The organism is Trujillonella humicola (assembly GCF_046233715.1).
GTDB classification, from domain to species: Bacteria; Actinomycetota; Actinomycetes; order Mycobacteriales; family Geodermatophilaceae; genus Trujillonella; species Trujillonella humicola.
This window is the reverse complement of the sequence record NZ_JBJNRJ010000014.1, coordinates 16,713-59,683: the sequence shown is the minus strand read 5'-3', so window position 1 is coordinate 59,683 and position 42,971 is coordinate 16,713. Positions and strand designations below refer to the sequence as shown.

40 protein-coding genes are annotated in these 42,971 nt (G+C 75.1%); 15 read left to right on the top strand and 25 right to left on the bottom strand.

All coding sequences use genetic code 11. The features are described 5' to 3' along the window. Positions 1-118: 118 nt before the first annotated feature. Both ACK586_RS09980 and ACK586_RS09975 read right to left on the bottom strand, forming a co-directional pair. Entirely contained in the window at positions 119-319 is a 201-nt protein-coding gene (locus ACK586_RS09980) for a hypothetical protein (RefSeq protein WP_409330324.1), read from the bottom strand. 92 nt (positions 320-411) lie between these two features. Continuing rightward, positions 412-606, bottom strand: a complete 195-nt coding sequence (locus ACK586_RS09975; protein ID WP_409330323.1) for a hypothetical protein — start codon at positions 604-606, stop codon at positions 412-414. 159 nt (positions 607-765) lie between these two features. On the opposite strand from ACK586_RS09975, the gene ACK586_RS09970 reads away from it, so the two are divergent. Genes ACK586_RS09970 through ACK586_RS09960 form a run of 3 tightly spaced genes read left to right on the top strand, consistent with a single transcriptional unit; the run spans position 766 to position 2,671 of the window. Then, positions 766-1,932, top strand: a complete 1,167-nt coding sequence (locus tag ACK586_RS09970) for a fibronectin type III domain-containing protein (protein ID WP_409330322.1) — start codon at positions 766-768, stop codon at positions 1,930-1,932. 44 nt (positions 1,933-1,976) lie between these two features. After that, the gene (locus ACK586_RS09965; RefSeq protein ID WP_409330321.1) at positions 1,977-2,300 is read left to right on the top strand and encodes an ArsR/SmtB family transcription factor; all 324 of its coding nucleotides are present in this window, start codon (positions 1,977-1,979) and stop codon (positions 2,298-2,300) included. Then, a complete protein-coding gene (locus ACK586_RS09960; protein ID WP_409330320.1) occupies positions 2,285-2,671 on the top strand; it encodes a VOC family protein in 387 nt (128 codons plus the stop codon). Before ACK586_RS09965 ends, ACK586_RS09960 begins: the two co-directional genes overlap by 16 nt. Positions 2,672-2,678: 7 nt before the next feature. Here ACK586_RS09960 and ACK586_RS09955 read toward each other — a convergent pair whose 3' ends face one another. Further along, a complete protein-coding gene (locus ACK586_RS09955; protein WP_409330319.1) occupies positions 2,679-4,289 on the bottom strand; it encodes an LCP family protein in 1,611 nt (536 codons plus the stop codon). Positions 4,290-4,414: 125 nt separating this feature from the next. Between ACK586_RS09955 and ACK586_RS09950 the strand changes: the two genes are divergently transcribed. The 4 genes from ACK586_RS09950 (at position 4,415) to ACK586_RS09935 (ending at position 9,951) form a co-directional block, all read left to right on the top strand. Then, positions 4,415-5,215, top strand: a complete 801-nt coding sequence (locus ACK586_RS09950) for an exodeoxyribonuclease III (RefSeq protein ID WP_409330318.1) — start codon at positions 4,415-4,417, stop codon at positions 5,213-5,215. A gap of 42 nt (positions 5,216-5,257) precedes the next feature. Next, the gene (locus ACK586_RS09945) at positions 5,258-6,349 is read left to right on the top strand and encodes an SPL family radical SAM protein (protein ID WP_409330317.1); all 1,092 of its coding nucleotides are present in this window, start codon (positions 5,258-5,260) and stop codon (positions 6,347-6,349) included. An 86-nt stretch (positions 6,350-6,435) separates the two neighbouring features. Continuing rightward, positions 6,436-7,203 (top strand): peroxide stress protein YaaA, encoded by a 768-nt coding sequence (gene yaaA / locus ACK586_RS09940; RefSeq protein WP_409330316.1) that lies wholly within the window; start codon positions 6,436-6,438, stop codon positions 7,201-7,203. 153 nt (positions 7,204-7,356) lie between these two features. Then, a complete protein-coding gene (locus ACK586_RS09935; protein ID WP_409330315.1) occupies positions 7,357-9,951 on the top strand; it encodes a SpoIIE family protein phosphatase in 2,595 nt (864 codons plus the stop codon). A gap of 7 nt (positions 9,952-9,958) precedes the next feature. Here the strand turns inward: ACK586_RS09935 and ACK586_RS09930 are convergent, their stop codons facing one another. Continuing rightward, positions 9,959-10,615 carry an FMN-dependent NADH-azoreductase gene (locus ACK586_RS09930; protein WP_409330314.1) on the bottom strand — a complete coding sequence of 219 codons (657 nt, stop codon included), beginning with the start codon at positions 10,613-10,615 and terminating at the stop codon, positions 9,959-9,961. A gap of 109 nt (positions 10,616-10,724) precedes the next feature. Here ACK586_RS09930 and ACK586_RS09925 point away from each other — a divergent pair, with 109 nt between their 5' ends. Both ACK586_RS09925 and ACK586_RS09920 read left to right on the top strand, forming a co-directional pair. Then, entirely contained in the window at positions 10,725-11,087 is a 363-nt protein-coding gene (locus tag ACK586_RS09925) for a winged helix-turn-helix transcriptional regulator (RefSeq protein ID WP_409330313.1), read from the top strand. Positions 11,088-11,109: 22 nt separating this feature from the next. Continuing rightward, the gene (locus ACK586_RS09920) at positions 11,110-12,528 is read left to right on the top strand and encodes an amidase (RefSeq protein ID WP_409330312.1); all 1,419 of its coding nucleotides are present in this window, start codon (positions 11,110-11,112) and stop codon (positions 12,526-12,528) included. A 130-nt stretch (positions 12,529-12,658) separates the two neighbouring features. Here ACK586_RS09920 and ACK586_RS09915 read toward each other — a convergent pair whose 3' ends face one another. Beyond that, positions 12,659-14,122, bottom strand: coding sequence for a PucR family transcriptional regulator (locus ACK586_RS09915; protein ID WP_409330311.1), 1,464 nt, complete (start codon positions 14,120-14,122; stop codon positions 12,659-12,661). Between the two features lie 32 nt (positions 14,123-14,154). Here ACK586_RS09915 and ACK586_RS09910 point away from each other — a divergent pair, with 32 nt between their 5' ends. Further along, a complete protein-coding gene (locus ACK586_RS09910) occupies positions 14,155-15,144 on the top strand; it encodes an isopenicillin N synthase family dioxygenase (protein ID WP_409330310.1) in 990 nt (329 codons plus the stop codon). Between the two features lie 49 nt (positions 15,145-15,193). Here ACK586_RS09910 and ACK586_RS09905 read toward each other — a convergent pair whose 3' ends face one another. The 9 genes from ACK586_RS09905 to ACK586_RS09865 all read right to left on the bottom strand — a co-directional run bounded on the left by ACK586_RS09905 (position 15,194) and on the right by ACK586_RS09865 (position 27,137). Further along, positions 15,194-15,595: a VOC family protein gene (locus ACK586_RS09905; protein ID WP_409330309.1), complete on the bottom strand. Its 402-nt coding sequence runs from the start codon at positions 15,593-15,595 to the stop codon at positions 15,194-15,196. Beyond that, the gene (locus ACK586_RS09900) at positions 15,595-16,647 is read right to left on the bottom strand and encodes a sugar ABC transporter substrate-binding protein (protein WP_409330308.1); all 1,053 of its coding nucleotides are present in this window, start codon (positions 16,645-16,647) and stop codon (positions 15,595-15,597) included. The genes ACK586_RS09905 and ACK586_RS09900 overlap by 1 nt, the downstream gene beginning before the upstream one ends. A gap of 88 nt (positions 16,648-16,735) precedes the next feature. Then, positions 16,736-17,848 (bottom strand): ABC transporter permease, encoded by a 1,113-nt coding sequence (locus ACK586_RS09895; RefSeq protein ID WP_409330307.1) that lies wholly within the window; start codon positions 17,846-17,848, stop codon positions 16,736-16,738. Beyond that, positions 17,845-19,407 carry a sugar ABC transporter ATP-binding protein gene (locus ACK586_RS09890; protein ID WP_409330306.1) on the bottom strand — a complete coding sequence of 521 codons (1,563 nt, stop codon included), beginning with the start codon at positions 19,405-19,407 and terminating at the stop codon, positions 17,845-17,847. The genes ACK586_RS09895 and ACK586_RS09890 overlap by 4 nt, the downstream gene beginning before the upstream one ends. A 47-nt stretch (positions 19,408-19,454) precedes the next feature. Beyond that, a complete protein-coding gene (locus tag ACK586_RS09885; RefSeq protein ID WP_409330305.1) occupies positions 19,455-19,769 on the bottom strand; it encodes a 2Fe-2S iron-sulfur cluster-binding protein in 315 nt (104 codons plus the stop codon). 5 nt (positions 19,770-19,774) lie between these two features. Continuing rightward, positions 19,775-20,767 (bottom strand): isopenicillin N synthase family dioxygenase, encoded by a 993-nt coding sequence (locus ACK586_RS09880; protein WP_409330304.1) that lies wholly within the window; start codon positions 20,765-20,767, stop codon positions 19,775-19,777. A gap of 141 nt (positions 20,768-20,908) precedes the next feature. Next, a complete protein-coding gene (locus ACK586_RS09875; RefSeq protein ID WP_409330303.1) occupies positions 20,909-21,679 on the bottom strand; it encodes a YqjF family protein in 771 nt (256 codons plus the stop codon). Between the two features lie 82 nt (positions 21,680-21,761). After that, the gene (locus ACK586_RS09870) at positions 21,762-26,693 is read right to left on the bottom strand and encodes an NAD-glutamate dehydrogenase (RefSeq protein WP_409330302.1); all 4,932 of its coding nucleotides are present in this window, start codon (positions 26,691-26,693) and stop codon (positions 21,762-21,764) included. A 75-nt stretch (positions 26,694-26,768) separates the two neighbouring features. Then, positions 26,769-27,137: a phage holin family protein gene (locus tag ACK586_RS09865; RefSeq protein WP_409330301.1), complete on the bottom strand. Its 369-nt coding sequence runs from the start codon at positions 27,135-27,137 to the stop codon at positions 26,769-26,771. A 189-nt stretch (positions 27,138-27,326) separates the two neighbouring features. Here ACK586_RS09865 and ACK586_RS09860 point away from each other — a divergent pair, with 189 nt between their 5' ends. Further along, positions 27,327-28,514: an ATP-binding protein gene (locus tag ACK586_RS09860; RefSeq protein ID WP_409330300.1), complete on the top strand. Its 1,188-nt coding sequence runs from the start codon at positions 27,327-27,329 to the stop codon at positions 28,512-28,514. 37 nt (positions 28,515-28,551) lie between these two features. Continuing rightward, entirely contained in the window at positions 28,552-29,304 is a 753-nt protein-coding gene (locus tag ACK586_RS09855; RefSeq protein ID WP_409330299.1) for a ZIP family metal transporter, read from the top strand. Positions 29,305-29,360: 56 nt separating this feature from the next. Here the strand turns inward: ACK586_RS09855 and ACK586_RS09850 are convergent, their stop codons facing one another. After that, positions 29,361-31,085: a SpoIIE family protein phosphatase gene (locus ACK586_RS09850; RefSeq protein ID WP_409330298.1), complete on the bottom strand. Its 1,725-nt coding sequence runs from the start codon at positions 31,083-31,085 to the stop codon at positions 29,361-29,363. A gap of 141 nt (positions 31,086-31,226) precedes the next feature. Here ACK586_RS09850 and ACK586_RS09845 point away from each other — a divergent pair, with 141 nt between their 5' ends. Next, positions 31,227-31,685, top strand: a complete 459-nt coding sequence (locus ACK586_RS09845) for an ATP-binding protein (RefSeq protein ID WP_409330297.1) — start codon at positions 31,227-31,229, stop codon at positions 31,683-31,685. A gap of 311 nt (positions 31,686-31,996) precedes the next feature. Here ACK586_RS09845 and ACK586_RS09840 read toward each other — a convergent pair whose 3' ends face one another. From ACK586_RS09840 to ACK586_RS09795, 10 genes are all read right to left on the bottom strand, one after another. Continuing rightward, on the bottom strand, positions 31,997-32,500 hold the full coding sequence (locus ACK586_RS09840; RefSeq protein WP_409330296.1) for a hypothetical protein: 504 nt from the start codon (positions 32,498-32,500) through the stop codon (positions 31,997-31,999). Further along, a complete protein-coding gene (locus ACK586_RS09835) occupies positions 32,497-32,859 on the bottom strand; it encodes a response regulator (protein WP_409330295.1) in 363 nt (120 codons plus the stop codon). Before ACK586_RS09835 ends, ACK586_RS09840 begins: the two co-directional genes overlap by 4 nt. Before the next feature lie 27 nt (positions 32,860-32,886). After that, positions 32,887-33,363: a chemotaxis protein CheX gene (locus ACK586_RS09830; RefSeq protein ID WP_409330294.1), complete on the bottom strand. Its 477-nt coding sequence runs from the start codon at positions 33,361-33,363 to the stop codon at positions 32,887-32,889. Beyond that, a complete protein-coding gene (locus ACK586_RS09825) occupies positions 33,360-33,731 on the bottom strand; it encodes a response regulator (RefSeq protein WP_409330293.1) in 372 nt (123 codons plus the stop codon). The genes ACK586_RS09830 and ACK586_RS09825 overlap by 4 nt, the downstream gene beginning before the upstream one ends. A gap of 14 nt (positions 33,732-33,745) precedes the next feature. Beyond that, positions 33,746-34,570, bottom strand: a complete 825-nt coding sequence (locus tag ACK586_RS09820; RefSeq protein WP_409330292.1) for a CheR family methyltransferase — start codon at positions 34,568-34,570, stop codon at positions 33,746-33,748. Then, entirely contained in the window at positions 34,567-35,691 is a 1,125-nt protein-coding gene (locus ACK586_RS09815; RefSeq protein WP_409330291.1) for a protein-glutamate methylesterase/protein-glutamine glutaminase, read from the bottom strand. The genes ACK586_RS09820 and ACK586_RS09815 overlap by 4 nt, the downstream gene beginning before the upstream one ends. A 489-nt stretch (positions 35,692-36,180) precedes the next feature. Further along, positions 36,181-37,065: a hypothetical protein gene (locus ACK586_RS09810; protein WP_409330290.1), complete on the bottom strand. Its 885-nt coding sequence runs from the start codon at positions 37,063-37,065 to the stop codon at positions 36,181-36,183. A gap of 219 nt (positions 37,066-37,284) precedes the next feature. Then, the gene (locus ACK586_RS09805) at positions 37,285-37,752 is read right to left on the bottom strand and encodes a chemotaxis protein CheW (RefSeq protein WP_409330289.1); all 468 of its coding nucleotides are present in this window, start codon (positions 37,750-37,752) and stop codon (positions 37,285-37,287) included. A 1-nt stretch (position 37,753) separates the two neighbouring features. Beyond that, complete coding sequence (locus ACK586_RS09800) at positions 37,754-40,180, bottom strand: chemotaxis protein CheW (protein WP_409330288.1); 2,427 nt, start codon at positions 40,178-40,180, stop codon at positions 37,754-37,756. A gap of 482 nt (positions 40,181-40,662) precedes the next feature. Continuing rightward, positions 40,663-41,235, bottom strand: a complete 573-nt coding sequence (locus ACK586_RS09795; RefSeq protein ID WP_409330287.1) for a 1,2-dihydroxy-3-keto-5-methylthiopentene dioxygenase — start codon at positions 41,233-41,235, stop codon at positions 40,663-40,665. Between the two features lie 309 nt (positions 41,236-41,544). Between ACK586_RS09795 and ACK586_RS09790 the strand changes: the two genes are divergently transcribed. Then, positions 41,545-42,648, top strand: coding sequence for a substrate-binding domain-containing protein (locus tag ACK586_RS09790; protein WP_409330286.1), 1,104 nt, complete (start codon positions 41,545-41,547; stop codon positions 42,646-42,648). Between the two features lie 17 nt (positions 42,649-42,665). Further along, on the top strand, positions 42,666-42,971 hold a 306-nt coding region (locus ACK586_RS09785; RefSeq protein WP_409330285.1), incomplete at its 3' end, for an ATP-binding cassette domain-containing protein.

Genomic DNA, 42,971 nt, shown 5'->3' with positions numbered 1-42,971 from the left:
CACTCACGCATTAAACCCCCCCGCCCACCCCCCCCACCCCCCCCCCCCCCCCCCCCCCCCCCCCCCCCCCCCCCCCCCCCCCCCCCCCCCCCCCCCCCCCCCCCCCCCCCGCCGCACGTCACGGGCTGAGCGTCGACCCGAAGGACCCGCCGGCCAGCTTCGCCATCAGCTGCGTGCGGTCCAGCCCGACCGACTCGAGGGCGGCCGCGTCGGCGTCCGTGTCGATCTCGTCGGGCAGCTGCGCCGCCACCTTGTCGGCGGTCTCGTTGTCACCCTCCGTGCGCAGCGTCTCGAGCAGGTCCTGCTTCTTCAGCTTCACGCCGTCCTCCGTCTCGCCGGGTGCTCCCTCGCCGGAGTGTGGTCCCGGTCACGGCCGGCCGCCACTCCGGTCAGGGCCGGCCGCCACTCCGGTCAGGGCCGCCCCGAGCGGCGGAGGAACAGGCCGCCGAGCGCTCCGCCCAGGGCGGCGACGACGAGCTGGGCGACGCCGACCACGGGCTGTCCGCTGGCGAACCAGGTGACCGAGGTGAGCAGCAGCACGGCGGCGATGCCGAGCAGCAGGAGGCCGACCAGCCGCTGCCGGCGGGGGTCCGCGTCCAGGGCCACGTGCCCCTCCCTCCCCCGGCCGCCCGTCGCGGCCCGGAGGAGCAGCGTCTCAGACCGGTAACGGCGGGAACCGGGCGGGCTCCCCTGCCGCTCCCGGTGACGTAGCGTGACCGGACCTGGCCGCGATGCGCCGCGCGGCCGACCGCACGAGGGGGCCCGATGAGCGATCCGTACGGTCAGCCCGGCTGGGGCCAGCAGCCCGGGTGGGGCCCTCAGCAGCCGCAGCAGGCCTCGTGGGGCGCCCAGCAGCCGGTGCCCCCGCCGTCCTGGGCCCCGCAGCAGCCCGCCTGGGGTCCTCCCGCCGGCGGGCCGCCGCCGCGCCGGTCCCGGAAGGGCCTGTGGTGGGCGCTGGGCGCCGCCCTCGTGGCCGTGCTGGTCGCGGCCGGCGTCACGGTGTTCCTGCTGACCCGCCCGGTCGACCCGCCGACCGGCGTGGTGGCCGCCAACGCCGAGGAGGGCGTCACCGTCAGCTGGCGGGGCGTCGACGGTGCAGCCGAGTACGAGGTGCACCGCGGCGACGAGCGGCTCGGCACCACCCGGGAGACCACGTACGTCGACGCCGAGGCACCCGGCGGCACCGAGCACCGGTACGCCGTCACCGCCCTGGACGACGACGGCGACCGCTCCGAGCGCGTCGCGGCCGACCCCGTCGTCACCCCCCTGGACCCGCTCACCGAGTTCGGCGCGAGCAGCGACGGCGCCGACGTCTACCTCGACTGGGAGCCGGTCACCGGCGCGGACCGCTACGAGATCACCCGCGACGGCACCCTGCTGGACGACGCCGTGACCGAGAGCCCGTACCTCGACGCGGACGTCCCGCTCGGCGAGCACACCTACGAGCTCACCGCCGTCGACGAGGACGGCGAGGGCAGCACGAGCTCCATCGACCTCGACTTCTTCACCCGGGGCCCGTGGCAGGAGGCCTACCAGATCGCGCAGACCTTCCCCGACCTCGTCGCCGCCGAGCCCGGGGGCACCGGGTGGCAGGACTCGACCTGCGACCGGGCCACGCAGGACGGCCCGCAGGCGGTCGTCACCTGCGCCTACCCCAACGGGATCCAGCTGCGCGTCCTCCAGTTCGCCGACGCCGGAGCCCGCGACGCCGAGGTGGCTGCCGCGCGCGGCTTCGGCGGGCCGCTGACCACCTGGTCCTACGGCGACGGCGCCGCGGAGGGCGACCTGGTGCTGAGCCCGCCGGGCCCGGCCACCTGGCGCTACATCACCTTCTACGACCCCGAGCTGGAGCTCTTCGTCCTGCGGGTGGACTGGGACGGGCACAGCCAGGAGGAGCTCGACGAGGTCTGGTTCGCCGACGCGCCGTTCTGACCGGGGCCTTGTCAGGCAAGTAGCTGCTTGCGTATCGTCTCGTCGTGGGCGACGTGCACGACGTGTACCGGGCCCTCGCGGACCCCACCCGGCGCGCGATCCTCGACGAACTGCAGGAGCGGAGCGGCCAGACGCTGTTCGAGCTGTGCACCCGGCTGCTGACCCGGCACGGGGTGGGCTCGTCGCGGCAGGCCGTGTCGCAGCACCTGGAGGTCCTCGAGGCCGCAGGCCTGGTGCACAGCCGCCGCGAGGGCCGGTACCGGTTCCACGACCTCGACACGACGCCGCTGCGCACCATCGTCGAGCGCTGGCCCCTCCCCCCGGCCGGCCCGGACTCCTCGGAGGAACCCCCGTGCGGATCGGCCTGACCAGCATCTTCGTCGACGACCAGGAGAAGGCACTGCGCTTCTACACCGACGTGCTCGGCTTCCGGAAGAAGAACGACGTCCCGATGGGCGAGCACCGCTGGCTCACGGTCGTCTCCCCGGAGCAGCCCGACGGCGTGGAGATCGTCCTCGAGCCCGACGCCCACCCCGCCGTCCGTCCCTTCACCGAGGCCCTGGTGGCCGACGGCATCCCGTTCAACGCGTTCTCGGTGGACGACGTGCACGCCGAGACCGCGCGGCTCAAGGAGCTCGGCGTCGTCTTCACCCAGGAGCCCCTCAGCACGGGGCCGGTCACCACCGCCGTCCTCGACGACACCTGCGGCAACCTCATCCAGATCATGCAGGTCGGCTGAGGGCCGGTCAGCCGGCCTTGCTCGGGGGTTCCCCGGCGGCCACCGCTGCGGCGGCCTGCTCCGGGTCGTAGGCGCAGGCGTTCCCGATCTCGGCGATCGGCTCGGCCGCCGGCTGCTCACCGGCGGCCGGCGGCGTGCCCGCGGGGGTGGACGGCGTCGACGGCGTGGACGGTGCGGACGAACCCGGGGACGCGGCCGGCGGCGACACCGCGGCGAGCACGATCAGCCGCATCGCGTCGTAGTCGGGGTAGGCGGGGTCGATGACGGTGTTGTCGAAGACGACGCTGGTCACCTCGCCGTCCTTGACCCGGTCGCCCAGCTCGACGAAGTCCTGCAGGGCGGAGCGCGGGATGTCGGTGCTCACGATGTCGCGGGTCGCCGAGGCCAGCTCCTGGTAGTCCTGCAGCAGGGTCAGCGGGTCGGCCTCGTCGATGATGGCGTCGATCGTGCAGCGCTGCCGGTCCATCCGGTCGTAGTCGGTCAGCCCGAACCGTCCGCGGGCGAAGTCCAGGGCGCGCCGGCCGTCCATGTGCTGGTCGGGTCCGGGCGCGATGTAGTCGTCGGGCAGCTCTCCGGTGCCCGGGTCGCCGTTGATCGGCACGTAGTAGTTGACGTTGACGGTGATGCCGCCGAGCGCGTCGACCAGCCGGGCGAACCCGTCCAGGTTGACCAGCACGTAGTAGTCGATGTCCAGGCCCAGGGCCTCGCCGACGCCGAGCTTGAGGAAGTCCGCCCCCGGGTCGTCGGTCGGCCCGAGGATGTCGGGGTAGGCGGCCGGGCCGTTGCGGTAGACCGCGTTGAGCAGGCTCTCGCTCTCCGAGCCGGCGTCGAAGCCGTCGGGGTAGACGTCGTGCAACGGGCTGTCCTCGGGGAAGGGCAGGTCCTCGAGGTTGCGGGGCAGGCTGAACAGCACCGTGTCCCCGGTGTCGGTGTCGATGCTGGCCACGATGACGGTGTCGGTCCGCACGCCGTCGCGGCCCTCGCCGCCGTCCCCGCCGAGGAGGAGGACGTTGACCCGCTCCTGGTCCCCGAACGGGTCGGGCTCGTCGACGACGGTCGCCGACTGCCGGTCCTCGGCGAACACCGCGTCGATCAGCCCCGTCTGCGCGACGGCGAACTGGCCGACCAGGTAGGCCGGGTAGCCCACCGCGGCGACGAGCGCGGCGACCAGCAGTGCTCCGACGGCGTGCCGGCCGCGCGAGGCCGGGCGGGGCATCAGCGTGCGGTAGCCGAACACCACCACGGCCACCCACAGCACCGCCACGACGACGACGCCGGCGAGCAGCCAGCGCAGCTGGACGGTGTCCACGGCGATCCGCAGCGCCGTGCGCTGCCCCCGCGTCGCCAGCCAGGCAGCGGCGCCCACGAGCAGCAGGAAGACGGCGAGCACCGCGGCACCCAGGCGCCGCCGCCCGGCAGCCAGGAAGGCGGTGCCGGGGACGACGGTGTTGGCGACCGTCCAGGCCAGGACGGCGGCGAAGGGCCGGGGGCGCCGCGACCCCGCGCCGGTCGCGGACGTCGAGCCCCGGCGGCCCGTCGACCGGGGAGCGCCGGGAACGGGCGGCAGCCCGGCTCGCGGGGACCCGATCGGTCGGGTCGCGTCGTCGGCGTCGGTCACCCACGCGCTCCCACGGGCCAGTCGCTCATCCCGCCATGGTCCCATCCGTCGAGGTCACCGGGGTCCTGCCGACGTCCGGCCCGGTGTGGTTACCCCCACCGTCGGCTTCCGTAAGCTCGGCAGTCGTGCGGCTGGCCACCTGGAACGTCAACTCGATCCGCTCCCGCGTCGACCGGGTGGTCGCCTGGCTGCAGCGCTCGGACGTCGACGTCCTGGCCCTCCAGGAGACGAAGTGCCGCGACGACCAGTTCCCCGAGGAGCGCTTCCGCGAGCTCGGCTACGAGACCGCCCACGTGGGGCACTCGCAGTGGAACGGCGTCGCCGTCCTGTCCCGGGTGGGCCTGACCGACGTGCAGGTCGGCTTCCCCGGAATGCCGTCGTGGGCGGCCAAGGAGGGGGTCGACCCCGCGCCCGAGGCGCGGGCCCTGGGCGCCACCTGCGGCGGGGTGCGCGTCTGGAGCCTGTACGTGCCCAACGGCCGCCAGCTGGGCGACCCGCACCTGGACTACAAGCTGGCCTGGCTGGAGGCGCTGCGCGTCTCGGCCGGTGGCTGGCTGGGCGACGACGCCGACGCGCAGATCGCCCTGGTCGGGGACTGGAACATCGCCCCGCAGGACGACGACGTGTGGGACATGTCGGTCTTCAGCTCCTCCACCCACGTCTCACCGCCCGAGCGGGAGGCGTTCCGGGCCGTGGTCGAGGCCGGCTACGCCGACGTCGTCCGGCCGTACACCCCGGGTCCCGGCGTCTACACGTACTGGGACTACACCCAGCTGCGCTTCCCCCGCCGCGAGGGCATGCGGATCGACTTCGTGCTCGGCTCCCCCGCGCTGGCCCGGCGGGTGTCGGGCGCGCGCATCGACCGCGAGGAGCGCAAGGGCAAGGGCGCCAGCGACCACGCGCCGGTGGTGGTCGAGCTCACCTGAGCCGCGGGCCGGCCCGGGCCCCGCGCGGTGTTGTACCGGTCGATGACCGCGCCGGTGCTCGCCCCCGCCCCCTCCCGACTCTGGACCCCCAGGCGGGTCCTCGTCACCCGCTCGGCCGCCGAGCGGCCGCACGGGCAGCGCGTCCTCGCGCGGCTCGAGGCGGCCGGCATCGACGCGATCGAGCTGCTGCGCGGGGACCGGCTGCCGAACCTGCGCGGGGACGACGACCGCGCCGCGTTCATGGCCGCGAAGGACACGCTGGCCCTCGTCGTGCCCCCGCCGTCCAAGCGCCAGCTGCAGCCCATCCCGCCGTCGGCGGACTTCCGGCTCGACCTGGCCGAGGGCTGCCCGGCGCACTGCCAGTACTGCTACCTGGCCGGCTCCCTGTCCGGTCCCCCGATCACCCGGGTGTGGGCCGACCTCGACGAGGTCCTGGAGGGGCTCGACGAGTACGTCGGGCGCGGCGCCGTCACCTCCGGCACCGCCGGCCGCGGCGCCGAGGGGACGACGTTCGAGGCCTCCTGCTACACCGACCCCCTCGCGATCGAGCACCTGACCGGCGGCCTGGCGCGGATGGTCGAGCACGTCGGCACCCACCGGTGGCCCGGCCCCGTACAGCTGCGCGCCACCACCAAGTTCGACGACGTGGCCGGCCTGCTCGGCCTGCCCCACGGCGGCCGCACCCGGCTGCGCTTCTCGGTCAACGCGGCCACGGTCGACCGCCGCTTCGAGGGCGCGACGGCGAAGGTGCCCGCCCGGCTGCACGCCCTGTCGGCGGTGGCCGCGGCCGGGTTCCCGGTCGGGCTCACCATCGCGCCGATCATGCCGGTGGAGGGCTGGCGCGAGGAGTACGGCGCCCTGCTCGACGCGGTGGCGGAGGTCCTGCCGGCCGGCGCCGACCTCACCGTCGAGTGCATCACCCACCGATTCACGCCCGGCTCGAAGGCGACGCTGCTCGACTGGTACCCCCGGACCCGGCTGGAGATGGACGAGCAGCGGCGCAGCACCAAGCGGGGGAAGTACGGCTCGGTCAAGCACGTGTACCCGAAGGACACGATGGCCGAGCTGCGCACCTGGTTCGAGCGCGCACTGCCCGCCCGGCTGCCCGGCGCCCGCCTCCTCTACTGGACCTGACCACCGGAGTGGCCACGTCGGTGGTCACGTAGCGTGAGAGGCCGCGTCCAGGGGTCCGCCCTGAGCTTGCGAAGGATGGGGAGGACGTGGTCCTCGTACTGCTGCCGCCGTCGGAGACCAAGCACCCCGGCGGGGACGGCGCCCCGCTCGACCTGGCCGCGCTGGCGGCGCCCGAGCTGACGCCGGTGCGCGAGCGGCTGGTCGACGCGCTGGTCGACCTGGCCGCCGACCCGGTGCTGGCCCGCGAGGTGCTCGGGCTGTCGGAGCGGCAGGCAGCGGAGGCGGCCCGCAACGGCGCCCTGCGGACGGCGCCCACGCTGCCCGCGCTCGAGCGCTACACCGGCGTCCTCTACGACGCGCTCGACGTCCGGTCGCTGACCCGTGCCCAGCGGGCCCGCGCCGACCGCCGGCTCGCGGTCGGTTCCGCGCTGTTCGGGCTGGTCCGCGGCACCGACGCCATTCCCGCCTACCGGCTCTCGGCCGGCACGGTGCTGCCCGGGCTGCCGACCCTGCGCACGCTGTGGAAGCCGGTCCTCGGCCCGGTGCTGGCCGCGTCCGGCGAGCTCATCGTCGACCTGCGCAGCGGGTCCTACCAGGCGCTGGCGCCGGTACCGGGCGCGGTCACCGTCGACGTCCTCAGCGAGCGTCCCGACGGGTCCCGCTCGGTGGTCAGCCACTTCAACAAGGCGCACAAGGGCCGGGTGGCGCGGTTGCTGTCCACCACCTCGGCCGAGCCGGCCGACGTGGTCCGGTTGCGGGCACTGCTGCGGCGGGCCGGGCTGCACGTGGAGCACGACGGCGGGACGGCCCTCACGCTGGTCGTGCCGGCCGACGAGGTCGCCCGCCGCAGCTGATCGGACCGCCGGGTCGTCACCTTGCGTGTTCTCCTGTGACCTTTCTGTCAGGATCGTTGCCCACCGCGGAGGCCTCGTGCCATAACGTGGACACCGGGGGTTGAGCAGACGTCCGCCGGCGCCGACACGTGCCCGCGAGGGCAGAGGAGCACCGTGCACGACGCAGCGCGGCTCGGCGCAGGAGACGAGGGACCGGCGACCTCCCGGGCGGCGGACGCGCTCCGGTCCGACCCGTCGCGCGTCCGGGCCGCCTCGCGGCTGCGTCCCGCCGAGCCCGGCGCTCCCGCGCTCGACCGGATCTCCGAGCTCGCCGCCCGCCTGCTGGGTACCCGCTCGGCGCAGGTCTCGCTGATCGACGACGTGCTCGTCGTCGCCGGCGGCGCCGGGGACGCGGCCGTGGGCAGCGAGGTGCCGGTCGAGGAGTCGTTCTGCGGCCTCGCCGTGGCCGACGGCGTTCCGCTCGCCGTGCCGGACGCCGCGGCCGACGACCGGGTGCGCGCCCTGCACCGGGCCACGGGCATCGGCGCCTACCTCGGGGCGCCGATCACCGGGGCCGACGGCTCCCCGGTCGGCACGCTGTGCGTCTTCGACCCCGCCCCCCGGGAGTGGACCGATGCCGACACCGGGCTCCTCGTGCAGCTGGCCGCCTCGGCCGCCACGGAGCTGGAGCTCGCCGCGCTGGTCCGCGAGTACGAGCGGGTCCGGGTCAGCTGGCGGCTGGCCGTCGACGCCGGCGGCGTCGGCGCCTTCGACTGGGACCTGCGCACGGGTGAGCTGGTCTGGGACGAGCGGCTCCTGGCCATGTTCGGCTACCGGCCCGAGGAGTTCGACGCCACCATCGACGCGTTCAACGCCCGGGTCCACCCCGCCGACCTCCCCCGGGTGTCGGAGTCGCTGCAGGCCGCGATCGAGACCTGCGGCGAGTTCGAGTCGGAGTACCGGGTGGTGCTGCCCGGGGACGAGACCCGCTGGGTGCAGGCACGCGGCCGCGCGGTCGCCGACGCCGACGGCACGCCCGTCCGCTTCCTCGGCGCCGCGTACGACACGACCGACCTGCGCGCCCAGGACGTGCGGGTCAGCCGGGTCCTGGAGGCCATGCCCGCCGGCTTCTACTCGCTGGACCGCGACTGGCGCTTCACCCACGTCAACACCGAGGCCGAGCGGCTGCTCGGGCACTCCCGGGACGAGCTGCTCGGCGAGCTGCTGTGGGACGCCTTCCCGGGCGCGGTCAACAGCGTCTTCGAGGAGCAGTACCGCGCCGCCGTCCGCACCGGGCGCCCGGCGGCCTTCGACGCCCACTACCCCCCGCCGCTGGACGGCTGGTACGAGGTGCGCGCCTGGCCGAGCCCGGAGGGGTTGTCGGTGTACTTCGTCGAGGTGACCGAGCGCCGGCGGGTGCAGGACCGGGCCGAACGCGCGGCGCAGCGGCTGGCGCTGCTCGCCCAGGTCGGCGCCGAGCTCGCGGGCACGCTCGACGCCCAGGCCGCCACCGCGCGCCTGCCCCGGCTCGTCGTCCCGGCGCTGGCCGACTGGTGCATCGTCTCGCTGGTGGACGACGACGGCCGCGCCCGGGACGTCGGCCACTGGCACACCGACCCGGCCCAGCGACCGCTGGTCGCCCGGTACGCCGCGGCGCGGCTGGACGCCATGCCGGCGACCGGGCCGGTGGGCCGCGCGCTGCTCTCCGGGGACCCCGTGCACGCGAGCTGCCGCGAGGTGCTGGCGCTGCTCCCGCCCGGCGAGGCGCACGACACCCTGGACCTGCTCGGCCCCGAGGGCGGCGTGGCGCTCCCGCTGCGCGCCCGCGGCCGGACGCTCGGCGTCCTCACCCTGTTCTACCGCCGGGGCTGGACGCCGCGGCAGGAGGACCTGTCCACCGCGCAGGACGTCGCCGACCGCGCCGGGCTCGCCCTGGACAACGCCCGCCTCTACCGCCAGCAGCAGCAGCTCGCCGAGGGGCTGCAGCGCAGCCTGCTCACCGAGCCGCCCGAGCCCGACCACGCCGAGGTCGCCGTCCGGTACCTGCCGGCCGCGGAGGCCGCCCGGGTCGGCGGGGACTGGTACGACGCGTTCCTGCAGCCGTGCGGGGCGACGATGCTCGTGATCGGCGACGTGGTCGGGCACGACACCGAGGCGGCGGCCGCCATGGGTCACCTGCGCGGGCTGCTGCGCGGGATCGCCACCTACAGCGACGCGGCCCCCGCCGAGGTGCTGCGCGGGCTCGACGCGTCGATGGCGGTGCTCGGCACCGAGGTGCTCGCGACCGCCGCCGTCGCCCGGCTGGAGCAGAGCGACGACGAGCGCGCCCGGGGCCTGACCCGGTTGCGCTGGGCCAACGCCGGGCACCTGCCGCCGCTGGTCGTGCAGCCCGACGGCAGCGTCGCGGACCTCGCCTCCTGGCACGGCGACCTCATGCTCGGCGTCGACCCCGGGACGGTGCGCCAGGAGTCGGTGGTCACGCTCGACCGCGGCGCGACCGTGCTGCTGTTCACCGACGGGCTGGTCGAGCGGCGCGACGCCGACCTCGACGCCGGTGTCCTGCGGCTGCGGGAGACGCTCGCCGAGCTGGCGGCCCTGCCGCTCGAGCAGCTGCTGGACGAGGTGGTCGAGCGGCTGGTCGACGGCCGACCCGAGGACGACGTCGCGATCGTCGCCGTCCGGCTGCACCCGCAGGGCCGGCCCCGCCCACCCGAGGCCGGCCCCAACCGCGTGCCCGACGCCGTCCCGGACGACCCGGCGACGCCGTGACCGGGGATCAGGCGGCGGCCGGCCGGGCCACCCGCAGGTGCGGGCCGTGCGCGGTGGCCTCGCGCTCGGCGGCCTCCTTCAGCTCCGCGGCGAGGTCGGTGAAGGCGTCGAGGGCCGGGTTGACGCCGACGAGGGTGAACTCCCGCTCGACCACGCGCAGGTCCAGCTGCCAGACGTCGCCGAGGATCCGGCGCATCCACCCGGTGGCGTGGTCCCAGCCCTCGCGCGGCGTCCCCGCGGAGTAGCTGCCCCCGCGAACGGTGACGAGGACGGCCGGCCGGCCGGCCAGCGGCGACTCCCCGCCCGGTGCCATCCGCGGGTCGGTCAGCACCAGGTCCACCCAGGTCTTGAGGTGCTGGGAGACGCCGAAGTTGTACAGCGGGACGGCGAACAGCAGCGCCTCGGCGTCGAGCAGCTCGTCGGTGAGCGTGGCGGCGAGGGCCAGGGCCTCGGCCTGCTCCGGATCGCGGTCGGCGGGGAGGAGCCCGGAGCCGGCGACGGCCGCTCCCCAGGCGCCGGCCGGGAGGGGCTCGGTGCCGAGGTGGCGGCGGACCACGGGAGCCGACGGGTCCCCCGCCCGCCAGCCGGCCTCGACGATGTCCGCGATCTCGCGGCTGGCCGACCCCTCGACCCGGATGCTGGCATCCAGACGGAACAGCGACACGTTGACTCCTCAGGACGAAGCTACTAGCTCCCTGCTAGCGCTTCGGGAAAGCTAGCACTTCGGAAACCGAAGTGCACCGCGGCCGCGCCGACCCGCCTACGATGACCGCGTGCCCGAGGAGGTCCTGCACACGCCGCAGGCGTGCGACGACGCCCTCAGCCGGGCGTTCGGCTTCCTCGGCAAGCGCTGGAACGGGCTCATCATCGGCGTGCTCACCACCGGCCCGGCGTCGTTCAGCGGACTGCGCCGCGCCGTCGGTGGGATCAGCGACTCCGTGCTGTCCGACCGGCTCACCGAGCTGACCGCCGCCGGTCTCGTCCACCGGGACGTCGACCCCGGCCCCCCGGTCGCGGTGACGTACGCACTGACCGGTGCCGGAGCCGCGCTGATGCCCGTGCTGGACCAGCTGACCGCGTGGGCCCGGGCCCACCTGCCCGCCGGCGGGTGCACCGAGGAGCAGCGGGCCGGCTGACCGGCTGTGGCAACCTCGTCCGGTGACCTCTGCCGACGAGACGCTCTGCCTGCGACCCGCGACCGAGCTGGCCGCGCTGCTGCGGTCCCGCGAGGTCTCCGCCCGGGAGCTGCTGGAGGCCCACCTCGCGCGGATCGAGCGGGTCGATCCGCGGGTCAACGCCCTCGTCACGCTGGACGCCGAGGGGGCGCGCGCCGCCGCGGAGGTCGCCGACGCCGAGCTGGCCGCCGGCGACCCGGTCGGCCCGCTGCACGGCCTGCCCGTGGCGCACAAGGACACCCACGCCACCGGTGGCATGCGCACCACGTGGGGGTCACCCCTGCACCGCGACCACGTGCCCGCCGCCGACGAGCTCGTGGTCGAGCGGTTGCGCCGGGCGGGCGCGATCCGGGTGGGCAAGACCAACACCCCCGAGTTCGCCGCCGGGTCGCACACCTTCAACACCCTCTTCGGCGCGACGCACAACCCCTACCGGCACGGCCTGTCGGCCGGCGGCTCCAGCGGCGGTGCAGCGGCGGCGCTGGCCGCGGGGCTCGTACCGGTCGCCGAGGGCAGCGACATGGGCGGTTCGCTGCGCAACCCGGCCGGGTTCTGCGGCGTCGTCGGGCTGCGCCCCACGCCCGGCCGGGTGCCCACGTGGCCCGCGCCGATGGCGTGGTCGCAGCTGTCGGTGCAGGGGCCGATGGGCCGGACCGTGGGCGACGTGGCGCTCACCCTCTCGGCGATCGCCGGTCCCGATCCGCGGGTGCCCATCGCCCTGGACGACGCGGGCTCCGGCTTCGCCGCCGCCCTGCCCGAGGAGCTCGCCGGCCTGCGGGTGGCCTGGGCCCCCGACCTGGGCGGCCGGATCGCCGTCGATCCGGCCGTGCGGTCCGCACTGGAGCCGGTGACCCGGGTGTTCGAGGGGCTCGGCGCCACCGTCGAGGAGGCCTGCCCGGACCTCGGCGGTGCCGACGACGTCTTCGGCACGCTGCGCGCCTGGCTGTTCGAGGCCTCCTACGGGGAGCTGGGCCGCCGCTCGCCGGAGCTGGTCAAGGAGGCGATCCGGTGGAACGCCGAGCAGGGGGCAGGGCTGACCGGCGCCGACCTCGCCCGCGCCGAGCAGAAGCACACCCGGCTGTACGAGCGGGTCGTCGGGTTCTTCGAGCGCTACGACGTCCTCCTGGCGCCCACCACCCAGGTGCTGCCCTTCCCCGTCGAGCAGGAGTACCCGACCGAGATCGACGGGATCGAGTTGACGAACTACCTCGAGTGGATGCGCTCCTGCACGCTGATCACGCCGACCGGGTGCCCGGCGCTGTCGGTGCCCGCCGGCCTGACGCCCGACGGTCTCCCGGTCGGGCTCCAGGTGATCGCGCCGCCGCGGGCCGACCGGCGGGTGCTGGAGGTCGGGCACGCCTTCGAGACGGCTCGCGGTCCCCTGCCCCCGCCCGCCCTCTGACCTGGTCTACCCGTCTCTATGACCACCACTAGATAACCCCAGACGCCGCCATCGACGAGATCTGCACAGTCGTCACCATCGGCCGCTGATGCCGACGACTGTGCAGATCTCGCGGACGGCTGACCGCCGCTCAGCGCTCCCGGTCCGCGTCGAGCCGGTGCAGGTCGAGGGCGACGAAGACGGCCAGCCGCCGGTCGGGGTCCCCGACGAAGTCACCCACCTGCTGCTGGAGCTTCACCAGGCGCTGGCGGAACGTGTTGTGGTGCAGGAACAGCAGTCGCGCCGCCTCGGTGACGTTGCCGTTGGTCGAGCGGAACGCGCGGAGCACCCGGCGGGCCTCCAGGGCCGTGGCCTCGGGCCCGGCCGCACCGCCCAGGACCTCGCGCACGAACGCGCGCCGCTCGTGCTCCGGCAGCTGGTAGAGCAGCCGGGTCACGCCCAGGTCGTCGAAGCGGGTGACCCGGTTGGCCGCGCCGAGCGCCCGCCCGATCGCCGCCGCCCGCTGGGCCTGCCGGTGGGCTCCCGGAAAGCTGCGGACGTCGTCGACCGGCCGCCCGGCGCCGACCGACAGCGGCACCGTCGTCCGCCGGTACATCGCCCGCACCAACCGGTCGAGGTCCAGGTCCGCGTCGGCCAGCACCACCACGGAGCCCTCGTGCACCAGCACGGTGGCCCGGTCGTCGGCGGCGCGCACGGCCGGCTCGACGGCGCGGGCGAGGCGCGCCAGCCCGACGCTGGAGACGTCGGCTCCGAAGGGGACCAGCACGAGGAACAGGGCCGAGCGGGCCGGGAAGGCGGCCAGCCGGCGGCTGCGTCGCATCGCGCTCTCCCGAGCCGCCAGGTCCTCGCCCAGGACGGCGGTCAGCAGGGCCTGCACGGGCGCCGCCGCCCGCTCCTCGGTCGTGTGCACCCGCAGCGCGAGCGTCATCAGCGGCGTGACGAGCTCGACCAGGGAGAGCTCCGCCTGCGTGAGCGGGGTGGCCCGGAGCACCCGCCAGGAGCCCAGCTGCCGCCCGGCGTGGACGAGGGGCAGGGCGGGGCCCTCGGCGTCGGCGGGCGCCTGGGCCGGTCCACGCAGATCGACCAGATCGCGACCGGCGGCGTCGGTCACCCGGACCGCGGCCCCGAGCAGTCCGGCCACCCGCTCGGCCACGGCGGTCAGCCCGAGGTCGCCCTCCAGCACCCGGACCAGCCCGGGCGGCGGTCCGCCCTGCTCCTCCGGTGCCGCGTCCACCAGCCGCCGCAGGTGCTGCACCGACAGCGGCTGCGCGTCCGGCCAGAGCAGCGCGACCCCGGACTCCCGGGCGCGCTCGACCACCTCCGCCGGTGGACGCACGAACCGGCCCAGCGGCACCACCAGCACCGCCGCGGGCCGGGACGCCAGCACCGGGGCCAGCAGCGGGACCAGGGGCGGCAGCGGGGAACCGCGCCGCGACGCCGCCCAGCTGATGACGGCGAGCACCCCGGGCCCGAGGGTCTCCGGCAGCACGCCCTCCAGGACACGGACGCTGTCGACCCGTCGGTGCAGGCCCTCGCCCGGCGTGACGACCTCCAGGTCCGCTGCCGCGGCCAGCTCGGCGACGGTCGGCCTCACCGGGGACGCCCCGGTGGGGCAGACTGCCCCGGATGCGGACGGTGCCGGTGATCGACCTGCGGCCGCTGGACGGCGGCGAGGCCGGCCGGGCCGCGGTCGCCGCGCTGGTCGGCCAGGCGTGCGCCGAGGTGGGGTTCTTCCAGGTCACGGGGCACGGGGTGCCGGCCGGCCTGCTGACCGATCTGTTCGCCGTCACCCGCCGGTTCTTCGCCCTGCCGCCGGACCGCAAGGCGCGAGTGGCCCAGCCGGCCCCCGACCAGGTGCGGGGCTGGTCCGGCGTCGGCAGCGAGGGGATCGCCTACTCGCTCGACGAGGAGTCGCCGGCCGACCTCAAGGAGAAGTTCGACATCGGTCCGGTCGACGTCGACCGGACCGACCCGGCCACGTCCCCGGAGCGGTCCGGGCCGCACTTCGCGCCCAACCTGTGGCCGGCCGAGCTGCCGGAGATGCGCGCGCCCTGGGAGGCGGCGTACCGGGAGCTCGCGCGGGTGTCCGACGTGCTGATGAGCTGTTGCGCGCGGGCGCTGGACCTGCCGCCGGACTTCTTCGGTCCCCGGATCGACCGGTCGGTGAGCATGCTGCGCGCCCTGTACTACCCCGACCAGCCCGAGCCGCCGCTGCCCGGCCAGATGCGCGCCGGCGTCCACTCGGACTACGGCACGCTGACCCTGGTGACCGCCGAGCCGCGCCCGGGCGGGCTGCAGGTGCTCGACCGCGGCGGCGAGTGGGTCGACGTCCCGGTGATCCCCGGGGCGCTCATGGTCATGATCGGTGACCTGCTCACGGAGTGGACCGGTGACCGGTGGCCGGCCACCCTGCACCGGGTCGTCAACCCCCGCCGGGAACAGGCGATGGACTCCGACCGGCTGGCCTTCGCGTTCTACTCCCACCCCAACCACGACACCCTCGTGGACGTGCTGCCGGGACTCCCCGGCGGCGGCGCCCCACCACGGGGGACGCCCACCGCCGGGGAGCACCTGCGCGAGAAGTACCTGCGCCAGACCACCTTCGGCGCCCCCTGAGCGGGGGAGGGCGGACGCAGGGGGCCCGGCCTCCCCCGCCACGGGGACCTCAGCTCGCCAGCGGCAGGTAGTTGATCCGGAACGCGTGCCCGTCGGGATCGCGGACCACCGACTGCCAGGCGCCGTAGTAGGTGTCGTACGGCTCCTTGACGATCGCACCTCCGAGCTCCGCGGCCCGGGCGGTGAGTGCCGTGACGCCCTCGCGGTCCTCGGCCTCGAAGGTGAGGAAGGTGTCGACGCCGTCCCCCTCCGCGGAGGGAGACGGCAGCTCCAGCAGCTCGTAGGCCTTCGGGCCGCTGAACCCCAGGACCGTGGGGCCGATCCGCAGCCCGCGGAAGTACGGGCTGGCCAGCTCCTCGACCTCGGGCAGGCCGAACAGCTCCTGGTAGAAGGCGACCGACCGGTCCGGGTCGTGGACCATCAGGCTCGCGAACGAGAGCGAGACGGCCATCAGATGGTCGCCGCCTGATCGGAGAACTCCTCGTACCGGTAGGGGTGGTCGGCCAGGATCTGGTCCCGGTTCTCAGCGGTGATCATGTCCTGGAAGATCTCGTTCTCGAACGTCACGTCGTCGCCGGCCAACTGGGCGAGCACCGACTTGGTGACGACGAACCCGGTCTCCCCCGCCGAGTAGTAGCGCGAGGCGGCGAGGTAGGGCGTGCCCAGCCACTCGAACATCTCGTCGTCGGCGTCGCTGGAGACGTGGGTGATGTTCGTGATGCCCTGCGCCTGGAGGTAGGAGGAGATCCCGTTGGACATCGACGCCGCGTAGGCGACGATCGCCGTCACCCCGGGGTTGGCCTGCAGGCCGGACTCGACGATGTCGGTGGCCGTGTCGCGGTCGAAGAAGCCCTGCTCGCGGATGACGATCTCGAAACCGCTGCCCTCCAGCGCCTCGTCCAGACCCTCGTCGATGCGCTCGGAGAAGCCCTGGCCGACGATGCCCTGCACGACGATGACCGGGCCCGGCGTGGCGTTCTCCTTGAGCCACTCGCCGATCAGCCGGCCGCCCTCGACCGAGTCCAGCGCGGCGACACCGGCGAAGAACTGGTCGGCGTCGCTCTCCCCCGGCCACAGGGCGTTCCCGACCGGGATGTCCTGCTGCTGGGCGATCTCCGCGGCACGGGCCAGCGTGGCCGCGTCGGCGGGGAGCACGACCAGGCCGGCGATCCCCTGGTTGATCAGGTTCTCGATGTTGCCCAGCTCCTGCGAGCTGTCGAAGTTGTTCTGGACGCCGGTGAAGTCGTAGTCCGTGCCGTCGAGCGCCGCGATGACGCCCTCGGCGACGTAGCTGGAGTAGGCGTTGTTGCCGTTCAGCGAGATGCCGATCGTGCCGCCGCCACCGCCGCCACCCCCGCCGCCGCCGCCACCGCCGGAGCCGCCAGAGTCGTCACCGCAGGCGGCCAGCAGCAGACCGCCGCCCACGAGACCGGAGACGCGGAAGAAGCCGCGGCGGTCCATCGGCAGGACCGGGAGACGGGGGGACGTGGGACGGGGGGTCATGGCTGCTCCGTGGGCTGAGGCGCCGGTCGGCGCGGGGTCGGGGGTGGAACAGCCGTCGGCACAGCGCTGTCCGACGGGGGTCTGGGGGTCAGGCGCCCTCCGCCGGTGGGGCGGTGCGCCGGGAGGGGCGGGTCAGGGGCCCGAGGAGTCCGCGCCAGGCGGCGCTCCCCCGCACCCCGGTGGCGCGTGCGGCGCGCAGGTCGGCCGCGGCGGTGACCACGACGGCGACGATGAGGATGCCGCCGGAGACCAGGCTCTGGTAGGCGCCCGGCACCTTGAGGAAGGTCAGCGAGGAGCTGATCGTGCCGAAGACCAGCACGCCGACGGCGGTGCCGATCATCGTGCCGCGGCCCCCGGCCAGCGCCGCCCCGCCCAGGACGGTCACCGCGATGACCGACAGCTCCAGGCCCTGCCCCGACCGCGGGTCACCGGCGGCGAGGCGGGCCATCATGACCAGGCCGGCGAACGCGGCCAGCGTGCTGTTGCCGACGAAGAGCAGCACCAGGTGACGCTTCACGGGGACGCCGGCGAGGAACGCCGTCGGCCGGGAGGACCCGAGCGCGTACGTGGTGCGGCCGAACCGGGTGAAGTGCAGCAGCAGGCCGGCCAGCACCAGGACGACGATGAGCATCACGGCCGGGGCCCGCAGGCCGAACCACTGCCCGAAGCCCCAGCTGTTGAGGCCGTCCTGGACCCGGATCGGCACGTTGTTGCTGGCGACCAGGGCCAGCGATCCCAGGACCGACAGGCCGCCGAGGGTCAGGATGAACGGGGGGACGTCGAGGTAGGCGACCACGAGCCCCCACACGAGCCCGACCAGCGCCCCCAGGGCCAGCGCGAAGATCACCACCGCCGGCGTGCTCCAGCCGGCGTCGAACTGCTTGGCGGCCAGCACCGCCACGAGGCTCACGAGGCTGCCGACCGACAGGTCCATCTGGCCGCCGATGAGCAGGAAGGTCTGCCCGGCCGCCAGGATCCCGAGCACCGCGACCTGGACGAGGATGTTCTCGATGTTGCCCGAGCGGATGAACGCCGGGTTCTGGCTGTCGGTGTAGAGCGCCAGCGCCACGAGCAGCACCACGAGCGGCAGGACGGTCCGCAGGGCCTGCGTGGTCGTGTGCTGCAACCGGGGCCCGCGATCCGGCGCCCGGCCGGCCGCCGACGGTACGGCGTTCGGCGACTGCTGCAGGGTCGAGCTCATCGGTCCTCCTCCGGGGGCAGCACGACGGCTTCCCCCACCTCGTGCGCGCCCTCTGTCTCGAGCTCGTAGAGCTTCTCGGGGGTGATCGCGTCCCCGTCCAGCGAGGCGGTGGCGACGCCACCGACCATGATCAGCGCGCGGTCGGCGAGGGCCGAGATCTCCTCGTAGTCGCTGGAGACCACCACCACCGCGACGCCGTCGGCGGTGAGGTCCAGCAACTGGGCGTAGATGTCGAACTTCGCCGCGACGTCGACACCGGCCGTCGGCTGGTCCAGCACCAGCACCCGGCAGCCCGCCGACAGCCACCGCGCGAAGACCACCCGCTGCTGGTTCCCGCCCGAGAGCACGCGCACCGGCGTCCCCGGGGAGGCCGCCCGCACGCGTCCGCGCTGCAGCGCTCGGGCCGCGTCGCGCAGCGCCCTCCGCGGGCGGTAGAGCACGGACGTCGCAGCTGCGCCCAGCTGCAGGTTCTCCACGATGGCGCGCTCGAGCAGGAGCGCCTGCCGTTTGCGGTCGGCCGGGACGAAGCCGATGCCGGCGGACGCCGCCGCCGACCGGCTGCGCAGCCGCCCCGTCCCGGCCAGCTCGACCGTCCCCTCTCCCGGCTGGGACACCCCGGCCAGCAGCTCGGCGAGCAGCGAGGTACCCGAACCCGCGGGGCCGGAGAGGGCGAGGACCTCGCCCGGGCGGACCGCGACGTCGAGGGGGGCCAGCCGGCCGGGGACGGCGACGCCCCGGGCCGTGAGGACCGGCGCAGGCGGCGCGGCCGGACGCGGCGCCCTCGGGAGGCGGCTGTGCTCGATCTCCCGGTCGAACATCGCCCGCAGCAGGCCGTCGGTGTCGGTGTCGGCCACCGCGACGTCCATCACGTGCCGCCCGTTGCGCAGCACCGTGGCCGTGTCGGCCACCTCGAACACCTCGTGCAGGTGGTGGGAGATGTACAGCAGCGTCGTGCCCTGCTCACGCAGGGACCGGATGACCCGGAAGAGCACCTCGACCTCGTCGCCGGCCAGGGACGCCGTCGGCTCGTCGAGCACGATCACCTGCGCCGGCCGGGCCGTCGTCCGGGCGAGTTCGACCAGCTGCTGCTGGGCGGCGGTGAGGTCGCCGGCCCGCATCCGGGCGTCGAGGTCCAGGCCGAGGCGGTCCAGGTGCTCCTGGGCGCGGCGGGCGATGGCCCGGGCGCCGACCAGGCCGAGGGCGTTGCGGGGGAGGTCGTCCAGGAGCACGTTGTGCCCGACCGTCAGCTCCCCGGCGACGTGCCGCTCCTGGGGCAGCACGCGCACGCCCAGCTTGCGGGCGGCCACCGGCGTGGCGTGCCGGAGCGGCTGGCCGCCGATGAACACCTGGCCGGTGTCCGGCCGCTCCGCTCCGGTGAGGATCCGGATGAGCGTCGACTTGCCGGCTCCGTTCTCCCCCAGCAGCGCGTGCACGGTGCCGGGCCGCAGGCCGAGGGAGACGTCGTCCAGGGCGCGGACCCCGGGGAAGGACTTCGACACCCCGGCGCAGGCGATCGCCCACCCGTCTCCGGACAGGTCGTCGCCCCGCGGGTGGCCCACCGCCGGGACGTTAGTGCCGCTCGCCGCCCGTGGACCCAACAGTTCGGTCACAGGTCGAGCACCAGGACGGGGGTGTGCGCGCGGTCCACGCACAGCGCGATCCGCCGCCCGGCGGCTCGTGCCCGCTCGGAGAGGACGGTGTTGCGGTAGTCCGGCACGCCGTCGAGGACCGTGCTGACGCAGGACCCGCAGTCGCCACGGCGGCAGGTGTAGTCCACGTCGACGACCTCCTCCACCACCTCGATCAGGCTGCGGTCGGAGGGCACGTGCAGCCTGTGCCCGGAACGGCGCAGCTCGACGTCGAAGGCGCCGGCGGCGTCGCCGTCCCCCGGGGCGCCCGCCGCGGGGGCACCTGCGTCCACCGCGGTCACACCCGCTGGTGGGTCTTCTCGAACTTCATGGTCAGGTGGTCGCCCGAGGTGGTGGGCGCGTAGCGGGGCTGCTCCCCCGGGGGGACGCAGGTCGGCAGCGCCTCCACGACGGCGTCGTAGTTGGGCTGGTGGAAGAACACGATCGACATCCGCTCGGTGTCGGCGACGACGTCGCGCGGCGGGTTGGCCACCCGGTGGCGGGTGGAGATCCACTGGTCGTTGGTCCACTGCGCCATGAGGTCGCCGATGTTCACCACGAGCCCGCCCGGGATCACCGGCACGTCGACCCAGTCGCCGTCCCGGGTGAACACCTGCAGGCCGCCCGGCGCCTCTTCCGGCCGGACGATCGTCAGGCTGCCGTAGTCGGTGTGCGCGCCCGCGCGGAGCTGACCGGGCAGCGGTGGCTCCTCGCGGTGCGGGTAGTGGATCGCCCGCAGCATCGAGATGTCCTTGTCGATCTTGTCCTCGAAGAAGTCCTCCGGCAGGTCGAGGCCGAGCGCGAAACCGCGCATGAGCAGCCGGGACAGGTCGTCGGCCGCCTCGAAGTAGCGCTCCCACGCCTGCTGCATGCCGGCGGGGCGCTCGGGCCACTGGTTGGGGATGAAGTGGGGCCCGGCGTTCTCGATCGCGAAGTACGGGTCGTCGGACACCACGTGCGGGCCGACGTCGAACTTCTCGTGCAGGTCCCCCGGCGCGCTCGTGTCGTCGTTGTAGGCGAACGCCTGCTCACCGATCGCGGTGTAGCCCCGCACGGTCTTCGGGTCGGGCTGGGCCACCCGGCGCTTCTCCTCCAGCGGCAGCGCGAAGAACTCCTTCGCGGTGTCGTACACGCCGGCGATGAGCTCGTCGGGCACGCCGTGACCGGTGATCGAGAAGAAGCCGATCTCCCGGCAGGCGGCGTCGATCTCCTTGCCGACGGCGCGGCGGCTGGCCTCGTCGTCGCTGCGGAGGTCCGTGATGTCGATGACGGGGACCGGGCTGCTGCTCATGGCGTCCTCCTCGCGCTGGCTGGGACGAGTCTGCGGAGGCGCGGGGACCATGCTCAACGAGCGATCCTCACAGTCATCACGGCTGTGGGTGTGAGGACCGTACATCGGAAACGCCCGCGAAGCCCGCCTGCGGTCCGCGCGTCACGCAGGCCCCGTGACGACGACGTCGCCGCGGACGCGCGGGCCGAAGCGGACGTCCACGCCCGGGGAGAACAGCACGCTGTCCGGCGGCCCGGTGACGGGGAGGCCCGCCGCCGCGGTGAGGTCGTCGGCCCAGCCCAGGAGGGTGGCGCGGTGCAGCGGCCAGGCCGGGTGCTCGTTCGGCCAGTAGCGGGTGCGGCCCCACGCGCTCTGGTGCAGCCCCCACCGGCCGGTGAGGAAGGCCGCGAGCGGATCCGGCGCGGCCAGCGGGGCACCGACGCGCAGCTGCACGCGGCTGACGGCCCCGCGGGGTCGGGGCCAGCGCCGCCGGGAGGTGTAGGTCAGCACGTCCCGGTCGCGCTCCAGCCGCATCCGGGCCCACGTGTAGGGCAGCCGGGCGATCCAGCGGGCGACGAGGACCGTCGGCAGCCGCTCGACCTCCAGGGACCGGAAGACGACGCCCCGGCGACCCCGGTCGTCCACCGAGTAGAGGCGCACGTTGGTCTCCAGGAACGAGCCCACCCACGGCAGTCCCGGAGTGCCCAGCAACCCGATCCGGTGCATCCGGAAGGGGACCAGACCGACGTAGGTGACCCCGCCGAGCACGTCGGGCCGCGTGCCCCGGGGGAGCAGCGGCGCCACCCGCGCGGGGTCCACGGCCCAGTGCAGGAAGGCGACGTCGCGCCAGCCCTGGGTGAACAGGGTCCGACCGGCGGGGCGGGGGGCGGTGGCGGTGACCGGCTCGGGCTGGGCCGGCAGGAGCGCGGACACGCTCCCAGGATCCCCGCTCCCCGTGCCCCCTCCCCTCCCCTCCGGCGGCGATCACGGGCACGTCGCCGCGGACACGCGGGGGCTACCTGCGGCGGAGGCCGCGCAGCGTGCGGACGGCGACGAGCAGCTCGGCCAGCTCCTGCCGGTCCCCGCCGGCGAGGTCGGCGAGCTGGGCGGCGGCGCGGCGCTGCGCGGCGTCCCAGCCCTCGGCCCAGCCGGCCACCAGCCGCGGAGCATCGGCGCCGGCCGCGGCGTCGGCGACCACCTCCGCCGTGAGCGCGGCCTCCTCGGCGGCCAGGTCGTCGCGCAGCGTGGCGCGGGCCAGCGAGGGCCAGCGGCGGTCACGGGGCAGCGCGGTCACCAGCTCGCGCAGCGGCACCAGGCCCAGCCGCTCGGCCAGGCACTGCATGACCCGGCCGGCCAGCTCGATCGGCGCACCGGTCCGCTCGGCCACGACGGCCAGGTCCAGCGCCGCGGGGACCAGCGGGGCGGCCGCCACCTCGGCGGCGAGCTCCGCCGGGACGCCGGCCGCGCGCAGCCGCTCGGTGCGCTCGGCGTACGCGGTGGCCTCCGTGCCCAGCAGCCAGCCGGGCAGCCCGGTGCGCACGGCCGCCACCGGCCCGGCGAAGCGCGCCACCACCTCCCCGATCGGAGCCGGCCGGTCCCCGGCCAGCTCGGGCAGCCGCAGCAGCCAGCGGGTGGCGCGCTCGGCCAGCCGGGTGGCCTCCGTGCGCAGCTCCCCCTGGGTGGCCGCCGGCACGCGGTTGTCCAGCGCCCGCGGGGCGTCCCACAGGGCGTCGACCCCGAACACCGCGCGGGCCACCGCGTGCGCCCGGACGACGCCGGCGAGGTCCACCCCGGTCTCCTCGGCCAGCCGGAACAACCCCGTCACGCCCGCGGTGTTGACCGCCCGGTTGGTCAGCGCCGTGGCGACGATCTCGCGGCGCAGCGGGTGGCCGGCCACCGCCTCGGGGAAGCGCTCGCGCAGGGCGGTGGGGAAGTAGGCGGTCAGCAGCGGGGCCAGCGCCGGGTCGTCCGGCAGCGCGGACCGCAGGACGGCGTCACCGGCCTCGAGCTTGGCGTAGGCGAGCAGCACCGAGAGCTCCGGCCCGGTCAGCGCCTGCCCGTCCCGGCGCCGCTCGGCGAGCGCCCGGTCGTCGGGCAGCGCCTCGACCGCCCGGACCAGCCGCCCCGACCGCTCCAGCGCCCGGACGAACCGCTGCCCGGCGTCGAGCAGGCTGCGGGCGGCGGCGACCTCGCCGGCCAGCGTCGCGTTCTGCGCGTGGTTGTCGGTGAGGACGGCGACGGCGACCTCGTCGGTCATCTCCTGCAGCAGCGCCGCCCGGCCCTCGGCGTCCAGCGCTCCACCGGCGACGACGCCGTTCAGCGCGATCTTGATGTTGACCTCGTGGTCGGAGGTGTCCACACCGGCGGAGTTGTCGATGGCGTCGGTGTTGACCCGGCCCCCGGCGAGGGCGTACTCCACCCGGCCGCGCTGGGTCAGGCCGAGGTTGCCGCCCTCCCCCACCACGCGCACCCGCAGCTCGCGGCCGTCGACGCGCACGGCGTCGTTGGCCTTGTCCCCGACCTCCAGGTGGCTCTCGGCGGACGCCTTCACGTAGGTGCCGATGCCGCCGTTGAACAGCAGGTCGACCGGGGCGAGCAGGACCGCGCGGACGAGCTCGACCGGGGACAGCGAGTCGACGTCGTCGGCCAGGCCCAGGGCGGCGCGCATCGGCTCGCTGACCGGCACCGCCTTCGCCGTCCGCGGCCAGACCCCGCCGCCGGCGCTGATCAGCGCCGGGTCGTAGTCCGCCCACGACGACCGGGGCAGCGCGAACAGCCGGCGGCGCTCGGCGAAGGAGGTGGCGGCGTCCGGCGTGGGGTCGACGAACACGTGCCGGTGGTCGAAGGCGGCGACGAGCCGGATGTGCTCGGACAGCAGCATCCCGTTGCCGAACACGTCGCCGGACATGTCCCCGACGCCGACGACGGTGAACTCCTGGCTCTGCACGTCGACGCCGAGCTCCCGGAAGTGCCGGGTCACCGACTCCCAGGCGCCGCGGGCGGTGATGCCCATGGCCTTGTGGTCGTAGCCGACCGAGCCGCCGGACGCGAAGGCGTCGCCCAGCCAGAAGCCGCGCTCCAGCGCGACGGCGTTGGCCAGGTCGGAGAAGGTCGCCGTCCCCTTGTCGGCCGCGACGACCAGGTAGCTGTCGTCGCCGTCGTACCGGACGACGCGCTCCGAGGGGACGACGGCGCCGTCGCGCATGTCGTCGGTGATCGACAGCAGCGCGCCGATGAACAGCCGGTAGCAGGCCTGCCCCTCGGCGAGCTGGGCGTCGCGCGAGGGGTCGGCGGGCGGCCGGCGGACGACGAAGCCGCCCTTGGCCCCGGTCGGCACGATGACGGTGTTCTTCACCATCTGCGCCTTGACCAGGCCGAGCACCTCGGTGCGCAGGTCCTCGTGGCGGTCGGACCAGCGCAGCCCGCCGCGGGCGACGGCGCCGAAGCGCAGGTGCACCCCCATGACGCGCGGCGAGCTGACCCAGACCTCGCGCTCCGGGCGCGGCTGCGGCACGTCGGGCACCTCGGCCGGGTGCAGCTTCAGCGCCAGCGGGGCGGGCGGGGACGAGGCGCAGTAGTAGGTGGTCCGCTGGGTGGCGAGGACGGCGGCCAGCAGCGCGGTGAGCACCCGGTCGGCGTCCAGCGACTCGACCTCGCCGATCGCCCGGCGCAGCGACCCGACCAGCGCCTCCTGCCGCTCGCCGCGACCGGTCGCGCGGTCCGGGGAGAAGCGGGTCTCGAACAGCGCCACCAGCCGGGCGACGACGTCGGGGTGGGCGGCCAGCGTGGACTCGACGTAGGACTGGCCGAACGGCAGGCCGGCCTGGCGCAGCCACTGCACGTAGGCGCGGACGACGGTCACCTGCCGCCAGGTGAGGCCGGCGAGCAGCACCAGCGCGCCGAGGCCGTCGTCCTCGGCGTCGCCGCGCCAGACCGCCAGCACCGCCTCGGTGAACCGCTCCGGCAGGCTGCCGGCGAACGGCAGCTCGCCGGTGGGCGCGGACAGCCCGAAGTCGTAGATCCACGCGACGGGGGCGCCGATCCGGTCGATCTCGTAGGGCCGCTCGTCGACGACGTCCACGCCCATGTGCTGCAGCACCGGCAGCACGTCGGACAGCAGCAGCCGCTCGCCCACCCGGTAGACCGACAGCCGGGCCTCCCCGCCCTCCCGCGGCCGGCGCAGCCGCAGGCCGAGCTCCCCCGGCGCGAGCGTGTCGAGCCGGGCGAGGTCGTCGACGGCGGTCGCGGCGTCGAAGTCCTCCTGGTAGGCGACCGGGAAGGCGTCGGCGACCCGGGCGAGCAGCCGCTCGGCCTCCTCCGCGCCGGAGCGGGCGTGCAGGGCGTCGGTCAGCTCGTCGGTCCAGCTGCGGGCGGCGGCGGCCAGCTCGGTCTGCAGCGCCGGCACGTCGACGTCGGGCAGGGCGGGCCGGCCGCCCTTGCTGACCGGTGGCCGGACGACGAAGTGCAGCCGGGCCAGCACCGACTCGGTGACCCGGGCCGTGTACTCGATGCCGCTGCCCCCCAGGCGCTCCAGCAGCAGCTGCTGCAGGCGGGTGCGGACCTCGGTCGTGTACCGGTCGCGGGGCAGGTAGACCAGCGCCGACCAGAACCGGCCCCGGGGGTCGCGGCGCAGGAACAGCCGGGTCTGCCGGCGCTCCTGCAACTGCAGCACGCCGAGCGCGACGGGCAGCAGCTCGTCGGCCTCGACCTGGAACAGCTCGTCGCGCGGGTGGGCCTCGAGGAGGTCCACGAGCTCCTTGCCGGTGTGGCTGTCGACGGGCACCCCGGCACGGGCGACCACCTGGGCGACCCGCCGGCGTACCACGGGCACGTCGCGGACGCTGCTCGCGTAGGCGGCGGTCGACCAGAGGCCGGTCAGCCGGTGCTGGGACAGGGTGCCGTCCTCGCCGGGCAGCGTGACGGTGACGAGGTCGAGCCAGGCGCGGCGGTGGACGGTGGCCCGGGCGTCGGCCTTGGTGACGGCCAGCAGGGGCCCGCCCGGCAGCGCGTCGCCGTCCCCGGTCCGGGCCTCGGGCGGGCCCGTCCCGGCCGCCGGGTCGCTGCGGAGCACCCCCAGGCCGCTGCCGGGGACGGCCTTCTGGGCGCGCTCCCGGCCGGTGGGCAGCGCGACGTCGCGGGCACCGAGGAGCACGAAGTGGCCGTCGGCCAGCCACCGCAGGAACGCGGCGGCCTCGGCGGGGTCACCGGCGGGGTCGCCGTCGTCCCCGGGAGGCAGCCGGTCCAGCCGGTCGGCCAGCGCCAGCGCGCGGGCGCGCATCCGGTCGGCGTCCTCGTCGACGGCGCGGACGTCGGCCAGGACCGTGCGCAGGCCGCCGACCAGGTCGGCGGCGGCCTCGTCGTCCAGCGGGCCGTCCAGGACGACGGCCATCCAGGACTCGGCGAGCGCGTCGGGTCCGCACTCGACGGGGTCGGCGCTGTCGCAGAAGGCACCGATCCGGCCGGTGACGTCCCGGCGGACGACGAGCACGGGGTGGACGACGTGCTCGAGCCGGAACCCCTGCCGGACGACCTCGGCGGTGACCGAGTCGACCAGGTGGGGCATGTCGTCGGTGACCACGAGGACGACCGAGCGGCGGCGGTCGGCGCCGCCGCGGCGGGTGACCTCCACCGTCGCCGATCCCCGGGGCCGGACGGCGGCCAGCCGCAGGTGGTCCAGCGCCAGGGCGGCGAGCTCGGCCGGGTGCTGGCGGAGCACCTCGGCCGCCGGCTCGCTCCAGTAGTAGCGGCGGAACAGCCCGGGCAGGTCGGCGGCCGTGCACCCCGCGGGCAGGACGCCGGGCCCCGCCGCCTGCTCGGCCGCCTCCTCCAGCAGCCTGCGTTTCGCGTCGCGGGCGGCGTGGAGGGCGGCCAGCTCCGGATCGGCGAGCGGTGGGCGCCCCGGTCCGGGGCGCCCGGCCTCGGCGACGCTGCCGGTGGTGCGGACCATGGGAGCGACGCTAGCCCCGGGCCGGGGCCCCGGCACGTCGCCGGGCCGGCACCTCGGCGGCCCGGCGCGCGCCGGTCAGGAGCGGTCGAGGAGCTGGTCGGCCGCCCAGCCGCCGATGGCCAGCAGCAGACCGCCGAGGACGGCGCTGCCGAACCCGTCGACGGTCAGCCGGTCGGTGATCGCGGCCGTGAGCCCGAGCAGCGCGGCGTTGATGACCAGCAGGAACAACCCGAGGGTCAGGATGACGAAGGGCAGCCCGATGAGCCGCAGGACCGGCCCGACGATGGCGTTGACCAGCGCGAAGATCAGCGCGATCCACAGCCAGGTGCCGAACTCCCCCAGCGGGCCGTCGGGGTTGGCCACGACGTCGACCCCGTCGAGCAGGTAGGCGACGCCGTAGAAGACCCCGGCCATGAGCACGACCTTGAGCGCGAACTTGATCACGAGGACGACGCTAGCCGCGTCCCGCCCCGGTCGTCGGCAGGTAGCGCTCTCTACGGTCGTCTACCCGAGGGACTAGACCGACCGAGACGCCCCTCGAGACCCTCCGCCCCCACCGGCCCCGCGCGACACGCCTACGCCGTTCTACGGATGTCTACGGCCGGGGCTAGAGACCGCCATACGGTGCTCGACGTGGACCCCGTCCGGAACCCCTACGCCCCCGGCGCCGGTCAGCGCCCGCCCGAGCTCGCCGGCCGGGACGACGAGCTGTCGGCCTTCGACGTCGTGCTCGAGCGGATCGCGCGGGGGCGGCCCGAGCGGTCGCTGGTGCTCACCGGCCTGCGCGGCGTCGGCAAGACCGTGCTGCTCAACCAGCTGCGGTCGGCGGCCATCGGCCGCGGGTGGGGAACCGGCAAGATCGAGGCCCGGCCGGACCAGTCGCTGCGCCGCCCGGTCTCCTCCGCGCTGCACATGGCGCTGCGCGAGCTGCGGCACCCCGACCAGGACTCCATGGACGCCGTCCTGGCGACGGTGAAGGCCTTCGCCCAGCGCGCGGTGGGGGCCGACGCGAAGCTGCGCGACCGCTGGCAGCCGGGCATCGACGTCCCCGCGGCCAGCGGCCGGGCCGACTCCGGGGACATGGAGATCGACCTGGTGGAGCTGCTCAGCGACGCCGCGGGGCTGGCCGCCGACGTCGGCAAGGGCATCGCCCTGTTCATCGACGAGATGCAGGACGTGCAGGCCCCCGACGTGTCCGCGATCTGCGCGGCCTGCCACGAGCTGTCCCAGCAGGGCGCCCCGCTCATCGTCGTCGGCGCGGGCCTCCCGCACCTGCCGGCGGTGCTGAGCGCCTCCAAGAGCTACTCCGAGCGGCTCTTCCGCTACCTGCGCATCGACCGGCTCGACCGGGCGGCGGCCGACCGGGCCCTGCTCGCCCCCGCCGAGCGCGAGGACGTCGCGTTCGAGCCCGAGGCCCTCGACGCGCTCTACGCCGCCGCGGACGGCTACCCGTACTTCGTCCAGGCCTACGGCAAGGTCACCTGGGACGTCGCGGCCGGCTCCCCCATCACCGCCGCCGACGTCGCCGTGGCCGCCCCGGTGGCCGAGGCCGAGCTCGCCGTCGGCTTCTTCGGTTCCCGCTACGACCGCGCGACCCCGGCCGAGCGCGAGTACATGCACGCGATGGCCGAGCTCGGCGGGCCGCAGGGCACCGCCGTCGCCACCTCCGAGGTCGCCGTCTCCCTCGGCCGCAAGCCGGCCTCGCTGTCGCCCGCGCGGGACGCGCTGATCAAGAAGGGCCTGGTGTACTCCGCCGAGCGCGGCCAGATCGCCTTCACCGTGCCGCACTTCGGCCGGTACCTGCTCAGCCACCCGGACTAGGGGTTGCCGGGCGGTTGCGGCGGGCAACGGCCTCCCCGTGCCGGTGTGGGTGGAAGCGGGGCTGTGGGGGCTGCTCGGCGGGGCGGCGCTCGTGCTGGGTGCGCTGGTCGCCTGGTTCCTGCGGGTGCCGCAGGGCCTCATCGCCTCGGTCATGGCCTTCGGCTCCGGGGTGCTGATCTCCGCGGTCGCCTTCGACCTGGTCGCCGAGGCCGCCGACACCGGCGGGCTGGGGCCGACGGCCATCGGCTTCCTGGGCGGCGCCGTGGCCTACCTCGGCGCCAACGCCGTCCTGGCCCGTCGCGGCGCACGGCACCGCAAGCGCTCGGGGGACCAGCAGCCGTCGGAGGACGAGCAGTCCGGCAGCGGCGCCGCCATCGCGGTGGGGGCACTGCTCGACGGGGTCCCGGAGAGCGTCGTCCTCGGGCTGGGCCTGCTCAGCGGCGGCGGGGTCAGCGTCTCGGTGCTCGCCGCGGTGTTCATCTCCAACGTGCCCGAGGGTCTGTCCAGCGCGGCGGGCATGAAGCGCAGCGGGCGCCCGGCCCGGTACGTCTTCGGCATCTGGGGCGGCATCGCCGTGCTCAGCGGGCTGGCGGCGCTGGTGGGCTACCTGGCGCTGGGTGGCGCGGCGCCGGAGCTCGTCGCCGTCATCACCGCGGTCGCGGCCGGGGCGATCCTCACGATGGTCGCCGACACCATGATCCCCGAGGCGTTCGAGACGACGCGCACGTGGACCGGGCTGATCACCGCTGTCGGCTTCCTCGTCGCCTTCGCCATCGAGCGCGCGGGGTGAGCGGTCCGCCGGGGGACCGGCTCGCGGGCCCGGCCGGCGGACGCCGGCGCGGGGGCTCAGCGGGCGGCGGCGCGGGTGCGCAGGGCGAGGACGGCGACGTCGTCCTCGGCCCCGTCGGCCAGCATCACGGCCAGCAGCCGGTCGCACAGCTCCTCCAGCGGCCGGTCGCCGAACTGCTCGAGCAGCCGGCGCACCTGGTCGCGGCCGTCGTCCAGGGGCACCCCGCGGCGCTCGAAGAGCCCGTCGGTGAACAGCAGGACGGTGGCGTCGTCGGGGAGGTCGGCCGCGCCGTCGGCCCGCGGCCCCCGCCAGCCGATGCCCAGCGGCGGCCCGATCGGCGCGGTGAGGTCGGTGACCCGGCCGTCGGCGCCCAGGAGCATCGGCTCGGGGTGCCCGGCCGAGGACCACCGCAGCGTGCGGCCGCCGGCGCCGTCGTGCTCGATCCGGCAGACCAGCGCGGTCGCCATGGTGGGCACGGCCAGCCCCACCAGCGCGTGGTCGACCCGCCGCAGCACCCCGGCCGGCTCCTCCAGCCGGTCGAAGGCGATGCCGCGTACGAGGGTCTTCACCTGGCCCATCGCCGCCGCGGCCTCGATGTCGTGGCCCATGACGTCGCCGATGACGAGGACCATGTCGCCGTCGGGCTGCAGGAAGCTGTCGTACCAGTCGCCGCCGATGGACACCCCCCGGGTGGCGGCCCGGTAGCGGACGGCGGTCTCCAGGTGCGGCTGCTGCACCGGCGGCGACAGCAGCGACAGCTGCAGCCGCTCGGCGACCTGCTGGTTGGCCGCGGCCAACCGCGCGTTGTCCAGTGCCAGGGCGGCCCGGCGGGAGGCGACCTCGGCGGTGCGCAGCTCGACGTCGGTGTGCGGGCCGCGCTCGACGCCGTTCACCAGCGTGAGCGCGCCGAACTGCTCGCCGCGGGCCAGCAGCGGGAACGTGGCCACGGCGGCCACCTGCAGCGGCGCCAGCGCGTCCCGGGCGGCGTCGCTGCCCACCATCTGCTCGATGTGCGCGCTGGTCACCTGCGGGATGACGACCGGCTGGCCGCTGCGCAGCGCCGTCGGCACGGGAGCGGTGGGCCGGTTGCTGCTCACGCGGGCGTCGGCGTACCGGTGCATGGCCTCGACCATGGCGGGGTCGCGGTGTGCCCGGCCGACGTCTCGGCGCGTGCCGTCGGGATCCACGACGCTCACCAGGCACCAGTCCGCGAGCAGCGGGACGACCAGGCGGGCGAAGCGGCTCACCGCCTCGTCGGTGTCGAAGGTCGAGGTCATGGCCTGGCTGATGTCGCCGAGCAGCATGAGGTGCCGGCCGGCCAGCTCGGCGGTCGCCGCGGCCTCGGCGGCGCGCAGGGCGGCATCCGCGGCGCGACGGGCGGCCTCCTCGCGGGCGGCGACGGCGGCGACGCGCTCCTGCTCGGCCCGCTGGCGGTCGGTGACGTCGTCGTAGGTGACGACGAGGCCGGCGTCGGTGAGGAAGGCGTCGGCCTGGAACCACTTCTGCAGCGGCTCGAACCAGGCGACCGTGCGCCCGGACTCCCCCGTCTTGCGCACGGCGGTGTAGAGCTCCTCGAAGGGCCCGCCGACGGCCTCGGGGAACGAGTCCCAGACGCCCCGGCCGACCAGCGCCGCGACGGTGCGCCCCAGCACCGCGGCGCCGGCGGGGTTGACGTAGCGGAACCGCCAGTCCTCGTCGATCACGAGCAGCGGGCGGTCCATGCCCTCGACGGCCTGCGCCAACAGGTCGTCCGGCGGCGGGAGTGCCCGGTCCTCGATCACGGTGATCACTCTGCCCCATGCCTGCCGGCGCACGGGTCAGCCGGCCCGCGGACCACCCCGACGGGGATCACACGGTTGAGGCGTGACGGCGGTGGGAACCACCGGGGCATCCCAGAACCGGATGCTGACGGGGGCGAGGACATGAGTCGACTGGCGTGGCCGCTGCGGCCGCTGCCGGACGGCCGGGGCGAGATGTGGCGCTGGGACCTCGGGTCGCTCGCCGAGCTCCCGGCGGTGCGGGCGGCCCTCCGCGACCGTCTGGACGAGGTGGGGTTCCCCCGCGACCACGAGGACCCCGTGGCCGACCGGATGATCCTGGCCTTCGACGAGCTGGCGTCCAACGCGCTGCGGCACGGCGACCGGCCCGTGGTGGCCACGGTGATCGCCGGCAGCGGCGGCTGGATCCTCGACATCAGCGACCGTGCCCGCGACACCATGCCGACACCGGCCGTCGACCGCGACCCGGCCCAGGGCGGCCTGGGGCTGTACCTGGTGGCCCGGCTCTCGGTCGCGCACGGCTGGTACGTCGACGACCTGTGCAAGCACGTGTGGGCCTGCCTGCCCACGGCCATCGAGGACCGCGAGCCGGCGCTCAGCTGAACTCGATGCTCGCCGGGCCGGGTGGGGCCCGGAGGGCTCCGCGCAGGGACGGCGCAGGGGGCTCAGCGGCCGTCGGGGACGGCACCTGGCCGCGGTGGTCGACGGGCCGAGTGGGGCCCGGAGGGCTCCGCGCAGGGACGGCGCAGGGGGCTCAGCGGCCGTCGGGGACGGCACCTGGCCGCGGTGTCGTCCGGAGGACGACCATGCGATCGCGCCCGGGGCGGCGGGGCGCGGTGGGCCCTGCGCCGCCCCGGGGCAGCTCCTCAGGCCAGGGGTCTCCCGGCCTGCGAGGTGGTGCGTCTCGCTCGGTCTCAGGCCGCGCCGGACGGGATGACCAGCGACATGGCCCCCTTGCCGTAGCCGGGGATGTCGACCGACAGGTCGAGCCGGTTGAAGGCGGCGAGCATGCCCGCGATGTCGGCCGGGAGGTCGTCGCCCGCGGCGTAGAGCCGGTAGAGCTTCGAGTGCGGCGCACCCGGCACGTTGAGCAGCGCCGAGAGCACGTTGACGACCTCGTGCAGCGCCTCGGTCAGCATCGGCGTCAGCTCGCCGTCCTCCTCGACGGCGTCCTGGCAACCGCCGGGGGGCAGCATGGCCAGCGCGCCGCCGCTGTAGGCCGAGAACGCGAGGTCCATGACGCACAGCGCGTTGGTGTTCATCTGCGGGTCGACGTAGACCGCGACCGACACCGGCGAGCGCTCGGTCGGGGTGACCGGGGCGCCGGGAGCGACGGTGACGGGCTTGCCCACCAGGCTGGACAGCATGTCCTTGACGTCCTTGTTGGCGGGCAGGACGACGGCGAGGGGGGTGGTCACGAGATCACCCCGGCCAGGGCCTCGGTGAAGGTCTCCTCGTTGAACGGCTTGGCGATGAGGAAGAGCGCGCCGGCGTCGGCGGCCTTCCCCCGCATCTCCTCCGAGCCCTCGGAGGTGACGAAGCCGAAGGGCACGCTCGAGCCGGACGAGCGCAGCGCCTGCAGGCACTCCAGCCCGGTCATGTTCGGCATGTTCCAGTCCGACAGCACCAGGTCGGGGCTCTCGGACTGGACCTTGTCGTAGGCGTCCCGGCCGTCCTCGGCCTCGACGATGTCGTGGTCGTCGTAGCCGGCCTGGCGCAGGGTCCGGATGACGATCTGCCGCATGACACGGCTGTCGTCGGCGATCAGGATCTTCACAGTGGCACTCCGTTCCGTGTCGTGCTGTCAGTACTGGGCGGGGGTCCGGGGCGAGCCCTGGGCGGTGATGGTCAGGGGCTGACCGCGCCACAGGAACTCGACGCGGCAGGTGTCCTCGGGCGGGCCGGGGACGGGCGGGGTGCTCCCCGTCTCGGGCAGGCCGAGGACCGAGGGCCCGGGCAGGACGGCCTTGACGTTGCCGCCGACCACGTTGGCGATCTCGCCGAGCGCGTCCTCGACGTCCTCGGCCTCGAGCTGCGCCGGGGCGTGCTCGCGCAGCAGGGCGCGAGTCAGCTCGCCGGCGGTGCCGGTTCCGCAGGTGACGACGACGACGCCGTTCCACGGGCCGGTGACGGTGACCCAGGAGCTCGTCGTCCCGGCCGGCAGCGGCGCGGGCAGCGGGACGAGGAACTCCTCCTCACCGACCAGCGCCGACCACGCCTGCTCGGCGATCTCGGTGACCGTCGCCTCGTCCAGCAGCGAGGTGACCAGGGTGGCGTTCACAGGGCGACCTCCTGCGGGAGCAGGCCGAGCAGGGCGAGCTTGTCGGCCAGCGCGTCGGCGGTGAAGGGCTTGATGACGTACTCGTGGGCGCCGGCGGCCAGCGCGCGCACGATCTGGCCGTGCTCGCTCTCGGAGGTGACCATCATGAGCGTCACCGAGCGCCAGGCGGGATTGCTGCGGACGGCGGAGACGAACTGGAGCCCGTCCATCACCGGCATGTTCCAGTCGATCGTGCACATGTCGGGCAGCCAGCCCTCGACCAGCACGTCGAGCGCCTCCTGACCGTGGCCGGCCTCGCGGGTCTCGTAGCCGAACCCGGTGAGGGTCCCGCCCACGATGCGTCGCATGGCGCGTGAGTCGTCGATCACCAGAGCACGCACGATCAGGCCCCCTTCAGCGGGCGGTAGGCGGAGCTGCGGCCGAGGACGACCCGCTCCCAGGAGTCGTCGACACCGAGGGTGGTCTCGGCGGCGCCGAGGAACAGCCACCCGTCCGGCCGCATGAGCGACCGGACCCGGCGGAGGATCGCCTGCTTGGTCGGCAGGTCGAAGTAGATGAGGACGTTGCGCAGGTAGACCACGTCGAACGGGCCCATCCGCGGCAGCGCGGCCGCGAGGTTGCACTCGCTGGCCGTCACCATCCGGCGCAGCGCGGGGTTGACCTCCCACTCGGCGCCGGCCCGCGTGAAGTGGCGGACCAGCATCGGTGCGGGCAGGCCGCGGTTGACCTCGAGCTGGCTGAACCGGCCGGCGCGGGTGCGCTCGACCATCTCGCGGGAGATGTCGGTGGCCGTGATCGACACGCGCGTGGCGGCGTTGGGCAGCGCGTCCTGGAGCAGCATCGCGATCGTGTACGGCTCCTGCCCGCTGGAGCAGGCCGCCGACCAGACGTGCAGCCGCTCGTGCGGGGAGCGGGCGGCCTGCAGGGCCGGCAGCACCGTGGTGGTCAGGGCGGAGAACGGGTCGCCGTCCCGGAACCACGAGGTCTCGTTGGTGGTGAGCGCCTCGACGATCTTCCGCGTGTGCTCCGGGCTGGGCCGGTTGCGCACCGAGTCGACGAGCTGGCCGACGTCGGCCAGGCCCATCTTCCGGGCGATCGGCAGCAACCGGGCCTCGACCAGGTACTCCTTGCCCGGCTGGAGCACGATCGCGCTCTCCCGGTGGACCACCTGGCGGACCCAGTCGAAGCTGGTGGCGGTCAGGGTCATCGGACTCCTCCGGTGGCCAGCACGGACGCGCGGCCGGGCAGGGGGGACGGACGGCCGGCCGGGCCGGTGAGCCGCCGCAGGATCGTCTCGGCGATCCGGTCGAGCGGGAGGATCTCGTCGGCGAGGCCGGCCGAGGCGACGGCGCCGGGCATGCCCCAGACGACCGAGGTGGCCTGGTCCTGGACGACGACGGAGCCGCCGGCCTCGCGGATGCGGGCGGCGCCCTGCCGGCCGTCGGAGCCCATGCCGGTCAGGACGACGCCGAGCACCGCGCCGCGGTGGGCGTCCACCGCCGAGCGGAACAGCGGGTCCACGGCCGGCCGGCAGAAGTTCTCCGGAGGTCCCTGGGAGAGCGCCGTGGTCGCGCCGCGGGCGCCCGTCCGGATGGTCAGGTGGTGGTCGCCCGGGGCCAGGTGCACCGTGCCGGGGGCGAGCGGGGTGCCGTCGACGGCCTCGACGACCCGCAGCGCGCACAGGCGGTCCAGCCGCTGGGCGAACTGGCGGGTGAAGACCGGTGGCATGTGCTGCACGAGCAGCACGGGGACCGGCAGGGAGGCCGGCAGCGCGGGCAGGACCTTGGTGAGCGCCTCGGGGCCGCCGGTGGAGGAGCCGATGACGAGGATCTCGGGCTTCTCGACGGGCGCGGTGCGCGGCGCGGCCGGGCGGACCGGCGGCGGCGGGGCGGCCGGGCGGGCGGGGCCGGCGGTGACCGGCCGGCCGAGGAGCGCCTTGATCTTGGGGATCAACTGCTCGCGGACGCTCTCCATCGACTGCGCGACGCTGCCCACGTTGGCCGGCTTCGTCACGTAGTCGTTGGCACCGGCGGACAGCGCGTCGAGGGTGGCCGAGGCACCCCGCTCGGTGAGCGTGCTGAACATGATGATCGGCACGCGGTTGCGCGCCGCGCGGATGCCGCGGACGGCCTGGATGCCGTCGAGCTCCGGCATCTCGATGTCCATCGTGACCAGGTCGGGCCGGAGCTGCTCCACCTTGCCCAGGGCGATCCTGCCGTTGACGGCGGTGCCGACGACCTCGATCCCGGGGTCCTGGGAGAGCACGTCGGTCACGATCTTGCGGACGACGACGGAATCGTCGACCACGAGTACCCGGATCGGGTTCATCCGTCCTCCTGCTCCTGCCGGACAGCCGACAGGGGCTGCTGCTCGGTGTAGCGGCACCAGCGAGGAGGCCTTCAGTTCGGCCGCGCACAACCGGTTCCGGTCGGTGCGCATGCCACAGCTGCACCACCCGACACAGGAGTTGTCGGCCACCCCACACGCCGGCTGAAGCGCTGCCGCGCACTCGTTACGGAAGTCGCGCCGACCCCGGCCGGAGGTGGCGGCTCGGCGCCTTGTCGACTCGGGGGGCCGGTGACCGGCGGGCCGCTGAGCTGGTTCTTCCCGCTCGGCGGCCCGGTGGCCCGCCGGGGGCCCGGCCGCTCACCGCGTGCTGCTCGACCCGTGCCGACACCGTGCGCCGACGGGCAGCCGCGCGACCGGCCGTGGCGCCGACCGGCTCTCTTCACGGGCAGCGCGCAGTGGCGGACCGTTCAGGGGCCGGACCGGGCCGTGGGCGCACACTGCCCGTCGGGGCGGCCGGGGGCGCCGGGGTCAGGAGGTGGTGACCCGCTCCCAGGGGGCGAGCAGCACCGACAGCGCGGTCGTGTCCAGCAGGTCGCCCATCGTCAGCGCCTGCACCACGCCGGCGACGGCGTTCCACACGCCCTGCGCGCCGTCGCGGCCGTCGAAGCCGCCGTCGACGAAGGCCTGCACCGCCAGCAGCTGCGCCCCGGCCAGGACCCGGATCCGGCCCGAGACGTGCGCGGCCCACGCGGCCTCGTGCATCGCCCGGGCCCAGGGGCGGCGCTCGAGGCGGCCCTCGTCGACCGCCCGGCGCCACCGGGCCCGGGCCGCGTCGTCCTGGTCGCCCAGGGCGGCGAGGAAGGCCCGGACGTCGGCCGCGGCCGGACCCAGGTCCGGGTCGGCGGGCGGCACCAGGCCGGTGGCCGTGGCGAGCGCCAGCGGACCGGTGAGCTGCCGGCGCACCAGCGGCGGCAGCACGTCGGAGGCGAAGGACCCGATCACGGCGTCGCCCAGCACGTCGGCGGCCGCCGCGAGCAGGTCCTCGTCGAGGTCGGCGACGGCGGGGTGCTCGGGCCCGAGGACGTCGTCGCGCAGCACCCGCTCCACGGCCGCGGCGTCGCCGATCATCCCGCGCTCCAGCTGGTCGACCAGCACCGCGGCGCGGTCGCCGGAACCGGCCGACCGCAGGTTCGGCACGCCGGCGGCGAGCTCGCGGGCGCGTCGGGCGCGGACGGCGAGGACGGCGCGCTCGTCGCGGTCCCGGCCGGCCGAGGGGTGGGCCGCGGCGACCCCCTCGAGCGCGGCGGCGTCCGCGGTCAGCCCGGTGAGCAGGACCTCGGCCACCTGGCGGCCGAGCGGGAGGCGGACCAGGTCGAACCCGAGCGTGGCGGCGCTGACCAGCGAGTACGGCATGACAGGCCTCCAGGAGCCGGGACACGGGCTCGACCACTGTGACCGTGATCGGCGGGCAGCGCCACGTGCGGGTCACCCGTCGGTTGGAGACCGCGCTCCCGGGACTTGCGTGTCCAGGCCGGACGTGTCAGCGAGCGGTGACTGACGGTGACCGCCGCGGTGCCAGAACGCGCACCGGCCCCCGCACCGGGGTCGGTGCGGGGGCCGGTGGGGTGCGGCTCAGGCGCTGACGGCCTTGTGGACGTCGAGGGCGAGCAGCAGCTGGCCGTCGAGCTTGAACGCGCCGCGGATGAGGTCGCGGGCGGTGCCGTCGAGGGTGTCCGGCGGGGCCTCGAAGTCGGCCGGGTCGACGTCGACGACATCGGCGATGGAGTCCACGAGGAGGCTGACCGCCTCGCCGTGCAGCCGCACCACGATGACGACCGCGTCGGTGTCCTCCGACCGCGGCGGGCGGCCCAGCCGCTCGCGCAGCTCGATGGCGGTCACCACCTGCCCCCGCAGGTTGATCAGCCCGGCGACGGCCGCCGGCGCCAGCGGCACCCGGGTCAGGCTCTGGCTGCGCAGCACCTCCTGCACGTGCGCCACCTCCACGCCGTACAGGTCGCCGTCCAGCCAGAAGGTGGCCAGCTGCCCGCCGATGGCGGGGGCCGCGCCGTCGGGGGCGCGGGTCTCGGTCGCGGCAGTCACGTCAGACCTCCATCAGGGACGAGGGAACGCCCTGGGGCGTGGCGAAGTCGGTCCCGGCGCTGTAGAAGGCCGGGTCGGCGGCCAGGATGGCCGCGCGGACGTCGAGCAGCTCGGTGACCTTGTCGCCGAGGACGGCGGACCCGAGCAGGCCCATGTCGTCGATGTCGCTGCGGACGGCGGCCTCGCCGTCGACGATGTCGAGGATCTCCTCGACCACGATGGCGACGCTGCGGCCGTGGTCGCTGTAGACGATGACCTCGAGCACCTCGCGGTCGGCCTCGCCGTAGGCGCCCAGGTGCCGGTCGAGCCGGACGATCGGCAGGATCGCGCCGCGGTACTGGACGACCTCGCGGTTGCCCACGCGCTCGACGTTCTCCGTGCGCACCTGCTCGAGCCGGGTGACCGTGTCGAGCGGGATGGCCACGCGCCGGCCCCCGCCGATGGCCGCGAGCAGCATGCGCTGGCGCTGCGACTCGCTGTCGGCCGCGGCGACGGCGGCCGCCACGCGGGCCTCCTGCCGCTCGGCGCTCTCGGTGCGCAGCGCGCGGCGGGCCAGGGCCTGCACGTCGAGGATCAGCGCGACGGTGCCGTCGCCGAGCACCGTGGCGCCGGAGTACAGGCCGATCGCCTTGAGCTGGCCGCCGACCGCCTTGACGACGATCTCCTCGGTGTTGATGACACGGTCCACGACCAGGCCGAAACGGCGGCCCTCCGACCGCAGCACGGCGATCACCACGTGGCCGTCGTGCCGGTCGGAGGTCAGGCCGAGGACGTCGGTCAGCCGGACCAGGGGCAGCAGCTCGCCACGGAGCCGGTAGACCGGCGCGCCGCCGACCTCCTCCACGGCGTTGGCCGCCTTCTCGGCGTCCAGGCTGACCAGCTCCTGGAGGCTGATCTGCGGGATGGCGTAGCGGTCGCCGGCGCACTCGACGGTCAGCGCCGGGACGATGGCCAGGGTCAGCGGGATGCGCAGCCGGCAGACGGTGCCGGTGCCGGCGACCGACTCGACCTCGATGGTGCCGCCGATGGACTCGATGTTCGTCTTGACGACGTCCATGCCGACGCCGCGGCCGGAGACGTTGGTGACGGCGGCCGCGGTGGAGAAACCGGGCGCGAAGATGAGCTGCAGCACGTCGGTCGGGCTCATCCGGGCCAGCTGCGCGTCGGTGAGCAGGCCCTTCTCGACGGCCTTGGCACCGATCCGCGCCGGGTCGATGCCGCCGCCGTCGTCGGCGACCTCGACCACGACCTGGCCGCTCTCGTGCTTGGCCCGCAGGGTCAGCACGCCCTCGGCCGGCTTGCCCGCGGCGCGGCGGCGGTCGGGGGACTCGATCCCGTGGTCGACGGAGTTGCGGACCAGGTGGGTCAGCGGGTCCTTGACGGCCTCGAGCAGCGTCTTGTCGAGCTCGGTGTCCTTGCCCTCCATCTCCAGGCGGACGCTCTTGCCGCACTGGATGCCCAGGTCGCGGACGACGCGCGGCAGCTTGGACCAGATGTGGTCGATCGGCTGCATGCGCGTCTTCATGACGCCCTCCTGCAGCTCGCTGGCGATGAGGTTCAGCCGCTGCGAGGCCCGGACCAGGTCGGTGTCGTTGGACCGGCCCACGTACTGGACGATCTGGTTGCGGGTCAGCACGAGCTCGCCGACGAGCAGCATGAGCTCGTCGAGGAGGTCGACGTCCACCCGGATGGTGCTGTCGGCGACGGCGCGGCGCGCGCCGCCGTCGGCCGACGGCGCGTGCTCCGGCTCGGCGGCCTCGGCGGCCGGGGCGGGAGCCGGGGCCGAGGCGGGCGCGGGAGCCGAGGCGGCGGCCGGGGCGGGAGCGGGAGCCGAGGCAGCGGCCGGGGCGGGCGCGGGAGCCGAGGCGGCGGCCGGGGCGGGAGCCAGGGCCGGGGCGGCCTCCGGGGCCTGCGCCAGGGGCGCCTCGACGACGGGCGCCCCGGCGACCCCTTCCGCCGAAGTGGCCACTTCGGCGGACGAGCCTCCCGCCGAAGTGGCCACTTCGGCGAGGGGCTCGGCCATCGGAGGCGCCTCGGCGGGGCGGTCCTCCATCGCGGCGCTGATGTCGGCGACGACGGCGGCGACGTCGACGGTCCCCTCGCCGCCGGTGGCCTCGATCGAGGCCAGCAGCGACCGCACGGTGTCGACCATCCGCAGCAGCACGCTGGTGCGCGCCGGGGTCAGCTCCAGGGCGCCGTCGCGCAGCCGGGAGAGCATGTTCTCCCCGACGTGGGTGACCTCCTCGAGGCGGTTGAACGCCAGGAAGCCGCTGGTCCCCTTGATGGTGTGGATGGTCCGGAAGATGCTCGACAGCCGCTCCCGGGAGTCGGGCTCCTGCTCGAGGGCGACGAGGTCGGTGTCGAGCTGGTCGAGGTTCTCGTGGCTCTCGACGAGGAACTCCTCGACGATGTCGTCCAGACCGTCCACGGTGCCTTCTCTCTGTCGTGCGCGTCCGGCCCCTCGGGGGCCCGGGAGTTCTCTCGGTGGCCGGGCCCGGAAGGCCCTCGGGCCCCAGAAGGTAGGAGCCGTCCGCGGTCGTCATCGGCAGCCGCGGGGCGTGTCGGAACCGGCTCGGGGAGAAAGCGCGGTGACGGTCCCCCCGGCGGTCGACAAGGCGATGACCGCTCACCGAGCCGCGGCGCGAGACCCCCGGCGCGAGACCCCGGCGCGCGCCCACCGGGGACGCCGAGCGTTGTCCCCGGTCCGGCCAGGACGCGGGGTGGAACGGCCGCGGCGGGGCCAACGCTCCGGCGAGCCGACGACGGGGCCGATGGCTGGAGCTCGGCGCCGGCTCCACGCCCGCTCAGACGTGCGACGCGCAGGCGGTCGCGCCCAGGGACGCAGCCGCAGGGACGCAGCCCCACGGGCGGGCTCGGCGGCCCCCGGCCGACCGGCCGGGGGCGGACGGCTCAGCGGGCGGCGACGATCTCGTCGTAGGTGGGGAAGGAGCGGGAGACGTCGCTGCCGGTGAAGTCGCCGACCCAGCCCTCGTCGTCGTGGAAGAACCGCACCGACACGTAGTCGGGGTTGGTGCCCATGTCGAACCAGTGCGTCGTGCCGCCGGGCACCGAGAGCAGGTCCCCGGCCTCGCACAGGACGGCGTGCACCCGGCCGTCGACGTGCAGGTAGAAGATCCCCGAGCCGGTGGCGAAGAAGCGGTCCTCGTCGTCGACGTGCGTGTGCTCGTCGAGGAACTTGGCGCGCGCGGTGCGCACGGTCTCCTGCCAGGAGGGGTCGTCGCTGGGGTGCATCTGGACCACGTCGACGAGCGTGTAGCCCTCGGCGGCGGTCACGCCGTCGATCCGCTCGCGGTAGGCGGACAGGACGTCGTCCTGGGTCGGGACCTCCGGCAGCTCCTGCACCGGCCACTGCTCGAACCGCACGCCGATGCCCTTGAGGGCGGCGGTGATCTCCGCGGCGTCCTCGGTGCGCAGTTCCGGGGTCTCGGGGGCGTCCTCACGCCACACGGTGAGCAGGGTCACGGTTCCACCTCGGAGCTCGGGTTTCCGGCACGCCGGACTGGCCTCCTACTATCCAACGCGTGACCGGTCCGGCGCCACTGGCCTCCGGCAGCGATGCTGCCCGGACGCTGTCGCGCGCCGTGAACGCCCCGGTCCACCCGGCGGTGTGCCCGGAGCTCTGTTGCGCCATGCCAGGGCCCCGGGTCTCGCGTTCGCAGCACGCGTGAGGCCCCGGCGCGGCGGGCAGCCGCGCCGTGAGGGGCCCGCCTGCAGTGCGCAGCCCCCGCTCACCCGGGCCGCCGTGGCCCGCCGCCCTCCCGAGGAACCCCCATGTCCCGCTCGACCCGGTACCCCCTGCTCGTCGGCGCCGCCGTCCCGCTGCTCGTCCTCGCCGCCTGCTCCCAGTCCGACGGATCCGGCGGCGGCTCCGCGGAGGCCGCCCCCCGCACCACCCAGGCCGCGACGGCCGACGCCCCCGCCCCCTTCGCCGACGGTCCGGTCGAGGTCGCCCTGGTCCGCCAGAGCGGCGCGGGCGACTACTTCGAGGCCTGGGGCCGGGGCGCGCAGGCCCAGGCCGCGGCCGCCGGCATCGACCTGACCGTCACCGACGCCCGCAACGACAACGCCCGGCACGCCTCGGACCTCGAGCGGGCCATCGCCGCCGGGCCCGACGCGATCATCGTCGACCACGGGCAGACCGACACCATCGCGCCGCTGGTGCAGGAGGCGCTCGACGCGGGCATCACGGTCGTCGTCTACGACCTCGAGCTGCCCCCGATCGACGGCGTCGTGGTCACCAGCCAGAGCGACGCCAGCATGGCCGAGGGCGTGCTGGACCAGCTGGTGGAGGACGTCGGTGACGGCGCCGCGGTCGGCTACGTCTCGGCCACCGGCTTCGCCCCGCTCGACCGCCGCGCCGCGGTGTGGGAGACCTACGTCGCCGAGCACGGTCTGGACCAGCGGTTCTCCACCGGTGAGGTCACCGAGTCGACGGCCACCGACAACATCCCGCTGGTGGACGCCGCGCTCCGGCAGCACCCGGACGTCGAGGCGATCTTCGCTCCGTACGACGAGATCGCGAAGGGTGCCGTGCAGGCGGTGAACCAGAACGGCCTGAACGACAGCGTGCGGATCTACGGCATCGACATCTCCAACGCCGACATCGAGGTCATGACCGCCGACGGCAGCCCGTGGGTCGCCACCTCGGCCACCGACCCGACGCAGATCGGCGGCGCCGTGGTCCGCGTGACCGCGCTGGAGCTGGCCGGCCAGCTCGAGGAGGACGAGATCCAGTTCCCGGCGGTGACGGTGACGCAGGACTTCCTCCGGGAGAACGACATCACGACGGTCGCCCAGCTGGTCGAGCAGGAGCCGGCGCTGCGGCTGGACGACGTCGCGGTGGCCGACTGGCTGCCGAACAACGCCGCGTCCTGATCGACGGCGGCCGGCACGTGCGCACCGCGGCGGTGTCCCTGCGGGGCATCGGCATGTCCTTCGGCGCCCACCGGGTCCTCGACGGCGTCGACCTGGACATCGCCGCGGGCGAGGTGCTGGCCCTGCTCGGCGCCAACGGCGCCGGGAAGTCCACGCTGATCAAGGTCCTGTCGGGGGTCCACGCGGGCCACGACGGGACGATCCGGGTCGAGGGCGCGCAGCGGCGGGTGGACTCGCCGCTGCGCGCCCCCCACGCCGGCATAGCCACCGTGGACCATCCGGTGCACGACGGGGTGGTCCCCCGCCTGTCGGTCGCCGACTAC

Bases quoted from the DNA above. Each gene is read 5' to 3' on its own strand.
- ACK586_RS09790 (WP_409330286.1), top strand. From the start codon at position 41,545: ATGTCCCGCTCGACCCGGTACCCCCTGCTCGTCGGCGCCGCCGTCCCG.
- ACK586_RS09820 (WP_409330292.1), bottom strand. From the start codon at position 34,570: ATGACCCTGACCGCCACCAGCTTCGACTGGGTCCGCCAGGTGGTCCAC.
- ACK586_RS09900 (WP_409330308.1), bottom strand. From the start codon at position 16,647: ATGACCCCCCGTCCCACGTCCCCCCGTCTCCCGGTCCTGCCGATGGAC.
- ACK586_RS09910 (WP_409330310.1), top strand. From the start codon at position 14,155: ATGCGGACGGTGCCGGTGATCGACCTGCGGCCGCTGGACGGCGGCGAG.
- ACK586_RS09895 (WP_409330307.1), bottom strand. From the start codon at position 17,848: ATGAGCTCGACCCTGCAGCAGTCGCCGAACGCCGTACCGTCGGCGGCC.
- ACK586_RS09810 (WP_409330290.1), bottom strand. From the start codon at position 37,065: ATGCCGTACTCGCTGGTCAGCGCCGCCACGCTCGGGTTCGACCTGGTC.
- ACK586_RS09845 (WP_409330297.1), top strand. From the start codon at position 31,227: ATGAGTCGACTGGCGTGGCCGCTGCGGCCGCTGCCGGACGGCCGGGGC.
- ACK586_RS09945 (WP_409330317.1), top strand. From the start codon at position 5,258: ATGACCGCGCCGGTGCTCGCCCCCGCCCCCTCCCGACTCTGGACCCCC.
- ACK586_RS09815 (WP_409330291.1), bottom strand. From the start codon at position 35,691: ATGAACCCGATCCGGGTACTCGTGGTCGACGATTCCGTCGTCGTCCGC.
- ACK586_RS09905 (WP_409330309.1), bottom strand. From the start codon at position 15,595: ATGGCCGTCTCGCTCTCGTTCGCGAGCCTGATGGTCCACGACCCGGAC.
- ACK586_RS09880 (WP_409330304.1), bottom strand. From the start codon at position 20,767: ATGAGCAGCAGCCCGGTCCCCGTCATCGACATCACGGACCTCCGCAGC.
- ACK586_RS09870 (WP_409330302.1), bottom strand. From the start codon at position 26,693: ATGGTCCGCACCACCGGCAGCGTCGCCGAGGCCGGGCGCCCCGGACCG.
- ACK586_RS09970 (WP_409330322.1), top strand. From the start codon at position 766: ATGAGCGATCCGTACGGTCAGCCCGGCTGGGGCCAGCAGCCCGGGTGG.